The organism is Bizionia gelidisalsuginis, assembly GCF_008086185.1.
GTDB classification, from domain to species: domain Bacteria; phylum Bacteroidota; class Bacteroidia; order Flavobacteriales; family Flavobacteriaceae; genus Bizionia; species Bizionia saleffrena.
The window spans coordinates 1-57671 of record NZ_VSKN01000018.1 but is presented as its reverse complement, the minus strand read 5'-3'; the positions used below and the strand labels follow the sequence as shown (position 1 = coordinate 57671).

The 57671-nt window shown below is 35.5% G+C and carries 61 protein-coding genes (1 of these 61 running past the window's edge); 24 read left to right on the top strand and 37 right to left on the bottom strand.

The features are described from left to right. The 4 genes from ES677_RS12065 to trmB all read right to left on the bottom strand — a co-directional run. Positions 1-579, bottom strand: partial view of an Mrp/NBP35 family ATP-binding protein gene (locus ES677_RS12065; protein ID WP_148370726.1) — the 5' portion only. 555 nt of this gene lie to the left of the window's left edge; only the first 579 of its 1134 coding nucleotides appear in the window; it begins with the start codon at positions 577-579; the stop codon falls past the left edge of the window. Between the two features lie 408 nt (positions 580-987). After that, positions 988-1329, bottom strand: coding sequence for an MGMT family protein (locus ES677_RS12060; protein ID WP_148370727.1), 342 nt, complete (start codon positions 1327-1329; stop codon positions 988-990). Beyond that, the gene (locus tag ES677_RS12055; protein WP_148370728.1) at positions 1329-1958 is read right to left on the bottom strand and encodes a LysE family transporter; all 630 of its coding nucleotides are present in this window, start codon (positions 1956-1958) and stop codon (positions 1329-1331) included. Before ES677_RS12055 ends, ES677_RS12060 begins: the two co-directional genes overlap by 1 nt. Before the next feature lie 2 nt (positions 1959-1960). Next, positions 1961-2635 (bottom strand): tRNA (guanosine(46)-N7)-methyltransferase TrmB, encoded by a 675-nt coding sequence (gene trmB / locus ES677_RS12050; RefSeq protein ID WP_148381384.1) that lies wholly within the window; start codon positions 2633-2635, stop codon positions 1961-1963. A 204-nt stretch (positions 2636-2839) separates the two neighbouring features. On the opposite strand from trmB, the gene ES677_RS12045 reads away from it, so the two are divergent. Continuing rightward, on the top strand, positions 2840-3886 hold the full coding sequence (locus ES677_RS12045) for a glycosyltransferase (RefSeq protein WP_148381383.1): 1047 nt from the start codon (positions 2840-2842) through the stop codon (positions 3884-3886). Here ES677_RS12045 and ES677_RS12040 read toward each other — a convergent pair. Both ES677_RS12040 and ES677_RS12035 read right to left on the bottom strand, forming a co-directional pair. Continuing rightward, positions 3869-4912 carry a sensor histidine kinase gene (locus ES677_RS12040; RefSeq protein ID WP_148370731.1) on the bottom strand — a complete coding sequence of 348 codons (1044 nt, stop codon included), beginning with the start codon at positions 4910-4912 and terminating at the stop codon, positions 3869-3871. The two genes, ES677_RS12045 and ES677_RS12040, sit on opposite strands and share 18 nt — an antisense overlap. Before the next feature lie 5 nt (positions 4913-4917). Then, positions 4918-5598, bottom strand: coding sequence for a response regulator transcription factor (locus ES677_RS12035; RefSeq protein ID WP_148370732.1), 681 nt, complete (start codon positions 5596-5598; stop codon positions 4918-4920). A gap of 581 nt (positions 5599-6179) precedes the next feature. On the opposite strand from ES677_RS12035, the gene ES677_RS12030 reads away from it, so the two are divergent. Both ES677_RS12030 and ES677_RS12025 read left to right on the top strand, forming a co-directional pair. Further along, complete coding sequence (locus ES677_RS12030) at positions 6180-6941, top strand: T9SS type A sorting domain-containing protein (RefSeq protein WP_148370733.1); 762 nt, start codon at positions 6180-6182, stop codon at positions 6939-6941. A 117-nt stretch (positions 6942-7058) separates the two neighbouring features. Continuing rightward, positions 7059-8039: a LuxE/PaaK family acyltransferase gene (locus ES677_RS12025; RefSeq protein WP_148381382.1), complete on the top strand. Its 981-nt coding sequence runs from the start codon at positions 7059-7061 to the stop codon at positions 8037-8039. Positions 8040-8252: 213 nt separating this feature from the next. Here ES677_RS12025 and tyrS read toward each other — a convergent pair whose 3' ends face one another. After that, on the bottom strand, positions 8253-9563 hold the full coding sequence (gene tyrS, locus ES677_RS12020; RefSeq protein WP_148370735.1) for a tyrosine--tRNA ligase: 1311 nt from the start codon (positions 9561-9563) through the stop codon (positions 8253-8255). An 88-nt stretch (positions 9564-9651) separates the two neighbouring features. Here tyrS and ES677_RS12015 point away from each other — a divergent pair, with 88 nt between their 5' ends. Further along, positions 9652-10662 carry an NAD-dependent epimerase/dehydratase family protein gene (locus tag ES677_RS12015; RefSeq protein WP_148381381.1) on the top strand — a complete coding sequence of 337 codons (1011 nt, stop codon included), beginning with the start codon at positions 9652-9654 and terminating at the stop codon, positions 10660-10662. A gap of 8 nt (positions 10663-10670) precedes the next feature. Here ES677_RS12015 and ES677_RS12010 read toward each other — a convergent pair whose 3' ends face one another. Genes ES677_RS12010 through ES677_RS12000 form a run of 3 tightly spaced genes read right to left on the bottom strand, consistent with a single transcriptional unit; the run spans position 10671 to position 13226 of the window. Beyond that, positions 10671-11135: a DUF4296 domain-containing protein gene (locus tag ES677_RS12010; protein WP_148381380.1), complete on the bottom strand. Its 465-nt coding sequence runs from the start codon at positions 11133-11135 to the stop codon at positions 10671-10673. Positions 11136-11151: 16 nt separating this feature from the next. Next, the gene (locus ES677_RS12005) at positions 11152-12498 is read right to left on the bottom strand and encodes a dihydroorotase (protein WP_148370738.1); all 1347 of its coding nucleotides are present in this window, start codon (positions 12496-12498) and stop codon (positions 11152-11154) included. Between the two features lie 5 nt (positions 12499-12503). After that, positions 12504-13226: a polyprenol monophosphomannose synthase gene (locus ES677_RS12000; protein WP_148370739.1), complete on the bottom strand. Its 723-nt coding sequence runs from the start codon at positions 13224-13226 to the stop codon at positions 12504-12506. Between the two features lie 105 nt (positions 13227-13331). Between ES677_RS12000 and ES677_RS11995 the strand changes: the two genes are divergently transcribed. Both ES677_RS11995 and ES677_RS11990 read left to right on the top strand, forming a co-directional pair. After that, the gene (locus tag ES677_RS11995; protein ID WP_148370740.1) at positions 13332-13979 is read left to right on the top strand and encodes a DUF4271 domain-containing protein; all 648 of its coding nucleotides are present in this window, start codon (positions 13332-13334) and stop codon (positions 13977-13979) included. Between the two features lie 23 nt (positions 13980-14002). Further along, entirely contained in the window at positions 14003-14749 is a 747-nt protein-coding gene (locus ES677_RS11990) for a uroporphyrinogen-III synthase (protein ID WP_148370741.1), read from the top strand. Between the two features lie 72 nt (positions 14750-14821). On the opposite strand, the gene pckA is transcribed toward ES677_RS11990, so the two are convergent. Both pckA and ES677_RS11980 read right to left on the bottom strand, forming a co-directional pair. Further along, on the bottom strand, positions 14822-16432 hold the full coding sequence (gene pckA, locus ES677_RS11985) for a phosphoenolpyruvate carboxykinase (ATP) (RefSeq protein ID WP_148381379.1): 1611 nt from the start codon (positions 16430-16432) through the stop codon (positions 14822-14824). A 74-nt stretch (positions 16433-16506) separates the two neighbouring features. Then, a complete protein-coding gene (locus ES677_RS11980) occupies positions 16507-16890 on the bottom strand; it encodes a DUF423 domain-containing protein (RefSeq protein WP_148370743.1) in 384 nt (127 codons plus the stop codon). An 87-nt stretch (positions 16891-16977) separates the two neighbouring features. On the opposite strand from ES677_RS11980, the gene ES677_RS11975 reads away from it, so the two are divergent. Together ES677_RS11975 and ES677_RS11970 are read left to right on the top strand one after the other, a co-directional pair. Next, complete coding sequence (locus ES677_RS11975; RefSeq protein WP_148370744.1) at positions 16978-18342, top strand: saccharopine dehydrogenase family protein; 1365 nt, start codon at positions 16978-16980, stop codon at positions 18340-18342. A 24-nt stretch (positions 18343-18366) separates the two neighbouring features. Beyond that, entirely contained in the window at positions 18367-18837 is a 471-nt protein-coding gene (locus ES677_RS11970; protein ID WP_148381378.1) for an Lrp/AsnC ligand binding domain-containing protein, read from the top strand. Between the two features lie 62 nt (positions 18838-18899). On the opposite strand, the gene ES677_RS11965 is transcribed toward ES677_RS11970, so the two are convergent. The 3 genes from ES677_RS11965 to ES677_RS11955 all read right to left on the bottom strand — a co-directional run bounded on the left by ES677_RS11965 (position 18900) and on the right by ES677_RS11955 (position 23851). Continuing rightward, positions 18900-19616, bottom strand: a complete 717-nt coding sequence (locus tag ES677_RS11965; protein WP_148381377.1) for a Bax inhibitor-1/YccA family protein — start codon at positions 19614-19616, stop codon at positions 18900-18902. Between the two features lie 105 nt (positions 19617-19721). Continuing rightward, positions 19722-20417 carry a zinc metallopeptidase gene (locus ES677_RS11960; RefSeq protein ID WP_148370784.1) on the bottom strand — a complete coding sequence of 232 codons (696 nt, stop codon included), beginning with the start codon at positions 20415-20417 and terminating at the stop codon, positions 19722-19724. 398 nt (positions 20418-20815) lie between these two features. Further along, positions 20816-23851 (bottom strand): leucine--tRNA ligase, encoded by a 3036-nt coding sequence (locus ES677_RS11955; RefSeq protein ID WP_148381376.1) that lies wholly within the window; start codon positions 23849-23851, stop codon positions 20816-20818. A gap of 215 nt (positions 23852-24066) precedes the next feature. Between ES677_RS11955 and ES677_RS11950 the strand changes: the two genes are divergently transcribed. From ES677_RS11950 to ES677_RS11930, 5 genes are all read left to right on the top strand, one after another. Beyond that, positions 24067-24945, top strand: a complete 879-nt coding sequence (locus tag ES677_RS11950; RefSeq protein WP_148381375.1) for a cell division protein FtsX — start codon at positions 24067-24069, stop codon at positions 24943-24945. A 338-nt stretch (positions 24946-25283) separates the two neighbouring features. Further along, positions 25284-25541: a DUF3098 domain-containing protein gene (locus ES677_RS11945; RefSeq protein WP_148370749.1), complete on the top strand. Its 258-nt coding sequence runs from the start codon at positions 25284-25286 to the stop codon at positions 25539-25541. A gap of 32 nt (positions 25542-25573) precedes the next feature. Further along, complete coding sequence (locus ES677_RS11940) at positions 25574-26368, top strand: undecaprenyl-diphosphate phosphatase (RefSeq protein WP_148370750.1); 795 nt, start codon at positions 25574-25576, stop codon at positions 26366-26368. 1 nt (position 26369) lies between these two features. Then, a complete protein-coding gene (gene truB, locus ES677_RS11935) occupies positions 26370-27065 on the top strand; it encodes a tRNA pseudouridine(55) synthase TruB (protein ID WP_148381374.1) in 696 nt (231 codons plus the stop codon). Between the two features lie 78 nt (positions 27066-27143). Further along, the gene (locus tag ES677_RS11930) at positions 27144-27860 is read left to right on the top strand and encodes a TonB family protein (protein WP_148381373.1); all 717 of its coding nucleotides are present in this window, start codon (positions 27144-27146) and stop codon (positions 27858-27860) included. A gap of 5 nt (positions 27861-27865) precedes the next feature. Here ES677_RS11930 and ES677_RS11925 read toward each other — a convergent pair whose 3' ends face one another. Beyond that, complete coding sequence (locus ES677_RS11925) at positions 27866-28483, bottom strand: thioredoxin family protein (RefSeq protein WP_148381372.1); 618 nt, start codon at positions 28481-28483, stop codon at positions 27866-27868. 202 nt (positions 28484-28685) lie between these two features. Here ES677_RS11925 and ES677_RS11920 point away from each other — a divergent pair, with 202 nt between their 5' ends. Both ES677_RS11920 and ES677_RS15685 read left to right on the top strand, forming a co-directional pair. Further along, positions 28686-29249, top strand: coding sequence for a DNA-3-methyladenine glycosylase I (locus tag ES677_RS11920; protein WP_148381371.1), 564 nt, complete (start codon positions 28686-28688; stop codon positions 29247-29249). 377 nt (positions 29250-29626) lie between these two features. Then, the gene (locus ES677_RS15685) at positions 29627-29797 is read left to right on the top strand and encodes a type II toxin-antitoxin system PemK/MazF family toxin (protein ID WP_246124518.1); all 171 of its coding nucleotides are present in this window, start codon (positions 29627-29629) and stop codon (positions 29795-29797) included. An 11-nt stretch (positions 29798-29808) separates the two neighbouring features. On the opposite strand, the gene aat is transcribed toward ES677_RS15685, so the two are convergent. The 3 genes from aat to ES677_RS11900 form a co-directional block, all read right to left on the bottom strand. Further along, the gene (gene aat, locus ES677_RS11910) at positions 29809-30432 is read right to left on the bottom strand and encodes a leucyl/phenylalanyl-tRNA--protein transferase (RefSeq protein WP_148381370.1); all 624 of its coding nucleotides are present in this window, start codon (positions 30430-30432) and stop codon (positions 29809-29811) included. 75 nt (positions 30433-30507) lie between these two features. Further along, on the bottom strand, positions 30508-30882 hold the full coding sequence (locus ES677_RS11905; protein WP_148370756.1) for a DUF3127 domain-containing protein: 375 nt from the start codon (positions 30880-30882) through the stop codon (positions 30508-30510). A gap of 47 nt (positions 30883-30929) precedes the next feature. Further along, entirely contained in the window at positions 30930-31784 is an 855-nt protein-coding gene (locus ES677_RS11900) for a flavin reductase family protein (RefSeq protein ID WP_148381369.1), read from the bottom strand. 128 nt (positions 31785-31912) lie between these two features. Between ES677_RS11900 and ES677_RS11895 the strand changes: the two genes are divergently transcribed. Further along, positions 31913-33079 carry a sensor histidine kinase gene (locus tag ES677_RS11895; protein WP_148370758.1) on the top strand — a complete coding sequence of 389 codons (1167 nt, stop codon included), beginning with the start codon at positions 31913-31915 and terminating at the stop codon, positions 33077-33079. 10 nt (positions 33080-33089) lie between these two features. Further along, positions 33090-33440: a hypothetical protein gene (locus ES677_RS11890; protein WP_148370759.1), complete on the top strand. Its 351-nt coding sequence runs from the start codon at positions 33090-33092 to the stop codon at positions 33438-33440. 49 nt (positions 33441-33489) lie between these two features. Here the strand turns inward: ES677_RS11890 and ES677_RS11885 are convergent, their stop codons facing one another. Both ES677_RS11885 and greA read right to left on the bottom strand, forming a co-directional pair. Further along, positions 33490-33879, bottom strand: coding sequence for an HIT family protein (locus tag ES677_RS11885; protein ID WP_148381368.1), 390 nt, complete (start codon positions 33877-33879; stop codon positions 33490-33492). Between the two features lie 104 nt (positions 33880-33983). Then, the gene (greA, locus tag ES677_RS11880) at positions 33984-34457 is read right to left on the bottom strand and encodes a transcription elongation factor GreA (protein WP_148370761.1); all 474 of its coding nucleotides are present in this window, start codon (positions 34455-34457) and stop codon (positions 33984-33986) included. Positions 34458-34638: 181 nt separating this feature from the next. On the opposite strand from greA, the gene ES677_RS11875 reads away from it, so the two are divergent. Continuing rightward, on the top strand, positions 34639-35091 hold the full coding sequence (locus ES677_RS11875) for a hypothetical protein (RefSeq protein WP_148370762.1): 453 nt from the start codon (positions 34639-34641) through the stop codon (positions 35089-35091). A gap of 67 nt (positions 35092-35158) precedes the next feature. Here the strand turns inward: ES677_RS11875 and ES677_RS11870 are convergent, their stop codons facing one another. The 8 genes from ES677_RS11870 to ES677_RS11835 form a co-directional block, all read right to left on the bottom strand. Further along, on the bottom strand, positions 35159-37408 hold the full coding sequence (locus tag ES677_RS11870) for a TonB-dependent receptor (RefSeq protein WP_148381367.1): 2250 nt from the start codon (positions 37406-37408) through the stop codon (positions 35159-35161). 221 nt (positions 37409-37629) lie between these two features. After that, positions 37630-38037 carry an alternative ribosome rescue aminoacyl-tRNA hydrolase ArfB gene (gene arfB / locus ES677_RS11865; protein WP_148370764.1) on the bottom strand — a complete coding sequence of 136 codons (408 nt, stop codon included), beginning with the start codon at positions 38035-38037 and terminating at the stop codon, positions 37630-37632. Then, positions 38037-39593 (bottom strand): DUF4301 family protein, encoded by a 1557-nt coding sequence (locus ES677_RS11860; protein ID WP_317130614.1) that lies wholly within the window; start codon positions 39591-39593, stop codon positions 38037-38039. The genes arfB and ES677_RS11860 overlap by 1 nt, the downstream gene beginning before the upstream one ends. Then, on the bottom strand, positions 39590-40156 hold the full coding sequence (locus tag ES677_RS11855; RefSeq protein ID WP_148370765.1) for an AAA family ATPase: 567 nt from the start codon (positions 40154-40156) through the stop codon (positions 39590-39592). The genes ES677_RS11860 and ES677_RS11855 overlap by 4 nt, the downstream gene beginning before the upstream one ends. Continuing rightward, on the bottom strand, positions 40117-40749 hold the full coding sequence (gene pnuC / locus ES677_RS11850; RefSeq protein ID WP_148381366.1) for a nicotinamide riboside transporter PnuC: 633 nt from the start codon (positions 40747-40749) through the stop codon (positions 40117-40119). Before pnuC ends, ES677_RS11855 begins: the two co-directional genes overlap by 40 nt. Beyond that, positions 40733-40993 carry a thiamine-binding protein gene (locus ES677_RS11845; protein ID WP_148370767.1) on the bottom strand — a complete coding sequence of 87 codons (261 nt, stop codon included), beginning with the start codon at positions 40991-40993 and terminating at the stop codon, positions 40733-40735. The genes pnuC and ES677_RS11845 overlap by 17 nt, the downstream gene beginning before the upstream one ends. Positions 40994-41053: 60 nt before the next feature. Beyond that, a complete protein-coding gene (locus tag ES677_RS11840; protein ID WP_148381365.1) occupies positions 41054-41809 on the bottom strand; it encodes a geranylgeranylglyceryl/heptaprenylglyceryl phosphate synthase in 756 nt (251 codons plus the stop codon). Further along, positions 41810-42436, bottom strand: coding sequence for a 4'-phosphopantetheinyl transferase family protein (locus ES677_RS11835; protein ID WP_148370769.1), 627 nt, complete (start codon positions 42434-42436; stop codon positions 41810-41812). It lies immediately after the preceding gene. A gap of 149 nt (positions 42437-42585) precedes the next feature. Here ES677_RS11835 and ahcY point away from each other — a divergent pair, with 149 nt between their 5' ends. After that, the gene (gene ahcY, locus ES677_RS11830) at positions 42586-43902 is read left to right on the top strand and encodes an adenosylhomocysteinase (RefSeq protein WP_148370770.1); all 1317 of its coding nucleotides are present in this window, start codon (positions 42586-42588) and stop codon (positions 43900-43902) included. Between the two features lie 603 nt (positions 43903-44505). Here ahcY and rpmA read toward each other — a convergent pair. From rpmA to ES677_RS11815, 3 genes are all read right to left on the bottom strand, one after another. Further along, positions 44506-44766, bottom strand: coding sequence for a 50S ribosomal protein L27 (gene rpmA / locus ES677_RS11825; RefSeq protein ID WP_148370771.1), 261 nt, complete (start codon positions 44764-44766; stop codon positions 44506-44508). A gap of 27 nt (positions 44767-44793) precedes the next feature. Beyond that, positions 44794-45285 carry a 50S ribosomal protein L21 gene (gene rplU, locus ES677_RS11820; RefSeq protein ID WP_148370772.1) on the bottom strand — a complete coding sequence of 164 codons (492 nt, stop codon included), beginning with the start codon at positions 45283-45285 and terminating at the stop codon, positions 44794-44796. 75 nt (positions 45286-45360) lie between these two features. Continuing rightward, positions 45361-45813, bottom strand: coding sequence for a DUF4199 domain-containing protein (locus ES677_RS11815; RefSeq protein WP_148370773.1), 453 nt, complete (start codon positions 45811-45813; stop codon positions 45361-45363). A gap of 192 nt (positions 45814-46005) precedes the next feature. Between ES677_RS11815 and ES677_RS11810 the strand changes: the two genes are divergently transcribed. Both ES677_RS11810 and ES677_RS11805 read left to right on the top strand, forming a co-directional pair. Further along, entirely contained in the window at positions 46006-47325 is a 1320-nt protein-coding gene (locus ES677_RS11810; RefSeq protein WP_148370774.1) for a M16 family metallopeptidase, read from the top strand. Positions 47326-47410: 85 nt separating this feature from the next. Then, on the top strand, positions 47411-49489 hold the full coding sequence (locus tag ES677_RS11805) for a M16 family metallopeptidase (RefSeq protein ID WP_148370775.1): 2079 nt from the start codon (positions 47411-47413) through the stop codon (positions 49487-49489). 53 nt (positions 49490-49542) lie between these two features. Here ES677_RS11805 and ES677_RS11800 read toward each other — a convergent pair whose 3' ends face one another. Next, a complete protein-coding gene (locus ES677_RS11800; protein ID WP_148370776.1) occupies positions 49543-50415 on the bottom strand; it encodes a DMT family transporter in 873 nt (290 codons plus the stop codon). 102 nt (positions 50416-50517) lie between these two features. On the opposite strand from ES677_RS11800, the gene ES677_RS11795 reads away from it, so the two are divergent. Continuing rightward, positions 50518-51078 (top strand): heavy-metal-associated domain-containing protein, encoded by a 561-nt coding sequence (locus ES677_RS11795; RefSeq protein WP_148370777.1) that lies wholly within the window; start codon positions 50518-50520, stop codon positions 51076-51078. A gap of 92 nt (positions 51079-51170) precedes the next feature. Here the strand turns inward: ES677_RS11795 and gldD are convergent, their stop codons facing one another. The 4 genes from gldD to mutY all read right to left on the bottom strand — a co-directional run bounded on the left by gldD (position 51171) and on the right by mutY (position 54734). After that, positions 51171-51776, bottom strand: coding sequence for a gliding motility lipoprotein GldD (gene gldD, locus ES677_RS11790; protein WP_148370778.1), 606 nt, complete (start codon positions 51774-51776; stop codon positions 51171-51173). 16 nt (positions 51777-51792) lie between these two features. Beyond that, positions 51793-53112: a gliding motility-associated protein GldE gene (locus tag ES677_RS11785; RefSeq protein WP_148370779.1), complete on the bottom strand. Its 1320-nt coding sequence runs from the start codon at positions 53110-53112 to the stop codon at positions 51793-51795. A 17-nt stretch (positions 53113-53129) separates the two neighbouring features. After that, positions 53130-53603, bottom strand: coding sequence for a single-stranded DNA-binding protein (locus ES677_RS11780; RefSeq protein ID WP_148370780.1), 474 nt, complete (start codon positions 53601-53603; stop codon positions 53130-53132). Positions 53604-53693: 90 nt separating this feature from the next. Beyond that, positions 53694-54734: an A/G-specific adenine glycosylase gene (mutY, locus tag ES677_RS11775; protein WP_148381364.1), complete on the bottom strand. Its 1041-nt coding sequence runs from the start codon at positions 54732-54734 to the stop codon at positions 53694-53696. 136 nt (positions 54735-54870) lie between these two features. Here mutY and ES677_RS11770 point away from each other — a divergent pair, with 136 nt between their 5' ends. Beyond that, positions 54871-55161, top strand: coding sequence for an HU family DNA-binding protein (locus tag ES677_RS11770; RefSeq protein WP_148370782.1), 291 nt, complete (start codon positions 54871-54873; stop codon positions 55159-55161). 309 nt (positions 55162-55470) lie between these two features. Next, the gene (locus ES677_RS11765) at positions 55471-57015 is read left to right on the top strand and encodes an Rne/Rng family ribonuclease (protein WP_148370783.1); all 1545 of its coding nucleotides are present in this window, start codon (positions 55471-55473) and stop codon (positions 57013-57015) included. Positions 57016-57671: the final 656 nt, after the last annotated feature.

Genomic DNA, 57671 nt, shown 5'->3' with positions numbered 1-57671 from the left:
CCCACGCCAAACCACTGCTTGATCTGGTTTTGTAAAAAAGCCAATAGAGAGTATTTTTACACCGTGATTTTCTACGGGTTGCATTTTAGATTTCCCATCTACGGTTACCGATAGCGGTCGCTTAGTTTCTACATCGAACATTATTGGCATTGAAGGCCCATAAATATCGGCGTCTAAAATACCGACATTAAAGCCCATTTTAGATAAGGTTACTGCTATATTTGCCGTTACGGTAGATTTCCCTACGCCTCCTTTTCCTGAGGCGATGGCTACAATATTTTTGATGCCAGGAATCGATTTTCCTTTTATTTCGTTGGTTGCTTTTGCAGGAGCATTGACAGTGATATTCACTTTAATTTTCGCTTTGGCGTAAACTAAGTCGTGAATGGTTTTAAGAATTTCTACTTCTGTCTTTTTACGTGCTTGTAATGCAGGGTTAGTGATTGTAATATCTACCACAACCTCATCGGCAAAAGTAACCACGTTTGTTATTGCACCGCTCTCCACCATATTTTGGCCTTCGCCAGGTACAGTTATGGTTTCTAGTGCTTTTAGTATGTCTTGTTTCTTTAGATTCATAGTGCAATTTAGATTTGTTCTAAAGTGCAAATATAATTAATAAAGACCGAAGTAGGAAGCCCTAAGCGCCACAATTTTTTATGGCCTTATAAGCAGAAACTATTACTGAAATAAACGCAGTAATAGCCTATATATAACAGATGAACACGCGACTTACTCTGTGGCTTGTTTTTTGGTGACTAGCAAATGGTTTTTTAGTAGTGAATGGTAAATAGGGAATGGGTGTAATTATGGCAAACGAGAGGTATTGTTGTGTCTTATAACCACTATACTTGACTCAATTTAAATGAAAATGTTGAGCGCATAAACAACAACGCATTGAATACTAAAAATAAATTTAAGAATTAAAACGGTGCCACCCCGCGAACGAAGAACCATTTATTTAAGACCTCATCCCAATTGTTACTCCTAATCTCTAACTCCCAAGGCTTCTGAAGGATCCCAAAACACCGTACCAAAATCCTGAATTTGATTAGCAATAACCGTAATACCTTCATTTTCTAACAACTGCTGCATTAGGTTTGTGCCTTCAAAATGATGCTTGCCCGTAAGCAACCCCTTTCTATTCACCACGCGATGCGCTGGAACCTCTTTACTATGGGAATTTGTCATAGCATAACCAACCATTCGCGCGCTTCTAGCGAGCCCCAAATATCTGGCAATAGCACCATAACTAGTAACTCTACCATAGGGTATTTGCTGAGCAACAGCGTACACATCGTCGTAAAAATGTTGCGTTCTTTTTGCCATTAAAAATCTTTTATAATATTGATTAGCGTTACGATAGAAATAATACCCGTAATCGCACCGATAATGAGATTAATATTTTTTTGAGATTTAATTTTATGGCTATTAATTTTTGTGAAGAAAAAGACGTAGACGTATAACATAATAAAGGTTCCCATTGTAGCTCCTGCAACATACGACCAGATATTAATGGTATCTAGCTGTATTAAAGCTGCTGCTGCTAAGGTGGTCCCCATATACGCTTGATAAGGAATTGGAAATAAATTTAAACCTGATAATAGTATGCCTTGAAAAAAGCGACTCTTTTTACTTTTTACAACGCGTTCTTTATGGGGTTTCGCTTCCTTTTTTGCTAACAACAGAAAGTAAATTGTAATGAGTACAAATATAACAAAGGCCACACGCTGAAGAATATTAACGACATCGGGGTGCTTACTTAAATACTTGGCAAAGGTTAAGGCTACAAAGGTTTGGAAAACAACGACCACACAAACACCACTAGAAAAAACAAGTCCCCGGGTATGCCCCTCTTTTATGCTGATTTTTGCTGCCGTCATATTTAGCAATCCGGGCGGAATAACGCCAATTAAAGCAAATATTAAACCTAAGCAAAACGTAATTGTAATCTCCAAAATTACTTGATTTTAAATCTAATATACGTAATTGGTTTGTTTTGGGCTAAATACTGACCCTCGTAATAGGTTTGAATACTGGTTACTTCCTCCGGGCTTCCTTCTTGCTTGTACACGTCATGATTGGCATACAACACCTCGTGACCTGCACCGTGTAACAACCCTAACGTATAGCCGTGCATAAATTCGCTATCGGTTTTTAGGTTTACCAAACCTTCTAATTTTAATATTTTTTTGTAACGCTCTAAGAATTCGGCGTTAGTCATTCTGTGTTTGGTACGCTTGTATTTTATTTGAGGATCGGGAAAAGTAATCCAAATTTCGTCGACTTCGTTCTCTGCAAACGCATGATCGATTAATTCAATTTGAGTCCGTAAAAAAGCGACATTAGGAATATTTTCTTCAATACCTGTTTTTGCGCCCCTCCAAAAGCGCGCCCCTTTAATATCGACCCCAACAAAGTTTTTATTTGGATATTGTTTGGCCAATGCTACTGAGTACTCTCCTTTACCGCAGCCCAATTCTAAAACTAATGGATTTTCGTTTTTAAAGAAAGTATCACGCCATTTCCCCTTTAAAGCAAACTCTGCGGTAACTAACTCTTCACGCGAGGGCTGAAAAACATTATTAAAAGTTTCATTTTCATTAAAGCGCTTTAGTTTATTTTTACTTCCCACAATTGACGATTTCTAGTATTCTTAAAATTAATTTGGTAAAATTAAGGAAATATCTGCGACCTTTACTATGTTTAGTCTCGATATTAGCAAATTAGCACAAAGCAGTGCCACGCTATCCTTTTTTAATGGTCTCAAAAAAGAATTTTAGTAACACCCCTTTTTAAGCGCAATACGTTGCAATTAAAGGTGATGCCCAAAAGAAATATGAAAAAAAGAATTCTTGTTGCGCCATTAAACTGGGGCTTAGGTCACGCCACACGATGCATACCTATAATTAACGCCTTACTGCACTTGGGCTTTGCACCTATAATTGCCAGCGATGGTAGCGCGTTAGCGTTACTGAAAAAAGAATTCCCAGAATTACCCTTTGAAACCTTACCAGAATACGCTATTACCTACCCCAAAAACAGTGCTTTTTTTAAATGGAAACTCCTTTGTGATGCGCCTTTTATTCTGAAATCTATTAAAAAGGAGCAACGCACGACTGAAGCTTTAGTTTTAAAATACGGGCTTAGCGGTATTATTTCAGACAACCGATTGGGGGTCTATTCTTCTAGCGTACCCTCGGTATATATTACGCATCAATTGGAGGTTTTAAGCGGAAACACCACGTTTTTTAGTTCTAAAATTCATCAGCATTTTATAAACCGTTTTGCCGAATGTTGGATACCTGATTTTGAAACCGAACCCCATTTAAGTGGCGCTATGGGGCATCCTAGTGCTATAGACTTACCCTTAAAATACATTGGCCCCTTAAGTCGATTACAAAAACAAGCGCTCCCCAAACGCTATGCTGTTATGATAGTGTTATCGGGCCCAGAGCCCCAACGTCAGTATTTGGAGTCGGAGTTGGTTGCGGCATTTAAAACGTGTGAAAAACCCATTTTAATAGTAAAGGGTGTTATCGCACCACAACAAACCGTAACGCAAAAGGGTTTGTTTACGAGTTATAATTTTATGCAAACTGACGCGTTAGAAAACGCCATAAATAGTAGTGACATAATAGTCTCGCGCTCAGGATACACCACCATAATGGATCTCGCTAAACTAAATAAAAAGGCCTTTTTTATACCCACTCCCGGACAGTTCGAACAGGAATATCTTGCCGAGAGATTGGAGGCCTTAAAAATCGCGCCTTTTTGTAAACAAGGAGCGTTTAAAGCCGCATTATTAGACACCTTAAAGAACTACAGTGGCTTCCAAAATGAAATACCTCCTACCGATTTCGAGTCCCTATTTCGACTTTTCTAACGTAAAGGAGAACTCACTCCCGACACCAAACTCACTGTCGATAAAGATTTTCTCGTCGTGCGCTTCGATAATATGTTTTACAATAGCCAAACCTAAACCAGAACCGCCTTCTTTTCGTGAACCACTTTTATCGACACGATAAAAACGCTCGAATAATCGTGGGATATTAGCTTTTATTATGCCTTCACCATTATCGGTTACGCGAATGATTACCTTGTTTTTAATCAGGTTTTCGATACTGACTTCGGTGGTTCCTTTTTCGCGTCCGTACTTAATAGAATTTACAATTAAATTGGAGACGACTTGTTGTACCCGCTCTTTATCGGCTATTACCAGAATGGGTTCTTTGTACTCTCGGTCGAAGGTTATTGTAATTTTCTTTTTAGCACATTTCATTTCGAACATTTCAAAAACGTCTGCTAATAATGCCACAATATCAAACTCTTCAATATCTAAGCGTAAATCGCCAACTTCGAGTTTGGTAATCATATCTAAATCTTTAACGATGTAAATAAGACGCTCAACGCCTTTATTGGCACGATCTAAATATTTATCTCTTATTTTTTTGTCATTTACAGCGCCGTCTAGAAGTGTTAGAAGATAGCTTTGCACCGTAAATAATGGTGTTTTTAATTCATGAGAGACGTTGCCTAGAAACTCTTTTCGGTATTCTTCTCTTACTTTTAAAGTTTCAATTTCTATTTTTTTATCGCGCGCATACTTATCAATGCCCTCCGTTAAGGTGGCCATATCTGTGGTGACCAGCTTTCGCCGAAATGTGGCAGACTCTAAAAGCGTTAAATCGTCATAGATTTTTTTTACCCGACGGTAAATAAACTTTTGCACTCGGTATTGTATAATAGAGAAAGAGACGCTATACGTAAACACAGAAAACACCAATAATGGAAGAATTTTTAAGGTGTAAAAAATACCTAACAAAATCGCTAAAACACCCGTTAAAACACCCGTAATAAATAGAGCTGTTTTAAAAGCGAACCTGTATGTTTTTTTAAGTTGTGCCGACATACTTTTTAATCTACAAACTTGTAACCAACACCTTTAACGGTCTTAAAGCAATCGTCACCTATTTTCTCTCGCAGTTTACGAATATGAACATCGATAGTTCTACCGCCAACCACCACCTCGTTACCCCAAACACTATCTAATATATCTTCACGTTTAAAGACTTTTCCAGGTTTTGAAGCCAATAGCGACAATAATTCGAATTCTTTTCGTGGTAAAATGAGTTCTTCTCCATCTTTAACCACTTTATACTCCTCTCTATTTATAACTAAATCGCCAACGGTAACATTTCCAATGGCTTCTTCCGTTTTAAGGCGTCTTAATAGCGCCTTGACTTTACTAACCAAAAGTTTTGGTTTTATAGGCTTTGTAATGTAATCGTCTGCACCCGCATCGAACCCGGCGACTTGAGAATAATCTTCACCACGAGCCGTTAAAAAGGTTATGATTGTCTGTTTTAACTCTGGCACTTTTCGGATTGCCTCGCACGCTTCAATACCATCCATTTCTGGCATCATCACATCCAAAACTATAAGATGCGGCTTTTCCTTCTTCGCTTTTTTAATGCCCTCTACTCCGTTTTTAGCGGTAAACACTTGATACCCTTCGCTACTTAAATTATAACTGATAATTTCTAATATATCAGGCTCGTCGTCTACAAGTAGAATTTTAATGTCTTTTTTATTCATTATGAATAATGATTTTCTATTTAATTTAACGTAAAGATAAAATTAATACGGCACGCACCATTTATATAAAAATTATTAACCTTAACATAACACTAAGTCAACACGTTACTCATTGATAACGAATATATTGCATCTAAAACCTTCAAAACGCTCCATTTTTTAAAGCCTGATATTAACTTAAGGTTAAAAACCCCTTATTATTTCAGTGACAGACTTTTATACTATAAAATTATTGCTATATTTGATATATAAATAATATTAGTAAGATGAAAAAATGTCGGTTTTTGTTTTAATACTCTTAATCCCCTTAGAGCATTTGGGCCAAAGTTTGGCGGAAGTTAGTCGCTTTGATAATTAAGAAACAACCACGAGAGAGCAAGGATCTACGCTTTACGCACAAGGTATTGCGTTAGGCGTGACGCTGTAGATTTTACTAGTTCTTGAAGTCGTATCGGAGACAAAAACGCTATGAGATTAGCTAGTAATTCACAGTATTTCAAACTAATTATTAAAAATATCATTAAAATAAATACGCTATTTAATTTATTTATAAATTTCCAAATTAATTAAACCATTACATTATGAAAAAAATCTACGCTTTACTTTATTTCTTCTCTTTGTTTGCTAGTAGCCTGCTGGCACAGGGTACAGAAACATTTTCTAACCTCGGATTATCGGGGTCAAATTACGCTACAGGATCATACACCGGAGACAATGGTGTTACATGGAATTATATTGAATGCCGCGATGAAAACGGTGACGCGAATGGAGCTGGAATTGATGGAAGCGCTATAATGCTGCGTAGAAGCTCTGATAACAGCGCTATATCTGCACAATCTGGAGCAAACGGTGTTGGGGAAATTTCTATGAAACTCTACAAAGGGTTTACCGGAGATGGACCGAGAAGCGTAGAATTGTTTGTGAATGGTGTTTCTAGAGGAACCTCTACAGGTTTTGACGACACTAGCGAACACATTTTTACAGTAACCGCTATTAATGAACCTGGAGAGGTATTAATTGCGCTTAAAAACGCTACTGGTAAACAAATAATTGTCGATGATTTTGTTTGGACTGCTACAGGAGTAACACTGTCTAAAGAGCGTTTTAAGAAAGCAGATGCGTTTTCTATCTATCCAAACCCAACCAATACAGGGTTTGTAACTATTACAAATAAAAATAATAGCCCGGTAATTGTTTCGGTATTCGACGTTTTAGGAAAACAGGTTATTTCTACCACAGTAAATAACAAGCGATTAAATATCGCGAGCTTAAATGCTGGCGTATACGTTATGCAATTAAACCAAAGTGGCGTCCTTACTACCAAAAAGTTGGTGATTAAATAAGCACTTTTAAAAGTACAGTTCTTAAAAGAGCGTTATCTTATGGTAGCGCTCTTTTATATTTTATATACTTTTGTTTACTGAAAAACATGTCGTTTAAAAGTTTATATATTCTGTAAAATGCGTACACCTCATTCTATTTTTAACATCAAATCTTCCGAAGAATTTGAAGCTCTAGCACTTCAGGTTTTTAATTTTCAATTTAAGAACAATACCGTGTACCGCTCTTTTTGCGACTTAATAAACACGCATCCCAGCGATGTAAAGCACAGTACCGAAATCCCTTTTTTACCTATACAGTTTTTTAAATCTCATACAGTGGTTAGCACCACTAATGCAACAGAAAAGATTTTTACCAGTAGCGGCACCACAGGCGCAGTAACGAGCAAACATTATGTTAGTGATTTATCGATCTACGAAGAAAGCTTCAATAAAGGATTTGAGGTCTTTTACGGGCCTATCGAAGATTATGTCGTCCTTGCCTTGCTGCCCAGTTATTTGGAGCGCGATGGCTCGTCTTTAATTTATATGGCCGATGCGATGATTAAAACATCGAAGCATAAGGAAAGCGGGTTTTATCTACATAATTTATCGGAATTAAAAAACACCCTTATTGATTTAGAGCAACAAGGCAAGCCCATTATTTTACTCGGTGTCTCTTTCGCTTTATTAGATTTAATTGAAATGCATCAGTTTCACTTAAAAAACACGATTATTATGGAAACTGGTGGAATGAAGGGTCGCAGAAAGGAATTAATCCGTGAGGAGCTTCATTCTATCTTAAAAACGGGTTTTGGAGTTAATGAAATACATAGTGAATACGGTATGACCGAACTTTTAAGTCAGGCCTATTCTAAAGGACACGGTGTTTTTGGTTGTCCGCCATGGATGCGTATTTATACCCGAGAACCAGAAGACGCGCTACATATTCAGCATCAAGGAAAAACGGGAGGGATTAACGTTATTGATTTAGCGAATATTAATTCGTGCGCCTTTATTGCGACTCAAGATTTAGGTAGAACATACCCCGATAATACCTTCGAAATTATTGGTCGTTTTGATAGTAGCGATATTAGGGGCTGTAATTTAATGGTGTTGTAAAGCAGATTTACAGAAGAGTCTAGTATAAAATAGTTCAAACCTAAACAGATGATTTGTAAGGTTTAAAAGTATTCTACGACCACTGTATAAGTAGGATAAGATTAATTACTTGAACACAAATTAGTTTTTAGTTGGTTAACTAATTTAAGAAGCCTGATTGTTTAGTTACAATCAGGCTTCTTTATGGGTAAGCTATAAAATGGCTGTTAAAACTTAAACAAACTTTATAATGTAGGTGTTCTTTTTTCCTTTGTTTAAGACCACATATTTATCATTAATTAAATCTTCAGTCGTAATTTTATAATCTGCCGTCACCTTATTTTTATTCACGGCCACGGCATTTTCTTTTAACGCACGACGGGCTTCACTATTACTCGCTAGAAAATTAGTTTTATCGGCAAGTGCTGCTATCATATCGAGGCCTTCTTTTAATACTGACGTGCTAATTTCTGCTTGAGGTACGCCTTCAAAAACATCCAAAAACAAACTTTCATTTAACGTTCTAATATCGGCGTTAAAAGTTTTACTAAATAAAATACCCGATGCTTTTACAGCATTTTCAAAGTCGTCTTTAGAATGCACAAAAGTGGTTACCTCTTCAGCTAGACGCTTTTGTAGCAATCGTAAATGCGGCGCTTCTTTATGCTCTAAAATTAAAGCTTCAATTGTTTCTTTGCTTAAAAACGTAAATATTTTAATGTATTTCTCGGCATCTTCATCGGTGGTATTTAACCAGAACTGGTAAAACTTATAAACCGACGTTTTATCGGTATCTAACCAAACGTTACCGCCTTCACTTTTACCAAATTTAGACCCATCGGCCTTCGTAATTAACGGGCACGTCATCGCGTAGGCTTTAGCGTCCTCTTGGCCGACATTCATACGTCTTACCAATTCGGTACCTGTGGTGATATTTCCCCATTGGTCACTTCCTCCCATTTGCAATTTACAATTAAGCGCTTTGTGTAAATGGTAAAAATCGTACCCTTGAATTAATTGGTAGGTAAATTCTGTAAACGACATTCCGATGCTACCTTCTTCTCCTGTTAACCGCTTTTTTACAGAATCTTTAGACATCATATAATTAACAGTAATACGTTTCCCGACATCTCTAGCAAAATCTATAAAAGAAAAGTCTTTCATCCAGTCGTAATTATTAACCAGAAGTGGAGCATTTTTTTCGGTAGAATTAAAATCTAAAAAACGAGATAGCACACTTTTAATTCCTGCTACGTTATGTGCTAGCGTATCTTCGTCTAGCAAATTCCGCTCGTCACTTTTTCCCGACGGATCGCCAATCATTCCTGTAGCACCACCGATTAAAGCGACAGGTTTATGCCCCGCTTTTTCTAAATGCACCAATAAAACAATAGGCACTAAACTACCAATATGTAAAGAATCAGAAGTAGGATCGAAGCCAATATAGGCCGACGTCATCTCTTTATCCAGTTGCTCTTCGGTTCCCGGCATGATATCGTGTACCATTCCTCGCCATCGTAATTCTTCTACAAATGTATTAGCCATTTTTTTAAACTTTAGTATTAAGTGAAGCAAAGATAAAAATCAATGTATAAATAGGTAGCAATATTGAATAATTCTTTACATTAGTCCTATGATTTTAGTTACTGGAGGAACAGGTTTAGTTGGTGCACATTTACTTTTTACATTGGTGAATAGCAAAAAAAAAGTACGTGCTATTTATAGAAATGAAAAAAAGTTTGACCACGTAAAGCGGATTTTCTCTTACTACACCGCTACACCAGAAGACTTTTTTAATAGAATTGAATGGGTTGAAGCCGATTTGAATGACATCCCAAGTTTAACTCATGCGTTCGACGGTATTACACACGTTTACCATTGTGCCGCTTTGGTATCGTTCGAGCCTGATAAGTTCGACCTCTTGCAGAAAACGAATATTGAAGGCACGGCAAATATTGTCAATTTTTGTATTTCTAATGGTATTAAAAAACTGTGTTATGTTAGCTCAGTGGCTACGATTGGCGAACCTAAAAAAGGACAACCAGCTACCGAAAAAACCGAATGGAACCCCGAAAGTGACAATAGCGTTTACGCGCTTACCAAATATGGCGCCGAACTAGAAGTTTGGCGCGGTACACAAGAAGGCTTAGACGCGGTTATTATAAACCCCGGAGTGATTATTGGCCCAGGTATTTGGCACTACGGTAGCGGTTCGATTATAAAAACAGTCGCTAAAGGCCTCCCTTATTATACGTCAGGAAGTATGGGATATGTTGGCATAAACGATGTGGTTACAAGTATGATTACGGCAATGGAAAGCACTATTATCAACGCGCGTTTTATTTGTGTAGCAGAAAGCTGGAGCTATAAAAAATTCTTAACTACAACAGCGCTATTATTAGGGGTTAAGCCCCCAAATAAAGAAGCTAAACCTTGGCTTTTACAATTAGGATGGCGACTGGATTGGTTGCGGCATGCTCTTACCGGAAAGCGCAGAAAATTAACTGGCCACTTAGTAGCCTCGTTACAATCGCAATCACTTTACGACAACACCAAAATAAAAGAGACTCTATCTATTACGTTTACTTCCCTACAAACCCAATTAGAAACCACTTGTTCTCAGTATATAAAAGACAACACGTAACTAAATAATTAATTCGGGGAAATAAAACCTTTGGTAACAGCCAGCGAATCCTTAACAGGTGAACGGTCTTTTTTAAGTTTACTCCGTTTTAGAGAATCTAAGTTGCTCTTCTCTTCTTTTTCGCGTTCTTGTATGGCTTGAAAAAACTCCTTTTTTTTGTTTAAAGTATCTTTTACACGTGTGTAAATACGATTATAAGTCTCAATATCGAACGCGTAATACACATTACTTGCGGCAAAACTTAAACTGTCGATATTGTTTCTTTTATAAATGTATTGGTCTGGAACGATGCCATTCTCTTCAATTCTTTTTTTGTTCACTCCTTTTGCAGACGACAAAATAGCCATATCAGAAATAACTGCTACCATTTGATCTTCAGACAACAAATTAGTTGGCTTTTCAGGACGCTCTACATCATAGCAGCCACTTAAGACAAAGAGCGCGAGTACACATAAAAAAAAATGAGTTTTCATAAGTTTTGCTGCTTTTCTATCTGTTAAAAGTGAGTTGTTTAGCAAATTTAGTATCGTAAAATTTAAAGTTTTTATAAGCTAATCCGCCATTTACGAACGTATGTGTTATTCTAGATTTAAAAGTCGTACCCTCAAAAGGAGACCAGCCACACTTGTAAAGGATATTGTCTTTTTTAACGGTCCACGGACTGTTTAAATCTACAATTACTAAGTCGGCATAATACCCCTCTTTAATATATCCGCGTTTTTCAACTTGGAATAAAATCGCAGGATTATGACTCGTTTTTTCAACTATTTTTTCGATTGAAATTTTATCTCGGTGGTATAACTCCAACAATGCAGGCATAGCGTGCTGCACTAATGGACCGCCAGAAGGCGCTTTAGTATACACGTTTTGTTTTTCTTCTAAAGTGTGTGGCGCGTGATCGGTTGCAATAATATCGATTCTATCGTCTAGTAATGCTTTTAGCAATTGATCTCTATCTTTTTCAGATTTCACCGCAGGGTTCCATTTTATAAAGGACCCCTTATTATCGTAATCTTTATCGCTAAACCATAAGTGATGAATGCACACTTCGGCAGTGATTTTCTTGTCTTTTAATGGTAATTTGTTAGAAAACAACTTGGTCTCTTTTCCTGTAGACACGTGAAAAACGTGTAAACGGGCACCTGTTTTTTTAGCTAACTCGATAGCTTTAGATGACGAAATATAACACGCTTCTTCACTTCTAATAATAGGGTGAAAATGCATCGGGATATCATCACCGTATCGCTCTGTATAAACTTCTAGATTCTTTTTAATCGTGGCTTCATCTTCGCAGTGTACAGAAATTAATAAATCGGTACTTGAAAAAATAGCCTCTAAAACCTCAGGATTATCGACCAACATATTGCCTGTAGACGACCCTAAAAATAATTTCAAACCCGCTACCTGCTTCGGGTCTACCTTTTTAATTTCTTCAAGATTGTCGTTGGTGCCTCCAAACATAAAAGAATAGTTTGCCGACGATGTTTTTTTTGCAATTGCAAATTTATCGTTTAACTTGTCGATAGTTGTTGTTTGCGGTACGGTATTTGGCATCTCGATAAAAGAAGTAATTCCACCAGCAATAGCTGCTCGAGATTCAGTTTCTATATTTCCTTTGTGCGTTAACCCAGGCTCTCTAAAATGAACTTGGTCGTCTATCATTCCTGGCAAAACGTGTCGCCCTTCGGCATCAAAAATAAGAACATCACCATTTTTGGGACTTATAGATTCCGCTATTTTTGTAATAAACTCACCTTCAATTAAGATATCTCTCGTCTCGATTGTGCCTTCATTTACAACTTTTGCATTTTTAATAAGTGTAACTCTTTCGTTCATTTTTTTTATTTTTTAAAAAAACTTTTCAATTTCATTGTCAAAACTCCAAAGATAGCTTCAGAAATAATATTAGTACTCAATTTAGACTCTCCTCTAGCACGATCTGTAAAAATAACCGGCACTTCCACGATATTAAAACCTTTTAAATAGGCCTTAAACTTCATTTCAATCTGAAAAGCATAGCCTACAAATTTGATATCGTTTAGATCTAATGTTTCCAAAACAGCGCGTTTATAACATATAAACCCTGCTGTAGTATCTTTAATAGTCATTCCGGTAATTAACCGCACGTACACCGAAGCACCGTACGACATCAAGATACGACCTAGAGGCCAATTTACAACATTTACGCCTTTAACGTAACGCGAACCAATACTTAAATCTGCTTGACCGCGGTGGCAAGCGGTATACAATTTGATTAGATCTTTAGGATCGTGAGAAAAATCGGCATCCATTTCAAAAACATAGGCATATTCTCGCTCTAAACACCACTTAAAGCCGTGAATGTAAGCCGTGCCTAAACCAGATTTTTCTTTTCGGGTTTCTAAGAATAACCGATCGCCGTACTTTTTTTGAAGCTCTTGAACCTTAAGACCTGTTAAATCTGGAGAATTATCGTCTACTATTAAAATGTCGAATGCCTTATCTTCTGAAAATATTGCCGTTATTATGGCTTCAATATTTTCAATCTCATTATAAGTGGGAATAATGACAATAGCATCTTTCATTAATAGTCTTCGTTTTGGCAAATGTAGTATTTTGAAATTTATTTATTTTTAAATATTTATTAATATTAGCGATTACCCTATAAATAATTATAATAATTTTACGGCATGTTAAGAGAACTTGTTTCAAACGAAATTTTTACGATTCTATTGGTCATTAGTTTACTACTAATTGCAAGCGCTAGAATCGCTTACCCTAAACGATTTAACGATTTTGCATTTATACTTGTAAACTATAAATACTCGAATGCCTATATTAAAAATCAAAAATTTATTAGTGGTTTCGAATCTATTTTATTCGCGAACCTTGTCGTGCAACTTACCGTGCTTTTTGTCATTTTTTACAATGTAAAGGAAAGTATTAATTTAACGACTTTAGAGATTTACTACACTATAGGTTTCGGTATCACTTTATTTTTACTCATTAAAACACTTGTACAACGCTTAATTAGTAGTGTTTTAAATATTGATTTTATTGTTAGCGATTATTTATTCTTAAAAATAAACTTTAAAAATTTCGTGGGCTTACTACTTATTCCTATTAATTTCATTCTCATTTTTAGTTTAGATCCGCATTTAAATCACTTATATATCATTGGTTCTATCTTGTTTTTCGTGCATATTATAGGGTTATCTTATTTTTTTAAAACGCATCTATTCGCGATTAAAAATAACTTGTTTTATTTTATTTTGTACCTTTGCACTCTTGAAATTTCACCATATGTCGTTTTGTATAAATTAATTACAACTACATAGAAACTAAAAAAAGCTATTATATTATGAAAGTGAAAACGATTTTAATATCACAACCAGAACCGAAAATGGAAAACTCGCCTTACTTTGAGCTCTCTGAAAAGCAAAAAGTTAAGATTGATTTTAGATCTTTCATCCACGTGGAAGGAGTTCCTTCAAAAGAAATAAGGCAACAAAAAATAGATTTAACTAAGTTTACTGCTATTATCTTAACGAGTAGAAATGCCATTGATCACTTTTTTAGAATAGCGGAAGAAATGCGTTTTAAGGTACCAGATACGATGAAATATTTTTGCCAGTCGGAAGCTGTTGCTTTTTACTTACAAAAATATGTCGTGTATAGAAAACGTAAAATCTATGTTGGTAAACGTACTTTTTCTGAATTATCGCCATTGCTTAAAAAAAACAAAGATGAAATATTCTTGCTACCAACCACTGATAAATTAAAACCTGAAGTTCCTGAAACGTTAAACGAACTAGGGGTTAATTGGAAAGAGGCTGTTTTTTATAAAACGGTAATTAGCGATTTATCTGATTTAGCAAATGTATCTTACGATATATTAGTCTTCTTTAGCCCTTCTGGAATAGACTCATTATTTCAAAACTTTCCTGACTTTAAACAAAACGATACGCGAATTGCCGTGTTTGGAAACACAACGATTAAAGCTGTTGAAGAGCGCGGTTTAAGAGTTGATATTTCGGCACCAACACCAGAAACACCATCGATGACTATGGCTTTAAAAAAGTACATAGACAACGCTAACAAAAAGTAAAAGGATTTAATTTTTTACCATAAAAAAAAGCGACCATACGGTCGCTTTTTTTATATTCTAAACTCTTTTTAGTTACACCACTTTTGGTGCTCCTGCAAGAATTTCTGCATTTGCATTTTCTTCAAACTTCTTAAAGTTTTCATTAAATGACATCGCTAATTTATTAGCTGTTTTGTAATAACCTTCATCGTTATTCCAAGTTTGTTTTGGGCTTAACACTTCTGAAGGAACGTTGGGACACGTTTTAGGTTGTTGTACACCAAAAACAGAATGGGTATGGTAATCTCCTTTATTTGCTTCTTCTAAAGAACCATTCATTGCCGCTGTTATCATGGCACGTGTGTATTTTAATTTCATACGCGTACCCACACCGTAAGGACCACCGGTCCATCCGGTATTAATTAACCACACAGTCACTCCCGTTTCTTTCATCTTAGCACTAAGCATTTCTGCGTACTTCGTTGGGTGTAACGGCATAAATGGCGCTCCAAAACACGCTGAAAAGCTAGGTAATGGTTCATTAATTCCAGTTTCTGTTCCTGCTACTTTTGCCGTATAACCAGAAATAAAATGGTAGGCTGCTTGACCAGGTGTTAATTTTGAAATTGGAGGCAATACACCAAAAGCATCAGCCGTTAGAAAAAAGATGTTTTTAGGATTTCCTCCTATAGAAGGCACCTTGATATTTTCGATATGATCAATAGGGTAACTCACTCTTGTATTTTGAGTAATAGAGGTATCGGCAAAATCAACCTCGCCTTTATCATTCATAATCACATTTTCCAGAATAGCACCTTTTTTAATCGCTCCGAAAATTTCTGGCTCTTGCTCTTGAGATAAGTTAATTACTTTTGCGTAACAACCACCTTCAAAGTTAAAGACAGTGTTTTCGCTTGTCCAACCGTGCTCGTCATCACCAATTAAACTGCGGTCTGGATCTGTAGATAACGTTGTTTTTCCTGTTCCTGATAAACCAAAGAAAATAGCCGTATCCCCGTCTTTACCCACGTTTGCACTACAGTGCATAGGTAGCGTGTTTTTATAGACTGGTAAAATAAAGTTTAACGCCGAGAAAATACCTTTTTTGATTTCACCCGTATAACCGGTTCCACCAATTAAAGCTATTTTTTTCGTAAAGTTTAAAATTACGAAGTTATGCTGACGTGTTCCGTCTTTATCTGGAACAGCCATAAAACCTGGCGCGTTAACGATTGTCCATTCTGGCGAAAAGTCTTCTAACTCTTCGGCGCTAGGACGTATAAACATGTTGTTCGCAAACATATTACTCCAAGCATGCTCGGTAATAACACGAATGTTTAAACGGTATGCATCGTCTGCACAGGCAATACTATCTCTTACAAAAACCTCTTTTCCCGATAGATAATCTGCAACTTTATCGTATAATTTGTCGAACTTATCGGCATCGAATGGTTGGTTAATATTACCCCACCAAACGCGGTCTTTAGTCACATCATCTTTAACAATAAATCTGTCTTGAGGCGATCGCCCAGTAAATTCGCCTGTATTAACAGCCAACGCACCCGAAGCGGACTCCACACCTTGACCCTTTTCGAGGGTAATAGCGTGTAAATCGTCTGATGAGAGTTGGTATTTTACTTTAGCGTTCTTAATTCCGTATGTTTCCAACGAAATCGTATTTGTAGATTGTGTATGGTTTACCATAATTTGTGTATGTTGTTTTAAGGTACAAAATTAATCAATATTCTAAATATAGTAGTGGAAATAAAAAAATAATTCTATTTAATTCTTATAAAGCTAATAAGCATCACTATCCACGCCGAAATTAGCAATAATCCGCCAATAGGCGTTATTAAAGCAATAGATTTAAAATTAAATGCTGTTAGCGTATCGGTCGCTAAGCCATAAATAGACCCAGAGAACAAGAACACCCCTAAAAGCACTAAATAAAACACCGCTTTTTTTGTGCCCTTCGGAAGTGTTCTAGACCCCCCAACGAAAAGCAAAAGAAAAGCGTGATACATTTGATAACGAACGCCGGTCTCAAAAGATTGTATGGCTTCGAAAGAAATTAAAGGTTTTAATCCGTGAGCCGCGAAAGCACCTACAATAACGGCGATTAAACCTAATACTGAAGCACCTATAAAAAGTTTTCTATTCATAAAAATATATTGTTTGAGTTTTTATAACACCAACATTTCGTTACATTCGTCTTTTAAATTAACACAAAACTACTCAAAAAATCCACTATGCGAAATATATTAGTTATTGGTTCTGGTAAATCTTCTTCCTATTTAATAAAATACCTTTTAGACGCCTCTGAAAACGAAAAATTACATATTACCATAGGTGATTTAGACATAAATAATGCAAAAAAATTAATTGCAGATCATAAAAATGCCACCGCTATCACTTTAGATGTTTTTAATACAGCGTCTCGAATAGAGGCCATTCAAAAAGCAGATATTGTAATCTCAATGTTGCCAGCACGTTTCCATATTGAAGTCGCTAAAGACTGTATCACTTATGATAAAAATATGGTAACAGCCTCTTATGTTAGCGAAGAAATGCAGGCCTTAAATACCCAAGCCGTAAAAAAAGGATTGGTGTTTATGAACGAGATTGGTGTAGATCCTGGTTTAGACCATATGAGTGCGATGCAAATTATAGATCGTATTAGAGATAAAGGCGGTAAAATGTTGCTTTTCGAATCGTTTACTGGCGGTTTAGTAGCTCCAGAAAGTGATACCAATTTATGGAATTACAAATTTACTTGGAACCCAAGAAACGTTGTCCTTGCCGGCCAAGGTGGCGCTGCGAAATTCCTACAAGAAAGCACTTATAAATACATTCCATACAATCGCTTATTTAGAAGAACAGAGTTTTTAGATGTAGAAGGTTACGGACGTTTTGAAGGGTATGCTAATCGCGATTCTTTAAAATACCAAGAAATTTACGGGTTACAAGACGTAAAAACGCTCTACCGAGGAACCATTAGACGGGTAGGCTTTAGCCGCGCTTGGAACGCCTTCGTTAATCTAGGACTGACAGACGATAGTTACACGATCGATGATAGCGAAAATATGAGCTACCGCGATTTCGTTAATTCATTTTTACCTTATAGTCCTACAGATTCTGTAGAACTAAAATTTAGACACGCTTTAAAATTGGATCAAGATGATACTATTTGGTCTAAGTATTTAGAGTTAGATATCTTTGATGGCACTAAAATGGTAGGACTTAAAAAAGCCTCTCCTGCGCAAATTCTTCAAAAGATATTAATGGAACATTGGACTTTAGACGCAATGGATAAAGATATGATTGTAATGTACCATAAGTTTGGTTATGAATTAGACGGCAAGAAATACCAAATAGATTCTACAATGGTTACGCTAGGAGAGGATCAAACCTACACAGCAATGTCAAAAACTGTTGGTTTACCAGTCGCCATTGCTACGTTGGCCATTTTAAACGGTAAAATTAAAACACCGGGCGTTCAAATTCCTATTACAAGAGAGGTATACACGCCTATTTTAAAAGAATTAGAACAATACGGTATTGGTTTTAATGAAACCGAAGCGCCTTATTTAGGATATAATCCGTTAACTTTATAAAACATTATTTATAAAATTTAATCTTTGAAAACAACCTCAGGTACCGTATCGATAGATGGTATAGACAAAACAATCCTCCGTGCTTTAATGGAAGATGCGCGCACGCCTATTTTAGAAATTGCACGTCAAGTTGGTATTTCTGGAGCGGCAATTCATCAGCGGTTGCGAAAACTTGAAAAATCAGGATTAATTGCAGGCTCTAAGTTTGTTATTAATCCTAAGGTTTTAGGCTATACGACGATGGCTTTTGTAGGCATTTACCTAGATAAAGCTATGAGCAATCCAGAAGCCGTAAAGCAATTAAAAAAGATTCCCGAGGTTATAGAATGTCACTATACCACAGGGAACTGGAGTATTCTAATTAAAATACTCTGTAAGGACAACGCGCATTTAATGTACTTATTAAATAAAGATATACAGACTATAAAAGGTGTATCGCGAACGGAAACTTTTATTTCTTTAGACCAACAAATACAACGACAAATTAACATATAAAAAAAGGGCTTAAGTTTAAAATTAGGCCCTTTTTTTTATTTCAGTATTCTTATTTTTTATGACTAATCTCTAGACATAAATAGTTGTAACACATACCAAAATAATAACATTAGCGATGCAAATAAACCTAGCGATGCAGGAATATACTCATCGGTAGAATATTTATTAATAAGGTTTGACGTTTGGTATAAAATAGCCCCTCCTGCTAATAGACACATTCCTACAGAAAACCATAAGCCTAGGTTAAAACCAAACAAGGTACCGGCTACAATTAAACCGATAGCTATAAAAAAGCCAATGGTTAATCCGGTTTTTAAGAAAGAAAAATCTTTTTTAGTCACAAAAACTACAGCTGTTAATCCGCTAAACAAACCTAGCGTAACAATGGCAGCTTGTTGTAATATTTCTGGCCCCGAATCTAATTGAAACGCTGCGATATAAATTAAAGGTATAAAAATAAAAGCTTCCGCTAAAATGTAGACTCCAAAAGCCAAGTATTGTTTAGATTTATCTGCCGATCGCAGCGCAATCCCTTCAGCATAATTGGTGATAAACATAAATCCGCCCAGCATAATAAGCCATTTAAATCCTTCGGTTAAAGACATCGCAAACGCCACAATAGTCTCACTTTGAAGTAATAAGTATTCAAACAATACAAAAACAGCAACACCACCGGCAACGTGCGCATAGGTTTTTTTATAAAAAGCGACGCGCTCATCTTGAGCCAATGCGCCCACCATTATTTTAGACGGCATCTCATTTTTAAATTGGTTTTCCATAAAAATTATTTTTTTTCTGATTAAGGTTTCAATATAAGAAAAAAGAGATTGTACACTATGTTGCCATACTATCAATCTCTTCTCTTTTAAGTCTAATTTATAAAATTAATCACGCCCTCCAAAAACGCGTAATGCCCAAAATAACAACGACGCTAAAGCACCGATAGCAGCCACTAAATAAGTTCTTGCGGCCCATTTAAGAGCATCTTCAGATCCTTTATATTCGTCTGGCGTTACTATGTTTTTCGCTTTTAACCACGCCAATGCTCTATGACTTGCGTCGTATTCTACAGGTAGAGTTATAAATGCGAATACCGTCGCAAAGCCCATCATTACCAATCCAGCAACCGAGATGTAGAAACCAAATCCTAAACCATCGGCAGCACCCAACATTAAACCTCCAATAATTACCCATTGTGAGATATTGGAGGTTACACTAACTATGGGCACTAATTTAGAGCGCATTGTTAACCATTGATAAGCGGTGGCGTGTTGCACGGCGTGACCACATTCGTGTGCGGCAACAGCTGCAGCAGCGGCATTACGCTCGTTATACACAGATTCACTTAAGTTTACTGTTTTATTTACGGGGTTGTAATGGTCTGTTAAACGGCCGGGTGTAGAAATCACCTCAACGTTTCTAATACCGTGATCGGCTAACATTTTTATCGCGATTTCGGCACCACTCATTCCATTACGTAATTGTATTTTTGAGTATTTTTTAAATTTCTTTTTTAGTCGGCTACTTACCAACCAACTGATTAAGGCTATGACTCCAAGTAGCACATAGTATCCCATAATTCCTTGCATAGTATCGTGTTTTTATTTTCTAGGTAAATATAGCAAAAAGTAAGCCAATTTATAGTGAAGAAATAATGTCAGTCCGCAACATCCTGAGCGGTTATAAACTACTATTAATCCCTTAGCTTTTATAGTGGTTTCAATGACTCTGACGCTTTAGATTTTAAAAATCATATTTACAATAACTAATATTAAAAAAACGAAACGTTCCGCGATACCATTTTTCGCTCCTCAAAATCGCCCTAAATATCGGTGCTTCGGTTAAGTAAAAAGAGTGATCATTTCAATTTTTATTTTGCTAGTTATACGAGATTTGTTATAAGCAAGAAACCATCCTTAAAAGGATGGTTTCTGTTTTTATGTAATGCTACTTTATCTTCTTTATTTTTTATAGATACTTACCCCACAATATTCACAATTTTACCCGGTACGATAATTACCTTTTTAGGTGTACGTCCTTCCAATTGTGCCATTGTTTTTTCGTGTGCTAGTACCGTTTTCTCGATTTCGTCTTTACTCATATCCATTGGCAACTCTAATGTAAAACGCATTTTCCCATTAAAAGAAATCGGATAGTTTTTACTACTTTCTACTAAATGTTTAGCATCAAATGTTGGAAACGCTACAGTGGCGATCGATCCTTCGTTACCTAACCTACTGTATAACTCTTCAGCTATGTGTGGCGCGTAAGGTGATAATACAACCAATAACGGTTCTAAAACATCTTTACTAGTACATTTTTGTTGCGACAATTCGTTTACAGCAATCATAAAGGTAGAAACCGACGTGTTAAAAGAAAAATTCTCGATGTCTTCTTCTACTTTCTTTATGGTTTTATGTAGGGTTTTTAAGCTATCTTTTGTCGGCTCGCTACCGTTTACTAGCAAACCATTGTCGCCGACGTACAATTTCCATAATTTTTTAAGAAAGTTATGCACTCCTGTAATTCCAGCCGTATTCCAAGGCTTCGATTGCTCTAAAGGCCCTAAAAACATTTCGTATAGACGCAAACTATCCGCGCCGTATTGCTCACTAATCTGATCGGGATTAACAACATTATATTTAGACTTCGACATTTTTTCGACTTCGCGAGAAACTTTAAGAAATGCTACATCTTTTTCTTCAATGATTACGTTGTTTTGAAACAACGAAGCACCATTCAATCCATTATATCTCTGATCTAATTTAATTTCCTCTAAACTTATCTCATTTTTTAAATTCACATATTGAACATCTACTGCTGTTTTAAAACAAATAAACTTTTTTTGCAAACCTAAAACTTCAGAATTAAGCTCACTAAACAATTCCATTCTCTTATTTAAATAGTCGAAAATTGGCTCAGGTAAATCTTCAATATTACCACCTTCTTTAATTTCTTTATACAACTCCTCACTTATAACGACTTGTGAATAAGCATTTATATTCCGATCTCCATTTTCATCTGAAAAAGTAGCTTGTATAATATTTAAAAATGCACTTTCCCCCAAAATCATTCCTTGGTTAATAAGCTTTTTAAAAGGCTCTTCAACGGTAACAAATCCGCGATCCTTTAAAAACTTCACCCAAAAACGCGAATATAATAAGTGCCCTGTGGCGTGCTCGCTTCCACCTATATATAAATCGACATTCTCCCAATAATTAAGCGCCTCTTCACTGGCAAAAACAGAATCTCTCATGGTGTCTTCCATATAACGGAAAAAGTACCAAGAACTCCCTGCCCAACCCGGCATTGTGTTTAATTCTAGAGGAAAAACGGTAGTATTATTAATTTTATCGTTACTAACAACGCTGTTACTTTCTGTACACCACGCCCAAACATCGGCGCGACCTAATGGCGGCTCACCAGTTTCGGTAGGTAAATATTTTTCTACTTCTGGCAAACGAATTGGCAAATGCTCTTTTGCAATCATTTGCGGCATTCCGTTTTTGTAATATACCGGAAACGGTTCTCCCCAATACCGCTGTCTGCTAAATACGGCATCGCGCAATCTGTAATTGGTTTTACCCTGGCCTTGTCCTAATTTCTCTAGTTCGAAAATAGCACGTTTTGTTCCTTTTTTGTACCCCATTCCGTTTAGGAATTCGCTATTGGCAAGCACGGTGCTTTCTTTATCGGCATTTGCTTCTTTAGAAATATCCACACCTTCAAAGATGTTTGGAATGTCTATATTAAAGTGTTTTGCAAAATCGTAATCGCGTTGGTCACCACAAGGCACGGCCATTACCGCTCCCGTACCGTAACCTGCCAATACGTAATCGCCAATCCATATTGGTATAAGCGCTTTACTAAAGGGGTGCACGGCATACGCGCCCGTAAACACACCAGAAATAGTTTTTACATCGGCCATACGTTCGCGTTCGCTACGTTTTGCAGTGGCTTCAATATAAGCGTTTACCGCATCTTTTTGTGCTGGCGTTGTAATAGTATGCACCAACTCGTGTTCTGGAGCCAAGGTCATAAAACTCACCCCAAAAATAGTATCTGGTCTCGTGGTAAAAACAGGAATCGTTTCGTTGTGGTTATTCACCTTGAACGTTACCGAAGCGCCAACCGATTTACCTATCCAATTTCGCTGACTTTCCTTTAGCGACTCCGTCCAGTCTATCGTATCCAAACCTTGAAGTAAACGCTCTGCATACGCAGAAATACGCATACTCCATTGTGTCATTTTTTTACGTGTTACGGTATGACCGCCACGTTCTGATACGCCATTTACAATCTCGTCATTGGCTAAAACGGTTCCTAATGCTGCGCACCAGTTCACTTCTGTTTCTGCCAAATAGGTTAAACGGTATTGTAGTAGTATTTCTTGTTGTTTTTCAGTTGAAAATGCGTTCCAATCTTCTGCTGAAAACTGTTCTATATTATCGTCACATTCCACAGCAACTGAAGCATTCCCTTCGGTTGAAAAAATCGCGATTAATTCCGTTATGGGTTTTGCTTTATTGTCTTTTTTACAATAAAACGATTCAAAAAGCTGAATAAAAATCCATTGTGTCCATTTGTAATACTCTGGATTAGAGGTGCGTACTTCTCGGCTCCAATCGAAAGAAAACCCGATCTTATCGAGTTGTTTTCTGTAGCCTTCAATGTCATTTCCTGCTTTATCGACACCACCTTCAATATTCACTCGCGTGGTATCGGCAGGATGCTGCCCCGTTTGTATGGCATACTGTTCGGCAGGCAAACCAAAACTATCGTATCCCTGCGGGTGCAATACATTAAACCCTTTATGGCGTTTATACCGCGCATAAATATCGCTAGCAATATACCCTAACGGATGCCCAACATGTAAACCGGCTCCACTTGGATAAGGAAACATATCGAGTACGTAATATTTAGGTTTATCGCTGTTGTTGGAGGCCTTAAATGTTTGGTTCTCGTCCCAATATTTTTGCCATTTGGCTTCTATGTCGTTAAAATGGTATTGCATCTTATTTATTTATACTTAATGAAGCGTCAAATTTAACAATTACCCACCAAATAGCCTATTAAAAGTGTGTTCAAGTCATAAATCTAAAATGATATGAAATTGTGGTAAATCAATTAAAATCTGTCGGTTCTATAACATTATTAAAAGTTTAAACGTTGTTCGCTATAATAGTGTAAATTCTTTATTATTTTTACGCTGTAAATTACATCCTTTTTATGAGCTCATCGTTTGACAAATATCAAAAACGCCGTTTAATATCGTCTTATTTTTCTGTGGCATTAAGTATTGCTTTAGTCCTGTTTTTAGTGGGGCTTTTAGGACTTTTGGTCTTAAATGCTAAAAAAGTTGCTGACCATTTTAAGGAGCAAGTAACGGTTACTATTTACTTAAAAGACACCGCGAAAGATGTCGAAATTAAGCAGCTCGAAAAGAGTTTAGCAATGGCCGATTACGTGAAATCTACAAATTTTGTATCGAAAGAGCAAGCTGCCGAGTCTATGAAAGCGGAAAGTGGCGAAGATTTTATGGAGTTTTTAGGTATTAACCCCTTAAAAAACTCGATTGATGTGCATTTAAAAGCCGATTTCGTTACCTCTGAAAAATTAGAGATTATTTCTGAAGAAGCACTCTCTAAAAGCTTTGTTGATGAAGTGAATTACGACAATGATTTAGTGAAATTAATGAACGATAACGTTAAAAAAATAAGTTTCTGGATTTTATTAATCAGTGGTATATTTACTTTAATAGCCGTATTATTAATAAACAGCTCGATTCGTTTGGCAGTATATTCTAAACGATTCACTATTAAAACAATGCAAATGGTAGGTGCTACAAAACGTTTTATTCGTCTTCCGTTTATTTGGAGAAGTGTAAAACTAGGAATTATTGGCGCTCTCATTGCCTTGACAGGAATGGGGATTGTGTTGTATTATATCGATAAAATGTTCCCAGAATTAGCCTTATTAAGCAATCCTATTCTACTTATTGCGTTATTTGGTTTTGTGTTTGGATTAGGTATAGTAATCACTTGGATTTCTACGTTTTTCGCGACGCAACGTTTCTTAAACCTTAACACCGATAAGCTGTATTATTAGTTTCAACAGCATTTTACGAGTGCCCCGAAATTAATTAAGAGGATGCGTTATTATATTTACGAGACACTAATAGAAATCATTTTAATTATAACGTTACGCCCTCTTATTATTAATCTAAAAACGAAGACTTTTATAACGTGTAACATTTGTTCTTATAGGCGTAATTACCACAGCATTTGCCTATATCTAAAAAAAGGAACAACAAGGAAAACATAAATTATACTGTAAAAAAACTATTCACTTTGCAGTAACCAAAAGTATTAGTTAATTTAGCAACTCTAATTACAGTACGGTATTCTATTTATAGAAGATTGTAGTGTACAGCATTTTTGAATATTATGGCAGAAAAATCAGTTAAAAACAACACGAAAGACTCTAAATTTATATTTGGAAAACGCAATTATAAATTTATGTTTATTGGTTTAATCGCCATTGCCGTAGGATTTATTTTGATGTCTGGCGGAGGAAGCGACGACCCTAATGTATTTAATCCAGAGATCTTTAGTTTTCGACGTATTAGTTTAGCACCAACTTTAGTGCTAATTGGTTTTGGCATTCAGATTTATGCGATACTTTTAAATCCAAATAAAAAGTAAAAGCTCAACTTCACAATAAATACATATATTAAATGGATATTTTCGACTCTATAATTTTAGGAATTATACAGGGGTTAACCGAGTTTTTACCTGTTTCTTCTAGCGGTCATTTAGAGCTTGGAAAAGCTATTCTTGGCGATCAATCTGTGCCAGAAGAAAGTTTACTTTTTACAGTAGTATTACATTTTGCCACGGCCTTAAGTACCATCGTTATTTTTAGAAAAGATATTTTAAGTATTTTAAAAGGCGTTATAAAAATGGAGTGGAATGAAGATATGCAGTTCATTTCTAAAATCGCACTTTCCATGTTACCAGCTGTGTTTGTTGGCTTATTTTTTGAAAAAGAATTAGAATCCCTATTTGGCAGTAACATTTTATTAGTAGGTTCTATGCTAATAGTAACCGCTATATTATTATTTTTAGCAGACAAAGCAAAAGACACCGATAAAAAAGTAACCTTTAAGAATGCTTTTATAATTGGTATATCTCAAGCCATAGCGATGCTCCCTGGAATTTCACGTTCTGGAGCAACGATTTCAACCTCTGTATTATTAGGAAACGATAAAACTAAAGCTGCGCGTTTTTCTTTTTTAATGGTAACCCCATTAATATTTGGAAAAATAGCAAAAGATATTTTAAGCGGAGATCTCACGTATGAAGCTCAAAACTTCACATCATTATCTCTTGGTTTTGTAGCTGCCTTTGTTTCAGGCTTATTTGCTTGTACATGGATGATTTCTTTAGTTAAGAAAAGCAAACTGTCGTATTTTGCTTATTACTGTGTTATTGTTGGTGTTATAGCCATTATTTATTCTTTATTAAATTAATATGTTAACAGAAGAAGATTACAAGTCCGGACAAGTTTTATTAATAGCCAAGCCTTTACAATGGACCTCTTTTCAAGTGGTGAACAAGCTGCGTTGGGAAATCCGTCAAGCCTTTAACATTAAAAAGATAAAGGTTGGTCACGCCGGTACTTTAGATCCTCTAGCGAGTGGATTGTTAGTGATTTGCACCGGAAAAATGACCAAACAGATCGATACGTTTCAAGGACAGACTAAAGAGTACACCGGTACCATTACGTTGGGCGGCTCGACACCGTCTTTTGATTTGGAAACCGAAATTAATGAAACCTTTCCTACCCATCATATTACACCAGAATTAATACACGAAACTACAGCACCGTTTATTGGTGAAATCGATCAATTTCCTCCTATTTTTTCGGCTATTAAAAAAGAAGGTAAACGCTTATACGAATACGCTAGAGCCGGAGAAACTGTCGAAGTAAAATCGCGTAAAGTGACTATTGAAGCCTTCGAAATTACGGCTATAAACGGTAATGCCATAGACTTTAGAGTGGTCTGCAGCAAAGGTACTTATATTCGCTCTTTAGCAAACGATTTCGGTAAAGCGTTACAGTCTGGAGGACACCTTTCTGCTTTACGACGGACAAAAATTGGTGATTTCAAAGTGGATAATGCATTGTCTATAGACGATTTTATAGCGCAACTTCCTAAAGAATAACAAACTCCTCACATCTTTTATCGCACATTTCACGTATATTATGTACTTACATACTAATTCGGAGAACGACGTTTTAAATTGAAATTCAACAATTCCCATAAGGCTTTAGCCATCACACTACTTATTGCTGGAAGCTTAGTGCTTTCGGTTATAAATTTGAATATTATAAAATATCAGAAAACGGTTATCGAAACTCTAATCGATATTTCTATGGTCGAACCTATAGAAGAGATTATACCAGATATTGAAACTCAGAAAAAAGAAACAAATAAAGGATTTAATGACGCTGAAAAACCAAAACATTTTAGTCAAGCATATCAGCCTATTGCGCCTCCAAAAGATTACAAACGAAAACCCATAGAACGTAAAGAAGACACTCCTAAAAAACCCGAAACAGAACCAGAACAAAAAGGAACCTCTCACATTCAGCGTGACGAGTTAACGGCTTTTGAAAGTGTAAATGCCATTCTAAAAAAGCAAACCACAAAAAGCAGCTCGGAAAGCGGAACAAAAACCACAAATACCAATAGTACGGTTCGCTATTCCTTAGTAAATAGATCCGATGTGTATTTGCCGATTCCTATTTATTTATGTGAAGAAAAGGGGACTATTATCGTAAATATTACCGTTACAAAAAACGGACGAGTTAAGGAAACCTCCATTAACTCGTCGTCTAATTCTAATAATAAATGTCTTGAAAATAGTGCTTTACAATACGCCAAAAAAGCACAATTTAACAGGGGTGAAAGGACTGAACAAATTGGCACAATCACTTTTACTTTTGAAGGTAAATAAGCATGTTATTGCATTAAGGCCGCAAGCTCTGCAATTGTAGACTGCCCTTTATCTTTATTATACCACCCTTGCAAATCTTCTTTAAGTTCTGCGGTTATTTCGCCGTGTTTTTCTTTATAATCGGTCACTAACTGTATCGCGCCTATAGGTCTTGGTCCGAAGGTGTTTTTTACGCGTAGTGTTTCTGTATCTACCATAACTAATTTCGGAATAGATTTTCCACCATGTGTTAAAAAGTGATTCATTAATTCTTCGTTTTCATCACGTAGCACAACTTTAAACTCTATAGTATCGTTAAGCTCGGCCACTTTATTCATTACCGGTAATAAATGCGCAGCGTCTCCACACCAACTTTCGGTAAGTACAATCCACGTTTGTTTTGAGGTCACATTTTTAATTTGAGTTGATATAGCCTCACTAATCTTTAACGTTTTATCCCAACGTTTCATACGCTTGTCGTTTAACATTGTATAATTCGCCATTTCTTCATCTTGTAATTCTCCTGTAGAAGCCGTATCACTCACCAATTGCGTTACTACCTCTCGGTACTTAGTATACGACATCGCGCGCTTTAAACTCTCATTAATTATAGTCGAAATAGCGGCATCTTTTAAAATTTCCATACTGTTGTTTTTTATACCCACAAAAATACCGAATTACCAACTTCCAAAAGGTGATAAATGTTACCATTGTAAAATAGTTTCAGAATGTTATTTTCGCCGTTTTAAAAAAAATAGCGCTCTGAAATTATAGCTGAAGAATAGTTCCTATATTTACCTAAACCACTTATAAAATAGTAATTGTAATCACTCTTAATTTTCTATTATGACAAAACACAGATGCGATTGGTGCACTGGCGACGCCCTTTACGAAGCGTACCACGATACAGAATGGGGAAAACCAGTGTACGACGATGCTACTTTGTTCGAGTTTTTAATTCTAGAAACTTTTCAAGCGGGATTAAGTTGGATTACTATTTTGCGCAAACGTGAAAATTTTAGAGCCGCTTTTGATCTCTTTGATTATAAAAAAATAGCGGAATACAATCCACAAAAAATAGAGGCTTTACTAGAAAATAAAGGTATTGTGAGAAATAAACTAAAAGTTAAAGCGACCGTTACTAATGCCCAGGCTTTTATGCAAATTCAAAAAGAGTTTGGAAGTTTTAGCGACTATATTTGGGGGTTTGTAAATAATAAACCCTTAAAAAATACCGTTAACAATTACAAAGAAGCTCCTGCAAACACACCTATTAGTGATGCACTAAGTAAAGATTTAAAAAAACGAGGGTTTAAGTTTGTCGGGAGCACCGTTATTTACGCCCATATGCAAGCCACAGGAATGGTAAATGACCACGAAGTGAACTGTTTTAGATATAATGAAGTCTAACACACTTACCAAACCAATTAATATAATTCGAAAAAACGGGTGATTCCTGAGTTTAATTTTTACTTAAGAAAAAGTAGCCTAATATATAGCAGTGCATCTCAACGACCTTTCATCGAAAGGCGAAACAATGTAATTCTAATATACGATGATTTGCATACAGCATCTGTACATTTAAAAGAATGGAATTAAAACGCTATTTCATTGTACTCATAAATCTTGACCCAACAATTGAATTGAATTCAGAAAAACGCGCTCTTCCGTAATAGTATCGCCGAATGAAATTAATAAGTTCTTGAAAACAATTGTGATGACTATTAACTAAAAAAAACACCCTCTAAAATTGAAGTCAGCCACAATAAAAAAAAGGTATGATTACAATGGACAAAATTAGGACAATTGATAAATCGCGAATAATAAAAGCGTTTGATCCCTTATCGAAATCTGAAATACAAAAATGTAACGATATTATTCTAGAAACTTTAGTTGATTACAATTGTAATGGACACAAAATGGCGACAAGCATTGGAGCTAAAACCTCTCTTAATTAGCTCTAAAAAACCTACAAATAAGTTAAAAAAAGATCTCTAGGAATCTCTCTTGCCCCTAACCGCTCCAGGTGATTAGTAAAGACTTGACAATCGATTAATTTATAATTGGTATTTTGAATAAAGCTAATAAAGGCCGCTTTACTAGCATTACTTTGTTTAGCGAACATACTTTCACCACAAAACACCCCGTTCCCTAAATCTACACCATACAAGCCGCCAACTAATGTTTCGCCGTTATACACTTCTACCGATTTAGCATAGCCCATTTTATGAAGCTCTACGTACGCTTCAATCATACCGTTAGTAATCCACGTGCCCTCTTGCCCCGCTCTTTTAGCCAAAGCACATTCTGTAATTACCGTTCTAAAATCTTTATTTACGGTAACCTCAAGGTCGCAATTACGCAGAAACTGCTTCATACTTTTAGACACTTTTAATTCCGATGGATACAATACAAACCTAGGATCTGGCGACCACCACAAGACCGGCTGATCGTCTTCAAACCAAGGAAAAATACCTTTTTGGTAAGCGTCTAGCAAGCGATTGGTTGTTAATTCCAGACTAAAAGCCAATAAGCCATCTTCATTGGCAAGAGAGACGTCGGGAAAACTGTCTTTAGGTTCTAAAAAATACATAGTTGTTTAGTTTAAACAAAAAAAACCTCAGCGATAGACATCATTGAGGTTTTAATATTCTTTTCTAAATAAAATTTAGAATGGTAAATCGTCGTGATCTTCTTCGTTTAAGTTTTTCGCTGGTTCGAAAGCTTGTGCTGGTGGCACTTCTGGTGCTCCTGCTGGTGCAGCACCTTGAGAAGCTTCAATTCTCCAACCTTGTACTGAGTTAAAGTATTTTGTTTCTCCTTGTGGATTAACCCACTCTCTACCACGTAAATTAATATTCACTTTTACATCTTGACCTACTTGGTAGTTGTTTAATAAATCACATTTATCTTGAACAAACTCAACTAAAATATGTTGTGGATATTGCTCCTCAGTTGTTACAACTAACTCTCTCTTTCTAAACCCATTACTTCCAAAAGTTTGCGTTTCTCCTACTAATTTTACTTTTCCTTGTACTTCCATTACTCTATATAATTATTTAAATATTCGTCTCATTTATCTTTGCTTTTTTACGCTAATAGCACGCAAAAAGCATGTTCCACATTACCTTCATTTAAAAACACTTGTGCTTTTTTGTGTTTTTCCTCTAAAGTTAATGTGCTTATATTATGCGCTTTAACAAAGGCTTCAATTATGTGTTGCGGTGGCAATGCTTCCACATTTCCTAGCATTCCTAAATCGTTTCCTGTTAATATACGACTTCCTTTAACACTTTCTGGCAAACCATCAACACCAATTCCTAAGGAAGATAATGGTTTCGGAATTTCGAAAAATCCTGTTTTCGATCGGCTGTAATAACTACCTCCTGCTCTAGATACTAAATCTAATTTATTTTGGTCTATGCCTCCTTCTTCATTTAACACAGCATCATCAATATGTATTTTAACCACTTCACAAATCACTAAATTTCCTGCTCCGCCTTCTGTTCCTAATTTAATAATCTCTTTTACCTTGCACTCCATTTGTACTGGAGATTCGGCCACACGAAAGGGCTTTACCAGATCACTTTTTAACATTGTTAATCCCGCTTTTTCAAACTCGTTAACCCCTTCAGCATATTCTGTACTACTTAACGAAGCTTGGTGTACCAAATTATAATTTACCACATTAATAACCACTTCTTTAGTTAATTCTACATTCTCCAAAGTGTGTTTTGTAGTGTTTCCTCTTACGCGTCGTGCGGGAGAAAAAATTAAAATTGGCGGATTGGCGCTAAACACATTAAAAAAACTAAATGGCGATAAATTTGGATTCCCGTTGTCGTCTATCGTACTTGCAAAGGCAATTGGGCGAGGCGCAACGGCACTTAACAAATAACTATGTAACTTAGGGGTTTCCAATTCTTTAGGTTCGAAAGAAATCATTTTTAAGTATTATTTTTGACAAATGTAACCATTATTGAAACCAACTAAAAATGATTTAAGAACTAGCTGCACAATATTATTAACACATTAACTTTATATACTTTTAAGTATCTTAACACGAAAAACGAATGTTTTACACAAAGCACAGACAGTTAATTCGTTGGGGAATTATATTAATGTCCTTTATTATCATAACACTTATTCTTTGGAATACCTATGTGTTTTTTCAAGAGTTTAAAGAAGAAGAAGCGCAAAAAATGAATGTTTGGGCCACCGCACAAATTGAATTTCAGAAAAGCGCATTGGACGAGGACATTAACCCTGTCATTGACTTAGTTATTACTTCGGAAAACACAAACCCTATGTTTGTAGTGACAAGTGATGGCAAACTGAGTGTAAATAATTTAAAAAAAAGAACGATTAATTCTGAAGAAGATCTCGACACTTTAATCAATGAATTTAAAAATCAGAACCCGCCAATAGATTTAGAATACACAGATCCTAAGACCAAAGAAAAAATAGATTTAGGAAAATTATACTATGGCGATTCTGAAATATTAAGTAAACTAAAATACTATCCGCTCGCGTTATTACTCATTATTGTTCTTTTTGGTACCGTCGTCTATTTGTTTTATAGCAGTACCAAAAATGCCGCTCAAAACAAATTATGGACAGGAATGGCAAAAGAAACGGCGCATCAAATAGGGACCCCTTTATCGTCTTTAATTGGGTGGACTGAAATTTTAAAAATTGAAAATGTAAATCCGGAATACATTATAGAAATTGAAAAAGACATTAGCCGATTGCAAACCATTACCGAGCGTTTTAGTAAAATAGGATCGCTACCAGCACTAAAACAATGTGATATTATTAAGGAAACGCAAGCTACTTACGACTATCTTAAAACGCGCTCTTCTAAACTTATTAACTTCTCGCTTCACGTTCCAGAAACACCCGTTTTTGTACTATTAAACGCACAATTATATAGTTGGACGCTAGAAAACTTGGTTAAAAATGCTATCGATGCTATGCGTGGAAAAGGCGATTTAACCGTTATTGTAGAAGCTAACGAAACGACAGTAAAAATTAAAGTTATAGATATTGGAAAAGGGCTAGCTAAAAGCGAATTTAATACTATTTTTGACCCCGGTTACACTAGTAAAAAAAGAGGTTGGGGATTAGGACTCTCTTTAGCAAAACGTATTATTGAAGATTTCCATAACGGAAAAATAAAAGTAAAACACTCTGAAATAGGTAAAGGAACCACAATGCAAATAACATTAAAGTCGTTATAATATTATCATTATGCCAGAACAATTAGTCACTGTAAAAGAAGTGTTTATTAACAACAATTGCCCTGAATGCTTTAGCAAAGAAGGCTTGCATTTAACGTTTAAACAAAAATTTATAGATACGCGATTTTATAAATCTATAGGCAAGGATATATTTACAGAAATGCATTGCACTATTTGCGAAACACCTATCTACCCACAACGTTGGACGGAAGATATTGAGCGCGTATACCGCTACCAAAACAAAGCACTTACACCCGAAAAACCATCGACTCAATTAAAGAAATTATCTTGGATTCTAGTTGGATTGGTTATCGGTATTATAATAACTTCCATTGTTTTAACTCTCTATCTAAGGGTTTAAGAACTTCTAAAGCACTATTTAAACACCTTATTACTACGTTTTATTACAACTATAAATTAGATTGAATAGCCAGCGCTAACTCTTCAAATTCTTTTGGAGTTAATTGTGTTTTACTAATAAAGCGCGCATCTTCCATAGTGGTTAACGGAATTAAATGCACGTGTACGTGTGGCACTTCCAATCCAATTACAGACATCCCTATTCGTTTACAATCTATAGTTTTCTTTAAGGCTTGGGCTATTAAACGCGAAAACCGCATTAATCCTGCGTATTCCACTTCATCCAAATCGAAAATTTTATCAATTTCTTTTTTAGGGATACATAGCGTGTGCCCTTTTGCATTAGGATTGACGTCTAAGAAGGCTAAAAAATCCTCGGTTTCTGCGATTTTATAACACGGTAATTCGCCGTTTACAATTTTGGTAAAAATAGATGCCATTTATATTAATTTATGATTTGAATTAAAGGTAAAAAAATAATCCTGCATTATTGCGGTATTTTACAATATATACAGGAGTATAGTTTAGGTCTTGTACTGAAGAATTATCTAGATATTTCGATTATATCAAATTTCATTACGCCATTCGGCACTTGAATTTCGGCTACATCGCCTACTGTCTTTCCTAATAACCCTTTTCCTATTGGAGAGTTTACAGAAATTTTACCAGAAGCTAAATCCGCTTCACCATCGGCAACTAAGGTGTAATTCATTTCCATCCCATTGGTTTGGTTTTTAATTTTCACTTTAGAAAGCACTAATATTTTTGAACTATCCATTTGAGACTCGTCTATAACGCGCGCGCCCGCCATTTGATCTTCTAATTTAGAAATACGCATTTCTAGCATACCTTGAGCTTCTTTTGCTGCATCATACTCTGCATTCTCACTTAAATCACCTTTATCTCTAGCCTCAGCAATGTCTTTTGAAGCCTTAACGCGCTCAACATCTTTTAAACGCCTTAGCTCATCCCTTAATTTTTTTAATCCTTCTGCTGTATAATAAGATACTTTACTCATGATCTTTACGTTTTAAAAATAACTTGACTTTGCTCTACTAAAAAATACCTCAAAAGCAAGTTTTGAGGTATCGCAAAAAAAATCCCGCATATTACGAGATTGTAAAGCAAATATACAAAATATTTAATTCAGTTTACTCATTTGTTGTAAATTGCAAAACTTATAAAAGCGAGATTAACTTATGAAAAAAATACTTTCAATTATATCCATATTAGCCATTACCCTTTCCTCTTGTAATAAAAATGACGACGATGGTATTACGGGCAACCCTAATATCCCAAATGCGGTTTTTGATACTCAGGGGTTAATTAACACGAACTTACCACAATTTAATCAAATGCAATTTCCAGGAAACTATGTGGTGCTTAGTAGTAATTATGGTATTAACGGTGTAGTGGTCTTTTTTTCTGGTGGGGAGCAATATGACGCGTTCGAGCTTAGCGACCCCAACCACCAATTAAACTCGTGTTCGTTATTAACGGTCGATGGTATTTTCGCGACGTGTAGTTGCGACGATGGTAACGCTTATAATATTATTACAGGATCACCAAAACAAGGCACTTCTGGGCAATATGGTTTAACGCGTTATTTTGTAGAAGCGAATGGCAACACAATTCGGGTGTATAATAACTAAAAAAGCCCCCTTTTTTTGAAGGCGGCCTTTTTATAATTTACAAACTGTAATCAACACTGTTTTTAGACTAAAACTTTAGAGTCATTCCCAATAAAAAGTTTGTTATCGCTTGTGGATAGTAGAAATTTTCTGTGATGGCTTCATCTCCAGAATTTTCTGGCCTGTAGAAATAACTATAGGTATACCCATTAGACACATACTCTGAATTGAAAATATTATTCACCAAAAGATTAAAAGACACTTCCTTAATCCAATTTGGGTATATTTTATAAGACGCATTAATATTACTCACAAAATAAGCATCGATACTTTTTGATGCGCTAGAGGTATTATCTAAATACTGTTTACCGACATACTTAGATATAAAACTCAAATTGAGGTCTTCTAAAAGACTATAAGTGACTGTTCCGCCGGCAATAATTTCTGGAGAGAACGAAATATCGGTATCTTTATACTCGGTAACTACAGGAGAATAAGACACGGTATTGAAAGTATTAGGATCGTATTGTGTATCGTAAACGGTATAATGAAATGTGTCTATTTTATTTTTACTAAAAGTTGCATTGGCGTCAATTCTAAGCTTATCTGAAGCCTTATACCCCAATTGCACCTCTATTCCGGCGCGGTAACTATCGGCAACATTTTCGCGAATAGCATCTCCAGCATTATCTAAATCGCCAGTTAATACCAATTGGTCTTTATACGACATATAATACAAGTTGGCAGTAGCAGAAAACGCAGATGTACGGTGTTTAAATCCAAACTCAAAATCGTTTAAACGCTCTGCTTTTGGAGTGACTGGGTTTTTAGTTAAATCGTCTCTGTTTGGCTCTCTATTAGCCACAGCAAACGAACCGTAAACACTATTGTAATTATCTATTTTATAAGACAATCCCAGTTTTGGATTGAAAAAACTATAGTCCTTTTCGACATCAATTGGTTCTAAATCTGAACTTAAACCTGTCGAGTTATAGTGCACCGCCCGATACTGCACATCGGCAAACGCAAATAATTTAGAAGTTAAATCGTACTCGGCCTTTAAATACGTACTGTAATCTTTCTTTTCACCAACACTGGTGTAGTACTTGTTTCTAATAGGCACTTCAGACGCAAAAGAATCCCAAATAATTTCCCCGTAATGATCCCCTTTATAGGTATTATAACCACCGCCCAAATATAAGTTTAACTGATCTCTTTTATAATTTAAGGAATAGACGATCGCAGTAAAATCGTTATCTAACCAACGCCGTCTTATGACATCTCCTTCCTCTGATGCATTGGAATTTCCTGGAAAATAATCGCCCAATTCTTCATTGTCTTTAAACTGTTCGAAATACCCTGCTCCCTTGGTAAAATTCCCCGATAAGTTTGCTGAAAAGCGCGAAGAAAATTGATGCGTTCCGTGCAATTGATAATGTGTTTGCTTATAATTATCGGTCTGATTATCGTAAGTATAAGAATTATAAGTACGTCCCGCATTTAACAAATTATCCGCCTCAGCGTCTGAAGAATAATTTCTATCAATAAATGCTTGAATCCCCTCCAAATCGCCATTTACGACCGCTTCCGGAGCTCCGTTCCAAGATTGATATGTTTGCTGATCGCCACCAAAAACCAATGCTTTAATTTGTGTTTTATCGGTGATATAACCTGCTTCCGTATAAAATGATTTTAAATCGGATGCTGCACGATCGATATAGCCATCACTTTGAATTTTAGAAAGTCTCGCCTCGGCATAAAAGTTGTTTTTTATTCCTGAACCCACACTTAGATTGTGTTTTCTTGTCCCGTAAGATCCCACAGTATTGGTTGTATTAGCGTAACCTTCAGTTGATGGATTTAGTGTTTTTAAATTTAAACTGGCTCCAAAAGCTCCCGATCCGTTTGACGATGTTCCAACACCACGTTGTAATTGGATATCTTCAACAGAAGACACAAAATCGGGCATATTAACCCAAAAGGTACCTTGACTTTCAGAATCGTTATAAGGAATTCCATTAATAGTCACATTTACACGTGTGGCATCGGTTCCACGCACACGAATTCCTGTATAACCTACACCAGAACCCGCATCGCTAGTGGTTACTACCGAGGGTAATTGATCTAATAAAATGGGTAAATCCTGACCCAGGTTAGACGATTCTAACTCCTCTTTTGTAATATTTGTAAAGGCTACCGGAGTTTTGTCTTTCGCTCGTGTAGACGAGAGTAAGACTTCATCTAAAGTTTCAATTTTAGTAGAATCTTGTGGTTTTTCTTGTGCCGTTGCACAAAGTGATAAAACAAGAAATGAGACAAAAAGACATTGTTTTTTCATTACGATTAAAACTTAATCGAATAAAAAGAGGTTATTATTCTATATTAATTACTATTAGTTTTTATAAATAAACCACCCATTTATCTATATTAAAAATCCCTAAACAGCATTACCTGTTCTAGGTTCGTTGGGTATGATCTCAGCCGATATAGGCACCCCTTTTTTGAGAACGCTGCAAATATACTATCGATTTTTTGATTTCGAATGCCTATTCTTAAAATTTAATCTAAATCAGGTTTTTTACGATTACTTTTTACCGTCGAGCGCCGACTTTTATTTTTCAAGCGTTTTTTTATAACAGATTTTGGCGTTTTTGTCCGTATGCGTTTTTTTCTAATAACTAAAGCATCTTGTAAAAGCTGAAGTGCGCGTTTTATGACCAACGCTTTATTTTTATGCTGACTTCTAGTCTCTTCACATTGTAAAATTAAAGCGTTGTCTTTGGTTAATCGTTTCGATAACCGCAGCAGCAAACGCTCTTTTTGTCGTTCGCGAAACACAGAAGACGCGTTTAAATAAAAGGTAAGTTCCACTTTCGACGCCGTTTTATTAACGTGCTGTCCTCCACTTCCAGAGCTTCTTATTGCTTTGAATTGGCATTCTTTAATAAAGGCATCAGCATTAAACATTACACCACTTGATGTTTAATTTTTAATAAATCATTTACCGTCTTAACCGGATTAAAAGTATCGGTAGGTACTTCTACAAAAATAGTGTTCCAATTCGACATCCCCCCATTCCAAAGCCCTGGTAATTCCAAAGCTTTCAGTGCTTTTCCTAGATGTGTTTTTGGCGTTATAAAAGCGGCTTTATGATCTACAAATTTAGATAAATCGAACGTTTCTCCTTTGTAATCTTTTATTCCGCACACAATATCTACCGGGTTAAAATGTGTTGCATTTTTTAAAATTAAGAGTTGCTGCTTATTCTCCTTGTCAATTTGAGAAGACTCGACAATTTGCAATGACAGATGACCGCCTTCATCTTTCACCCAAAACGGACCACCACCAGGTTCTCCCTCATTTTTAACCATTCCACAAACACGAATTGGTCGGTTTAGTTTAGTTTCTAAATATTCAATTTGATATTTCAAGGAATACTTTTCAAACTCTGAAGAAATAATAACATTCAATTTACGCTGCAAAAACCTAGCAATTTCTATAACACGTTGTTCTGAAAGGGTTTCATTTTTTAACTCTTTTAAATAACTAAAGGCTTGTTTTTGCGTCTCAAGTAAAACACCGGCAAGTACTTTTTTGTTCTCGGCGACTTCATCCACAAACCGACAAACAACGACATTATCTATATTTTTTATAAACATTAAATCCCCTTCAAAATCATTTAAATTAGACAATAAGGCACCGTGACCAGAGGGCCTAAAACACAACGATCCGTCAACGTCTAAAAACGGTTTGTTATCTGGCGTCACCGCGATCGTATCGGTGGTTTCATTTTGATAAGAAAAGGAAATAGTAAAAGTTGTTTTGGTCTTGTTTTCTACATAGTTTTGAATACGTTTAAATTCTTTTTCAAAAATAGATTTATGCGCTTTTGAAATTGTAAAATGAAGTTTCGCCACGTTATTTGATGCTGCATACGCCGCCGCTTCGTATAGATGCTCCTCGAAAGCCGTTGCTATACTAGTCTTATACTTATGAAATGGCAACAATCCCTTAGGATAAAAACTATAGTTAAGCTTGTCTGCATCCAACAACGTTTTAATTAGGAGCACCCTTTTTTCGTCGCTCGACAAGTCACTAAAATTGCAATGCAACGCTTTTGTTTCGTCTAATAATAATTTATAAAATGAAAATTTTTCTAAACCAACAAAAAACAATGGTAACTCGGTTGCATTATTCTTATTTAAAAAAGAATTTACACTTTCCTTTTTAGGGTTATAGGACTCTAAAAATTCGAATAAAAACTTAAACATTCGTGTTGCTGCTCCCGAAGCTGGTACAAATTTTACAATATCTAAATCGTCTTTATGTGACATATAATAGTCTGAAAAGAACGTTTTTTCTTTACTAGACAAACTTAAAATACCATTACCTATTGAAGCTGCCGATTTTAAGAACATAAATGGAAGTCCTGCTTTAAATAGCTCTAACTGTTTATTAACTGCTTGTACTGAAAGCCCTTTATTTTCAATCTCTTTCGTGTGTTTTATAGAAAAACTCATCATCTCTTTGCTATTAATGTATCGATATGCTCAATGGCGGTTTCTAGACGAATCGCCCAATCCCCTTTAAGCAAAACGTACTGTTTATTATATTTTTTCAAAGCATTTTCAAACGCTTCAAACATCGCGACTCTTTCCTTAGGTTTGTCGCGTAAATCATCTTTTTCCCAAGGCGTATCAATATAAGTTAAAAAATAAAGATCGTAAGTATTTTGCAAGGCATATTTTTCTAAAATAGGATCGCATGTTCCAGAATAATACGCTTCAGAATACACTTTTGTTTCCAATAAATCGGTATCGCAGATAAGCACATTATTTGCTTTTTTAGCATATGTATTCTCCAGTTTCATTTGCCCTTTTGCTATGGGCAATAAATCTTTTGGTTCACAGATTTTTCGTTCGATATCCCACTTTTTCTGAAGATAATCTCTCGCAAATTCTTCCACCCAAACGGTGTTATAATGTGCTGCTAATTGCTTAGAAAGCGTTGTTTTCCCAGTCGATTCTGGCCCAAAGAGCACAACCTTTATGCAACTTGAAGGTTCTTGTTTATAATCTTTTTCCATGCTAAAAATCCGTATACAGCTAAGACTGTAAAGCCTATATATTGCATACTAGTAAAAGTTAATCCTTTATAAAAATAGAGCGGTATCGAAATTAAATCTCCTACAATCCAAAAGATCCAATTCTCAACTTTTCGTTTGGCCATAAGCCACATTCCGACAAAAAATATTGCTGTTGTAAAGGTATCGACATACGCCGTCCAGCTCGTCCACTTATCGAATATTTCATAGACATAATAAACGAAACCCAACGTCATACAAAAAATAATTACACTTATCCATTTCTCTTTGGTGGTGGTGTACGTAATGGGCGTAAAGTGGTCGGTATCGACTTTTCGAGTCCATACATACCAGCCATAAATACTCACAACAAAATAGTAGGCGTTAATCATCATATCGCCTAAAAGCGTCCATTTGTATAATAAATACACAAAAATCGCCGTACTTATTAATCCTGTTGGGAACACCCCTATTTTATTTTCCTTAGAAAACCAAACAGAGAGCACACCAAACACAACAGCTACGATTTCCAGAATAATGTCTAGGGTATCGTAACCAGAATATTGCTCGAATAAGAGATTAAAAATGTGGTTCATAATCGCGTCTGTCTGACTTTACAATTTTTATAAATATCACGCCATTATCGAGCATCTCGAAAACATTTTTAATTTCGGCCGTTAGCAACGCCATCACCTCATAATAGTCACCATACACCTGGGTACTCAATGGGTTTTCTAGAACTCTTAATCCTGAAGCACGTAACGTTTTAATAAAGCTAATAATTGCGGGTTCGTAATTATCGTGTAATGGTGTTAATGTTAATTCTACTGATATTTCCATAGGTATGCAAGCTCTAAAAATTGAACTGTTTTTATGTTAAAATACTATTATTATTTTTATTTATCTGGCTTTTAAAAACCGCCCAGAAATGCTGTAACTCTCTAACTCTTCAAAGAAGGAATTATTGTTTTCAAAAGCGGTACCAATAACGACTAAATCTGCTCCTGCAGCATAAGCGTCATCTAGTTGTTGTTTAGAACGAATGCCACCACCAACAATTAGAGGGATATTAAGATCGTTTTTCACACCTTTAATCACGTGACCTGAAACCGGATTTACCGCTCCACTACCCGCTTCTAAATATATTAATTGCAGACCTAGCAATTCGCCTGCCTTGGCAGTATCGATAATGGTGTGTTTACAGTTTTTTAGAGGCTGCGTTTTCGTTACGCGCTGTACGGCTGTTTCTGCCCCACTTTCTAGAAGTAAATATCCCGTAGGAATAATTTCTAGGTTACTATTGCGCAGCAATCGCGCTGCTTTTACGTGTTTACCAATCAAAAAATCGGGGTTGTCGCCAGAAATTAACGACAAAAATAAAACGGCATCTGCCGCTTCGGTAATTTGTGTAACATCGCCGGGAAATAAGACTAAAGGTAAATCTGTGAGTCTTTTAAGCGCTAAAACTAGCGTTTCTGTGCGCTGGGCTTCAACGGTGCTTCCGCCAATAAAAATATATGTAATTACCGATGCCTTTATCAATGTAATAAAATCCGGTAAAGCTTCAATATTCTGCTTATCGGGATCTATTAAAATAGCAAGAAGTTTTTTATTTATAACTACCGATGCTTTTATATGTTCGAGAACGTGTTTCATCTATCCTAAGGCATAAGCGCACGTAAATCCTTCAAACTCTAAAAACTTAGTAGTATATCTTTTTTTAAGTCCGTTATAATCTATCCAAGCTACGGTTTCTAGATCGGTCATACAAAACGGAATGACAAAAAAGTGCTTTTTAAATAGCATTCCTGGAGTCGCAAAAAGCTTATATAACGACTCTTTCGCTCCCCAAATAACGGTTAGCCTATTAATATAATCGGTATCGTCGTCTTTGAGGTATTCAAATTCATATTCTACAAATTTAGAGGCTATTTTTATAATCTTTTCACGCTGTTTTTCGATGTCTATTCCCACTTCATTTTCACTAATAATGACGGCCGAAAACGTAAAAGAATGTGTAATAGAAATGTATTTCCCATCCTTTAAATGTGGCTTACCATTGGCGTCATAAAATAAGTCGGCATCGGTATATCCAAACGCTGCCAATAAGTGTCTTACGCTTAAAAATCCACGTTGATGCAATTCACTTTTCATTCCAGATAAGCGCAATGCACTCTCTGATCTTAAGGTAATTGGCGCCAATAACTCACTGTAAGACTCTTCAATTTTCCAGATTTTAACAGTAGTTTGTGAATTTTCAGTAATGGTTTTATAAAGAGGCATTTAATATTCTGAATGTTATTGATTATCTTTGCAGTCTGAAATTTTATTGTAAATATGGCCTAAAGGCTACTTTCCAGTTTTGGTTGACGAATTTAAGCTATTTTAAGTTTAACCCAAAGTTGCGAAGCTAATAAAACTTAAAACACATTATGAGTACAAAAACAATTGCTTATGTTCCTAACAAAGTTAAAGATATGTCTTTAGCCGATTGGGGAAGAAAAGAAATAGAATTAGCCGAAGCAGAAATGCCAGGTTTAATGAGCTTACGCGAAGAATACAAAAACTCACAACCCTTAAAAGGAGCACGTATTGCAGGTTGTTTACACATGACCATTCAAACGGCTGTTTTAATTGAAACATTACAATCTTTAGGCGCTCAAGTTACGTGGAGTTCTTGTAATATTTTCTCTACTCAAGATCAAGCGGCTGCCGCTATTGCACAAACAGGAACTGCTGTTTATGCTTGGAAAGATATGACAGAAGAAGAATTTGAATGGTGTATCGAGCAAACCTTGTTTTTTGGAGAGGACAGACAGCCCCTAAACATGATTCTTGATGATGGTGGAGATTTAACAAATATGGTTTTAGATAAATATCCTGAATTAGCAGCAGGAATTAACGGTTTATCTGAAGAAACTACTACCGGAGTACACCGTTTATACGAACGTGTAAAAGCAGGGACATTACCAATGCCAGCTATTAACGTTAACGATAGTGTAACAAAATCTAAATTCGATAATAAATACGGATGTCGCGAAAGTGCCGTAGATGCAGTACGTCGTGCCACCGATATTATGTTAGCTGGTAAACGTGTTATCGTTTGTGGTTACGGTGATGTTGGTAAAGGTACAGCCGCTTCTTTTAAAGGCGCCGGAAGTATTGTTACCGTTACAGAAATAGACCCTATCTGTGCGCTACAAGCAGCAATGGACGGTTTTGAGGTTAAAAAACTAGAAACAGTTATAAAAACGGCCGATATCATTATTACAACGACTGGAAATAAAGACATTGTACGTGGTGAGCACTTTAAGGCTATGAAAGATAAAACCATCGTTTGTAACATTGGGCATTTCGATAACGAAATTCAAGTATCTTGGTTAAACGATAACTATGGTGATACTAAAAACACGATTAAACCACAAGTTGATAAATATACAATAGACGGAAAAGATATTATTTTATTAGCCGAAGGTCGTTTAGTAAACCTAGGCTGTGCAACAGGTCACCCAAGTTTTGTAATGAGTAACTCATTCACAAACCAAACCTTAGCGCAGATTGAATTATGGACTAACAGAGACGCTTACGAAAACCAAGTGTATATGTTACCTAAGTATTTAGACGAAAAAGTAGCCAAATTACACTTAGCAAAAATAGGTGTTGAGCTTACCGAATTAGAGCAATACCAAGCAGAATATATTGGTGTAAAAGTTGAAGGTCCTTTCAAACCTGAATACTACAGATACTAAAAAAGACCGCCAGCACTTCTATACTATAGGTCGCTGCGTTTATAAAATTATATTAAATCCCATACAGTTATGTTTGGGATTTTTTTTGTACGTTACCACAAGGGTCGGGCTTTCCACAGTCGCTTTGTTGCGTTGCATAGGCGCAACAACACAAAAAGAGCTCCGACAAATGCTACAATCCCTAACGCAGGTTAGCGAGTAACAGCACTTCCGAACAGTAAAAAGGCATATAACTCCCTATTCAGGGCTCATCCCTAAAGATTGTGTTTTGGGAAGTCTATGTACTGGGCAAGTACAGCAACCTAAAGCTTAGAGTTGTATAAAAAAATAGATTTATAAAGTAATAAAGTTGTCTTCTCAAGCACAGTCGAGAGGTACTTACGAACTGATAAATAAAAAAAATTGCAATCCTAAAATCCCACAACTTTTGGAATTGATCCAGTTTTATCGGTCGCAAGAATTAGATAGGCTTATCTATTCTATCGATCTCAAAATTAAAACGACTACACACATCGCTTTTGCGAATGATCCCCGATTATTACGCACAAAAAAAACGCCTTTTCAATTAAGAAAAGGCGTTTAATACATTTAAAAGAAAAATTTCTAAGCTTCGAAAGGCTCAATAGAAATGTAAGATTTATCATCTTTTTTCTTTGTAAATTTTACTAGACCATCTACTCTAGCGTGTAAAGTATGATCTTTTCCTTGGTATACATTTTCACCTGGGTGATGCGTGTTACCACGTTGTCTTATGATAATGTTTCCAGCAATAGCAGCTTGTCCACCAAAAATCTTAACACCTAAACGTTTCGATTCTGATTCTCTACCATTTTTAGAACTACCAACTCCTTTTTTGTGAGCCATTGTCTTAAGGTTTTATAAAGTTAATAATTAGCTTAATGCAGCAATTAATTCAGCTTTCTTCATAGAAGAGTATCCTGAAATTTCTTTCGCCTTAGCCATATCTCTTAATTCAGCAACGGTTAAGTTACTTAAATCATCGTTTGCATCTGCTTTTGCTTCAACTTTAGATTCAGCTTTGGTTTCTTTTTTTGGAGCAGCTTTTGCTCCCGAAGTTAAAATATCTCCAATAATAATTTCAGAAATGGCTTGTCTGTGACCGTTTTTCTTTCGGTAACCTTTTCTTCTTTTCTTTTTGAAAACAATAACTTTATCACCCTGAAGGTGACTTAAGACTTTTGCACTTACTTGTGCTCCGCCTATAGCTGGGGCGCCTAGAGTTATATTGTCACCATCTGCAATTAAAAGAACTTTATCGAAAGATATCTCTTTCCCTTCTTCTACTGCTAAACGATTAACGTAAACTTTTTGGTCTTTTACAACTTTAAATTGATGCCCTGCTATCTCTACAATTGCGTACATAGCGTAACGTTTTTATTTAATTAAATTGATAAAATGAGTGCAAATATAACTCTAATTAATTAATCTACAAGCATTTTATACATTTTGCGCAACATTATTACTGTTTTTAAATAATTGCATACACGTTAATGTTAAAACAACAGTTGTTGCAAAACCCATTATTGCGACAACAAAAGCCACTAAACCAACGCCTACTCTGTAATCGCCTTTAAACACATTTAGCAATTTTTCTAAAAACAAAGGGTCGATTTCGGTGGCGTAAAACAAGAAAAAAACTGTAAACAATAGTGTTGCAATAAACCCAGAAACTAGTCCAACAGTAAAACCTCCTGTATATGTAAAGTTTTTACCCTGCTCTAACTTGTAATATCGTATGGTTTCATAAATACCAAAACCGGTAATCACACCATTTAGTAAACTAAACATTGGTTTTGTGTGCAAGCCAAACAAAGACAAAATTAAAAAGAACGCAACTAATAAGGCACTAATTATTATTCCAAATCTAACTGGTAAAGCTATTTTTCTCATTATGTGTATATATATTTTTTTGTATTTCCATAAAGTTCGGGAAATAAATTGATTTATTGGGCATAACTCATTATTTTTTAACGAATAAACCATTTAAAACCCTTTACAATTGTTATTTTTGGTTAAGGCTTGTAACAAAAAGCACGCTTTATAGACCTATAATTAAATTGATTAACTAAAACAATCTCAAAAATGAAAAAAAATTTATTCTCGTTAGCGGCTTTGCTTTTAGCTGGTATATCTATGCACGCTCAAGAAGTTAAGTTTGAAGAGTATGATTTAGATAATGGCATGCACGTTATTTTACATCAAGACAATTCCGCTCCAGTTGTAACCACCTCTGTTATGTACCATGTTGGTGCAAAAGACGAAAACCCAGAACGAACTGGAATGGCCCACTTTTTTGAACACCTATTATTCGAGGGCACCAAAAACATCCCGCGTGGCGAATGGTTTACTATTGTGTCGTCCAACGGCGGAAGCAATAATGCAAATACTACAGACGACAGAACGTACTACTACGAAGTATTCCCTTCTAACAGCCTAGAATTAGGTTTATGGATGGAATCTGAGCGTTTACTACACCCTATTATTAACCAAATTGGTGTAGATACACAAAATGAAGTCGTAAAGGAAGAAAAACGTTTACGTGTAGACAACCAGCCCTACGGAAATCTCTTGGCTGAAGTAAAACAATACATCTTTAAAAAGCACCCGTATAAAGGAACAACTATTGGTAAAATGGAACATCTTGACGCCGCTTCTTTAGAAGAATTTAAAGCGTTCAACAAAAAGTTCTATGTGCCAAACAACGCTGTATTAGTTGTGGCTGGAGATATTGATGTTGCCGAAACAAAAAAAATGGTTCAAAATTATTTTGGCCCTATTCCTAGAGGTGAAGCTATTGTAAGAAATTTTCCAAAAGAAGATCCTATTACAGAAACGATAACAGCGAAAGCTTACGATAGTAATATTCAAATTCCAGCGGTAATTGCTGCATATAGAACACCGTCTTTTAAAGAGCGCGATGCTTATGTTTTAGATATGATTTCTAGTTATCTAAGCGATGGAAAGTCTTCTGTTTTATACAAAAAACTAGTGGATGATAAAAAAATGGCGTTACAAGTGGCAGCGGTTAACTTAAGTCAAGAAGATTATGGTACATATGCTCTTTTTGCCTTACCACTAGGCGATGTTACTTTAGACCAATTGGTAAGTGAAATGGATGAGGAGGTTGTTAAAATTCAACAAGAGTTAATCTCTGAAAAAGACCATCAAAAACTTCTTAATAAATTCGAGAATAATTTTGTTAACGCAAACTCTAGCGTGGCTGGAATTGCAAATTCTTTAGCACGATACTACATGCTATATGGCGATGTTAATTTAATTAATAACGAACTCGAAATTTACAAATCTATTACCAGAAAAGAAATGCAAGCTGTTGCTAACAAATATCTAAACCCAAACCAGCGTTTAATTTTAGATTATTTACCACAAAAAGACGACAACTAAAATATACGATTAAACAGACGCTTTTAATTCAAATTTAATTTGAAAGAGCACCCTTTAAAAACGATATTAAAACAAAACAATACAGATGAAAACAAAAATAACGACTCTTATAGCATTGTTTTTATTATCTCTTTCTGCAACAGCACAAATAGATAGATCAATGCAACCAAAACCAGGACCAGCTCCAAAAATTACGTTGGAAGTGCCCGGTGAATTTCAACTTAAAAACGGACTTAAAGTGTTGGTGGTAGAAAACCACAAATTACCGCGGGTATCTTACACTTTAAAAATTGACAACAAACCACACGCTGAAGGAAAAAACGCTGGTACCTCTAGTCTATTAGGCGCAATGCTTGGAAACGGAACGGCTACTATTTCTAAAGATGTCTTTAACGAAGAAATCGATTTCTTAGGAGCGCGACTCAATTTTAATGCTGAAGGCGCTTCAGCAAGTGCACTTTCAAAATATTCTGAGCGTATTATGGAGCTAATGGCAGACGCTGCTATTAATCCACTTTTAACAGATGAAGAATTTCAGAAAGAAAAAGCAAAAGCAATCGAAGGAATTAAGTCGAACGCTAAAAGTGTAGATGCAGTAGCCTCTCGCGTTGGCGGCGCCTTGTCTTACGGTAAAAATCACCCTTATGGAGAATTTGTTACCGAAGAAACCCTAAACAACATCACCATAGATAATATCCGTGCCTATTATCAGACATATTTTAACCCAAACAATGCGTATTTAGTAATTGTAGGTGACGTCGATTTTTATACCATAAAAAAACAAGTTGAAAAATACTTCAAAAAATGGGAAGAAGAAGCAGATATTTCAACGACTGTACCAAAGCCAATAGATAATGTGCAATACACACAAATCAACTTTATTGATATGCCGAATGCGGTGCAATCCAATATCTCAATAACGAACAACGTCGTCTTAAAAATGAATGACCCCGATTACCACGCGGTATTAATTGCTAATAAAATCTTAGGTGGCGGTTTTAATTCTTACTTAAATATGAATCTACGTGAAGCTAACGGTTATACTTATGGCGCACGGTCTAATGTCGGTACAGATCGCTACGGCGCTTCTCGTTTTACAGCAGGAACAGCAGTAAGAAACGCGGTTACAGACAGTGCTGTCGTAGAAAGCTTAAAAGAATTAAAGCGTATTAAAACGACAAATGTTACTTATGAAGCTTTAAATAATGCTAAAGCAAAATATGTTGGAGACTTTGTTTTAGCTCTAGAAAGCCCAAGAACTGTAGCAAACTATGCTTTAAATATAAAAACAGATAACTTGCCTAAAGATTTCTATAAAACGTATTTAGAAAAAATTAATGCCGTAACTGTTGCCGATGTGAAACGTGTTGCAAATAAATATTTCTCTACCGATAATGCTAGAATTGTTGTTGTAGGAAAAGGAAGTGAGGTTATAAATAACTTAGAGAAAACTGGACTCACAATTAAATATTTTGATGCTTACGCAAACCCAGTTGATAAACCAACATTTTCGAAACCCATACCTGAAGGTGTCACAGCACAAACAGTAATTAATGATTACATTACTGCTATTGGAGGTAAAGAGAACTTAAACAAAGTAAACTCTCTTTTAGTAGAAGCAAACGTCACCATTCAAGGCGCACCATACGCACCAAAAGCAACGGTTAAATCTATGGCGCCAAATAAGTTTTCTATGGAATTAAACATAGAAGGAATGGGTACTGTTATGAAACAAAAATTTAACGGTGTTTCTGGGTACCAAGAACAGGCAGGCCAAAGAGCCCCTATGGAAGCATCAGTTCTAGCTGAAAAGAAAGCTCAAAAAGGAATATTCGAAGAACTATATTTAACGCCAGCCGATATGTCTCTAGAATCTATTATTGTAATAGAGGGCCAAGATACCTATAAAATTAAAGTAACTCAAGGAGATAAAGTATCTCATAAATATTATGGTGTAGACAGTAATTATTTAGTGCGTACTGAAGGCACTACAGAAGCGCAAGGCCAAACAATCAATTCAGTTGAAGACACTTCAAATTACAAGAAAGTAAACGATGTAATGATTCCCTATACACAACATATCGTTAACGGGCCGCAAACTATAATTTTTGAAACGACCTCTGTAAAAATAAATGAAGGTGTTTCAGTTGAAGATTTTAATTAATTAGTAAACATTTTTACCCTATCAAACCGGTACTTTTTAAGTATCGGTTTTTTTTATGCTTTTGTCCTATTGGCCAAATACACGCCAATTAAAATAAATAAACTTCCAAATCCTTGAGACCAACTAAACCCTTCACCATCTAGCAAACCCCAGCCCAAGGCAACTATAGGCATTACGTAAGTGACTGACGAAGCAAAAACAGGCGTCGAAAGCTGCACCAATTTAAAAAACAACACTTTTGCCATTGCCGTGCCAAATAGAGCAAGAACAAAGACATGAAATAAGGCACTTTTAAGCTCCGGACTATTGAAAGTATCCACCGTAAAAAAACCTGAAAACAGCAAGACAATTAACGCAGGCACAATTATAGTGGAATAGCTCCCCACAGCAATCGTTAAAGGTTTAACATGTTGTAAATACCGTTTAATAATATTTACATTCGCCGCATACATAAGCGTAGATAAAATAATATATCCAGCAAAGAAGTAATTTTGATTCGGATTTAACTCTGCTCCTTTTAAAATTAAAATAGAAGTCCCAATAAAACCAATAATCACTCCTGCTATTTGTCGTTTTGTAGATGCGATTTTAAATATAGCAAATCCCATTAAAATGGTGTTTAACGGTACTAATGAATTTAAAATGGAAGCAACCGCACTATCAATTTCGGTTTGGGCGATAGCAAACAAAAATGCAGGAAAAAAAGAGCCTAGAAAACCCGATAATGCCATCCATTTCCAAGTGCCTTTTTCAATTTTTTTAATGTGATTAAAGCCAACTGCTAATAATAACAACCCTGTAATTAGATTTCTTAAAGCCCCCAATTGAAAGGACGTTAAACCAATTAAAGATTTTTTAATTAATATAAAGGACGTACCCCAAATTACAGATAATATAATCAGGTATGTCCATTTAGAATTTTTCATTAGTGTTAATTATTTTAATAATATGCAAAAATGTATTATTTAAGTCAATAAATAATACATTTTTGCTAATTTTGTAAGAGACAAATTAATCTTATACACACTATGAAAAATTTAAAAAACAGTATAGTTATCGCTGTATTAGCATTACTTGCTTTTAACTGTAAGAATGAAGCGCAACCGGAAGTTAAGACAGTAGACACAGAAACGACAGTTACCGCTGACGCCGAAAAAGCAGAATTAGATCCCAATGCCACCTACGCCAAAGCAGAATTTAAAATAGAAGGAATGACTTGCGCCATAGGCTGCGCCAAAACCATAGAGAAAAAAATCTCTAAAATGGAAGGCGTAAAATCGGTGGCTGTCGATTTTGATAGAGAATTAGCAATGGTAGAATACGACGAAGCTAAAGTCACTCCTGCGTCCTTAGAAACAACCGTAACTGGTGTGTCTGACACTTATACAGTAAAAGATATTAAATCTGTTACAGCGTTTTCGAAAGCAAAATCTTGCGATAAAGACTGTTGTAAAGATAAAACAGCGGAAGAGAAAGCAAATTGCAAAATGGATTGCTGTACAAAAGCTGCTGAAGGTTTAGAAAAAACTATGGCTTGTGCTAAAGATTGTAAAAAAGCGTGCTGCTCTAAAGAGGCAAAGAAAGCATAATTTACAGATACAATTTACTAGAAAAGGTTTCGCTATGCGAAGCCTTTTCTATTCATTACCTTTTAGTGTCTGCATAAAATTGACGTATTCTTTTATTTCCAAGTAATACTTTCCATTAATCGCTTAATGTCTTTTTGAAGATATTTCGCGGCCGGATAAATAGAGTCGTAATTAGGTTTTGCGTAGAAATATAAAGACCCAATTAAAAAATGATTAGTACTGTCGGTTACATAAAATTGCGCTTGCGAAGCAGCATCTCCATTTACTTCGTAGTACATACCGTAAACATTACTCCTTTTGTTTTCATAGACCTCTCCAGCAATACCATCTGCTTTTTTAGTGTGTTCTTGCGTAAAGTTCTGAGCATCTATTAAATAATTTCTGAGGTACGCTTCGTTACCTTCAATATTTTTATAGGTTAAGTAAATAGTACCTTTTAATTTCTTGTAAGTTACATTCACACCATAACTTAATGTCGCCGCTGGCAACTGTTTTACGCTTACTTTTTCTGCCAATTCATTTTTATCAAAACTAAACGGAACCTCCAAATTCTCCCTATTATAAATAGCTTCAGGATATTCTAATCTTAAAAAGGCCTTGGGCTTAGGTGTTACCGCTTCATTACAGCCTAACAGCGTAAAAAAGAAGACAACTATCACACTGCTTTTTAGGTCAATACAACTCTTTATAGTATTCATTTTAACAATCTAATTTTTAAACATCCTCAGTACTAGGTAAGGTTACTTTTAAACGTTTTATTCTTTTATTATCTAAAACCTCAATACTAAACATATAGTCTTCAAACGTAATCTCGTCGGCTTGTGAAGGGAATCCTCCAGAAATCTCTAGTATAAAGCCAGCTAGGGTTTCAGCTTCTCCTTTTTTATCTTCAAAAACGCTCGAATTGTCGAGCTTTATAATTTTATAAAAATCTTTTAAAGCCGTTTTCCCTTCGAACACGTAGTTTTTATCGTCTAATTTAGAAAAAATCACATCCTCATCATCAAACTCATCACTAATATCTCCTACAATTTCTTCTATGATATCTTCTAAAGACACAATACCAGATGTGCCACCATATTCGTCTACCACTACAGCCAGATGGACTTTCTTCTCCTGAAATTCAGCCATTAAATTATCCAGTTTTTTATTTTCTGGCACAAAAAACGGTTCACGAATTAACGCGACCCAGTCTAATGTTTTATCGTTTATGTGCGGTAGTAAATCTTTAACGTACAGTATTCCTTTTATATTATCGACATTATCGGTGTATACCGGGATTCTAGAATAGCCGTTCTCGGTGATTTCCTTAATAATTTCACTGTATTCCTGCTCTACATTTAACGCAAAAATATCCAAACGCGGTCGCATTACTTGCTTGGTGTCGGTGTTACCAAACGACACAATTCCTTTAAGTATTTTCTGCTCTTCTTTTGTCGTATCGTCTCCACTTGTAAGCTCTAAAGCTTGCGATAATTGGTCTACACTTAAATTAGATTTTTGTTTTCCTAATTTGTTATGAATGCCTAGCGTTATAGCACGCATTGGCAAACTTATAGGAGAAAAAAGAAAATCTAAAACTCGTAGTGGAAAGGCCATTAAAATAGCAAATTTCAAACTGTTTCGGCTAGCATAAACTTTGGGTAAAATCTCACCAAACAGCAAAATTAAGAAGGTAATTACAACAACCTCGACCACAAATTTAAGGGCAGGATTGACTATGCTTTCAAACATAAAATTCCCTAAAAAGGCGAAAAGTATAACAATACCAATATTAATGAAGTTGTTAGCAACTAGAATTGTTGCCAGTAGCTTTTTAGGACGCTCTAGAAGGCCGGTAATTATTTCGATAGCTTTAGACGATTTATAGTCTTCCTGCTCGATGTCTGTTCTAGTTAACGAAAAAAGAGCGACTTCTGCTCCAGATATTAAAGCGGAACAAATTAGTAATATTATTAACAATAAAAAACCTAAAACAACCGAAAAATCGATTGAAGAAATAAATGAAAATAAGCTCGTGGGTTCGGGATCCAATGCGTTAAAATTTAGTATTAAAATGGTAAATCGTTATCACCATCGTTGTTAGAATCTTTGGCAGCAGAGGGCGAAGTTAAGCCGTTCTTTGGCGCTTCGTTTTGAGACTCTTGTTTAGATTCTTGAGAGGCAGCTGCATTTTGTTCACTTTCTTTCTTTGTACTTAAAAATGTAAAATCTGTAGCTTGAATTTCTGTTGCATAGCGATCGTTACCAGAATCATCTTGCCATTTTCTTGTTTTAAGACGGCCTTCAATATAGACTTTATCGCCTTTACTTAAATATTTTTCGCAAATTTCTGCCGCTTTGTTACGCAACACAATATTGTGCCATTCGGTATTTGTAACGCGTTCGTTATTTTGTTTACTTACATAGGTTTCGTTAGTCGCTAAAGGAAAACGCCCAACACACCCGCCACCTTCAAAATAGTGCATTTTGATTTCGTCTCCTAAATGCCCAATTAGCATAACTTTATTTAACGTACCTGACATAAATAGTCTTTAGTTTAATCCGCAAAATTACGGCTTTACAATTCATAAATTTAAATTTAATAAAAAAATATGGTTCGCCGTGTTAAAGCTTTAAAAATTAAAATTTTCAATAAAATTACCTATTAAAATAGGAACAGGAAATGTGGGCACCTTATTAAAAGGCACGCCCTCTGGTAACGTACCATTTACAGTAACTATCCAGAATTTAGTGTACAAATGTTGGTGCGATAATTTATGTACAATATCGGTTGTGTTATATAAGGACAATTCTAGAGTTTCAGATTCCACATAGTTTAACGCTTTAACAGCTTTTAGTACCGTCTCATAATTGGCCGCTGTATCGGTTTCAATTAATGGAAATTGATACAAATTTTGCCAAATCCCTTTACCTTGCCGTTGTTCGACAATTGTTGTATTATCTTCGGAAAGTATAACGATATAATTAAAGAATTTTTTCTTCACCTTTAAAGCCTTCAATTTAACGGGCAAACATTTAATCTCTTCCTTTTGAAAGGCCACACAATCGCTACTAAAAGGGCAAACCGTGCAGTCGGGCGTTTTAGGTTTGCATTGGCGTGCTCCAAACTCCATAATCGCTTGGTTAAATGTTGCAGGATCTACAGTCTCAATAAGATTCTGAGCTATAGCTTTAAACTCCTTAAAACCCTTACCGCCAGTAATAGGGGTATAAATACCATAAAAACGTGATAAAAAACGATACACGTTTCCATCTATCACCGCTGTTTTCTCATTATAACAAAAGGATGCTATTGCACTTGCGGTATAGTCACCCACTCCCTTTAGTTTAATAATCTCGGAAAACGTTTTTGGAAACACCCCCTTTAATTCGGTTGCGATATATTGTGCAGAAGTATGTAAATTTCGAGCTCGAGAATAGTAACCGAGTCCTTGCCATAATTTTAGAACATCGCTTTCATCGGCATCGGCAAGATCAAATATTGTGGGGTAATTAGAGACAAATGACGTGTAATATGGTAACCCTTGAGCAACTTGTGTCTGTTGTAGAATAATTTCTGACAGCCAAATAGAATAGGGATCGGTTGTGTTTCGCCACGGTAAATCGCGCTTATTTACTATATACCAGTCTATTAGAGTTTTCTGTATGTTCATTTTTTAATTAAATACTATGCACAAATGTAAACGTTTATAGCATTAAATTTTAATGGATTAGGTTTGAAATATTGAATATTAAATTCTTATATTTGCCTTCCCTTATAATTAATAGTAACGCAAACAAGAAAAGAAAATGACTAAAGCTGATTTAGTATCAAAAATTTCTGAAAAATTAGGAATTGAAAAAGGAGATGTACAAGCTACTATCGAGACTTTTATGGATGAAGTAAAAACATCTTTAGAAAGTGGTGACAATGTATATTTAAGAGGTTTTGGTAGTTTTATTATTAAAACTAGAGCTGAAAAAACGGGTAGAAATATATCAAAGAATACTACCATTAAAATCCCTGCACACAATATACCTGCTTTTAAACCGGCAAAAGTATTTGTAGAGGGTGTAAAAACGAATGTAGACGTAAAGTAACATATAAACGAATTATTAATTTAAAACCAAGATCTTATGCCAAGTGGTAAAAAAAGAAAAAGACACAAGGTTGCAACGCATAAGCGTAAAAAAAGAAGACGCGCTAATCGACACAAAAAGAAGAAATAGTTCAAAAAAGTAGTTGTAAAACTACTTTTTTGTTTTATTAAAACAATGTTCTTTGACAACGAGTTTAATGTTAAAAATATGTAAGACCTTGCGTATTTGTTAAACTCACTGGATTTTAAAATCCTGTGAAAAATAATGTATAATCCATCTATACTTAATTGTATGGATAAAAATTAACTTATGGATAAAGAATTGATTATTCGATCTAATTCAGAAGCTGTTGATTTTGCCTTATTAAAAGATGGAAAACTTATTGAATTGCATAAAGAGGAGGATGGTATCAAGTTTGCCGTTGGTGATGTGTTTATTGCCAAAATACGGAAAGCGGTACCTGGACTTAATGCTGCATTTGTAAATGTAGGTTATGAAAAAGATGCGTTTTTGCATTATCATGATTTAGGCCCAAAAATTTCTTCTCTTTTGAAATTCACAAAACGTGTAAGCACAGGTAAATTAAATGACTTTTCTTTAAAAGACTACCCATTTGAAAAAGAGATTGATAAAGACGGTAAAGTTGCCGATGTTTTAAAATCAAATCAATCTCTATTAGTACAAATAGTAAAGGAACCAATTTCTACCAAAGGCCCTAGAATAAGCTCAGAGCTTTCTATAGCCGGTAGATATATTGTTTTAGTCCCGTTTTCTGATCGTATTTCTATTTCTCAAAAAATAGAAGATAAAGCAGAAAAGGAACGATTAAAATTATTAGTTAGGAGTATAACTCCTAAAGGTTTCGGAGTTATTGTGCGCACAGTAGCCGAAGGTAAAAAAGTGGCAGAATTAGATAAAGATTTACAAAATTTGTTAGGTCGCTGGACCGCAATGTGTAAAAAACTAAACAAAGCCAATCATCCCTCAAAAGTATTAGGAGAATTAAATAAAGCCTCTTCAATGTTAAGAGATATATTTAACGACTCTTTTACTAGTATTCAAGTAGACGATGAAGCGCTTTACATTCAAATTAAAGAGTATGTGCAAGAAATTGCACCAAAAAAAGAATCAATCGTAAAATTACATCAATCTAACATTCCTATTTTTGAAAAATATGGAGTAGAAAGACAGATAAAAACCGCTTTTGGTAAAACGGTTTCTATGGCTAAAGGGGCTTACCTTGTCATAGAACATACCGAAGCACTACATGTTATTGATGTAAATAGCGGAAATAGATCTAACAAATCTAACTCTCAAGAAGAGACTGCAATGGAAGTTAATATGATTTCTGCAGCTGAAATTGCTAGACAACTTCGTCTTCGTGATATGGGAGGAATTATTGTTGTTGACTTTATAGATTTAAATAAAGCTGATAACAGAAAGAAACTCTACAACTTTCTTCGCGATGAAATGAAAGATGATAGAGCAAAACACAAAATATTACCGCCAAGTAAATTTGGATTAATTCAAATTACTAGACAGAGAGTAAGACCAGAAATGAACATTAAAACCAGCGAGGAAAATCCTAATGGAAATAATGGCGAAGAAGTTGAAGCTCCAATTATTTTAGTACAAAAATTAACGCATGAACTTGAGCAATTATTTAAAAAAGACTATAAAAAGATAACTTTAAACACACATCCTTTTATAGCGGCCTTTCTTACGAGAGGTTTTCCATCTATACGTTCAAAATGGTTTTTTGAACACAAAAAATGGGTCAAAATTTTACCTAGAGATGCTTACACATATTTAGAATACCATTTTATTGATAAAAATGGTGAAGAAATTAAATAAAAAAAACCACATCTTAATCGATGTGGTTTTTTTTTGCTTTAAACGGAAATATGCAGACTATAGTGTATACTCATTATTGTCCCTTAATATCGCTTTGTTATGCCTTAGACATCTTAAATAGGGATTATTCTCGACAATGGTGAGAAATGTCGCCGTTCAAAACTTAGAACACTTGGGATAGAGAATTCAATCTAATTATTAATGACCGGTAAAGCCTTCAGACTACGCTCAGAATAAACTAAAACCGAAGCTCGGTGGAGATTATCAATCATTTTTTATTTATGACTTTATAAGCCACCTCTCGACTGCGCTCGAGGGACAAGTTTAATACTTTTTAAATATATTTTTAATAGACAGTTTTACGCCTTAGGTTAATGCCGTGTCCGGCAAATAAGGTTGCCTAAACACAACATTTAGAATTGTTCTTATATCCTACTAATTATCATAGCCCAAATAATTAATTACTAGCTATAAAAAAAGCCAGAACATAAGTTCTGGCTTTTTAATTTTAGAAACTAACTCTTGGAGGTTAATTACTGTTAGGTCCACCACTTTTAATAGTGAATTGAGAACGTCTGTTTTGTTGATGTTGCGCTTCAGTACAGTTTGTACCGCACTGCACTGCAGGCTCACTTTCTCCTTTGCCTTCTCCTGTT

What these genes read in the sequence shown, in the direction of transcription:
- ES677_RS12060 (WP_148370727.1), bottom strand. Translation starts at nt 1,329, where the DNA reads ATGGCAAAAAGAACGCAACATTTTTACGACGATGTGTACGCTGTTGCT.
- ES677_RS12045 (WP_148381383.1), top strand. Translation starts at nt 2,840, where the DNA reads ATGAAAAAAAGAATTCTTGTTGCGCCATTAAACTGGGGCTTAGGTCAC.
- ES677_RS12040 (WP_148370731.1), bottom strand. Translation starts at nt 4,912, where the DNA reads ATGTCGGCACAACTTAAAAAAACATACAGGTTCGCTTTTAAAACAGCT.
- ES677_RS12035 (WP_148370732.1), bottom strand. Translation starts at nt 5,598, where the DNA reads ATGAATAAAAAAGACATTAAAATTCTACTTGTAGACGACGAGCCTGAT.
- ES677_RS12030 (WP_148370733.1), top strand. Translation starts at nt 6,180, where the DNA reads ATGAAAAAAATCTACGCTTTACTTTATTTCTTCTCTTTGTTTGCTAGT.
- ES677_RS12025 (WP_148381382.1), top strand. Translation starts at nt 7,059, where the DNA reads ATGCGTACACCTCATTCTATTTTTAACATCAAATCTTCCGAAGAATTT.
- tyrS (WP_148370735.1), bottom strand. Translation starts at nt 9,563, where the DNA reads ATGGCTAATACATTTGTAGAAGAATTACGATGGCGAGGAATGGTACAC.
- ES677_RS12015 (WP_148381381.1), top strand. Translation starts at nt 9,652, where the DNA reads ATGATTTTAGTTACTGGAGGAACAGGTTTAGTTGGTGCACATTTACTT.
- ES677_RS12010 (WP_148381380.1), bottom strand. Translation starts at nt 11,135, where the DNA reads ATGAAAACTCATTTTTTTTTATGTGTACTCGCGCTCTTTGTCTTAAGT.
- ES677_RS12005 (WP_148370738.1), bottom strand. Translation starts at nt 12,498, where the DNA reads ATGAACGAAAGAGTTACACTTATTAAAAATGCAAAAGTTGTAAATGAA.
- ES677_RS12000 (WP_148370739.1), bottom strand. Translation starts at nt 13,226, where the DNA reads ATGAAAGATGCTATTGTCATTATTCCCACTTATAATGAGATTGAAAAT.
- ES677_RS11995 (WP_148370740.1), top strand. Translation starts at nt 13,332, where the DNA reads ATGTTAAGAGAACTTGTTTCAAACGAAATTTTTACGATTCTATTGGTC.
- ES677_RS11990 (WP_148370741.1), top strand. Translation starts at nt 14,003, where the DNA reads ATGAAAGTGAAAACGATTTTAATATCACAACCAGAACCGAAAATGGAA.
- pckA (WP_148381379.1), bottom strand. Translation starts at nt 16,432, where the DNA reads ATGGTAAACCATACACAATCTACAAATACGATTTCGTTGGAAACATAC.
- ES677_RS11980 (WP_148370743.1), bottom strand. Translation starts at nt 16,890, where the DNA reads ATGAATAGAAAACTTTTTATAGGTGCTTCAGTATTAGGTTTAATCGCC.
- ES677_RS11975 (WP_148370744.1), top strand. Translation starts at nt 16,978, where the DNA reads ATGCGAAATATATTAGTTATTGGTTCTGGTAAATCTTCTTCCTATTTA.
- ES677_RS11965 (WP_148381377.1), bottom strand. Translation starts at nt 19,616, where the DNA reads ATGGAAAACCAATTTAAAAATGAGATGCCGTCTAAAATAATGGTGGGC.
- ES677_RS11955 (WP_148381376.1), bottom strand. Translation starts at nt 23,851, where the DNA reads ATGCAATACCATTTTAACGACATAGAAGCCAAATGGCAAAAATATTGG.
- ES677_RS11950 (WP_148381375.1), top strand. Translation starts at nt 24,067, where the DNA reads ATGAGCTCATCGTTTGACAAATATCAAAAACGCCGTTTAATATCGTCT.
- ES677_RS11945 (WP_148370749.1), top strand. Translation starts at nt 25,284, where the DNA reads ATGGCAGAAAAATCAGTTAAAAACAACACGAAAGACTCTAAATTTATA.
- ES677_RS11940 (WP_148370750.1), top strand. Translation starts at nt 25,574, where the DNA reads ATGGATATTTTCGACTCTATAATTTTAGGAATTATACAGGGGTTAACC.
- truB (WP_148381374.1), top strand. Translation starts at nt 26,370, where the DNA reads ATGTTAACAGAAGAAGATTACAAGTCCGGACAAGTTTTATTAATAGCC.
- ES677_RS11925 (WP_148381372.1), bottom strand. Translation starts at nt 28,483, where the DNA reads ATGGAAATTTTAAAAGATGCCGCTATTTCGACTATAATTAATGAGAGT.
- ES677_RS11920 (WP_148381371.1), top strand. Translation starts at nt 28,686, where the DNA reads ATGACAAAACACAGATGCGATTGGTGCACTGGCGACGCCCTTTACGAA.
- ES677_RS15685 (WP_246124518.1), top strand. Translation starts at nt 29,627, where the DNA reads ATGGACAAAATTAGGACAATTGATAAATCGCGAATAATAAAAGCGTTT.
- aat (WP_148381370.1), bottom strand. Translation starts at nt 30,432, where the DNA reads ATGTATTTTTTAGAACCTAAAGACAGTTTTCCCGACGTCTCTCTTGCC.
- ES677_RS11905 (WP_148370756.1), bottom strand. Translation starts at nt 30,882, where the DNA reads ATGGAAGTACAAGGAAAAGTAAAATTAGTAGGAGAAACGCAAACTTTT.
- ES677_RS11900 (WP_148381369.1), bottom strand. Translation starts at nt 31,784, where the DNA reads ATGATTTCTTTCGAACCTAAAGAATTGGAAACCCCTAAGTTACATAGT.
- ES677_RS11895 (WP_148370758.1), top strand. Translation starts at nt 31,913, where the DNA reads ATGTTTTACACAAAGCACAGACAGTTAATTCGTTGGGGAATTATATTA.
- ES677_RS11890 (WP_148370759.1), top strand. Translation starts at nt 33,090, where the DNA reads ATGCCAGAACAATTAGTCACTGTAAAAGAAGTGTTTATTAACAACAAT.
- ES677_RS11885 (WP_148381368.1), bottom strand. Translation starts at nt 33,879, where the DNA reads ATGGCATCTATTTTTACCAAAATTGTAAACGGCGAATTACCGTGTTAT.
- greA (WP_148370761.1), bottom strand. Translation starts at nt 34,457, where the DNA reads ATGAGTAAAGTATCTTATTATACAGCAGAAGGATTAAAAAAATTAAGG.
- ES677_RS11875 (WP_148370762.1), top strand. Translation starts at nt 34,639, where the DNA reads ATGAAAAAAATACTTTCAATTATATCCATATTAGCCATTACCCTTTCC.
- ES677_RS11870 (WP_148381367.1), bottom strand. Translation starts at nt 37,408, where the DNA reads ATGAAAAAACAATGTCTTTTTGTCTCATTTCTTGTTTTATCACTTTGT.
- arfB (WP_148370764.1), bottom strand. Translation starts at nt 38,037, where the DNA reads ATGTTTAATGCTGATGCCTTTATTAAAGAATGCCAATTCAAAGCAATA.
- ES677_RS11860 (WP_317130614.1), bottom strand. Translation starts at nt 39,593, where the DNA reads ATGATGAGTTTTTCTATAAAACACACGAAAGAGATTGAAAATAAAGGG.
- ES677_RS11855 (WP_148370765.1), bottom strand. Translation starts at nt 40,156, where the DNA reads ATGGAAAAAGATTATAAACAAGAACCTTCAAGTTGCATAAAGGTTGTG.
- pnuC (WP_148381366.1), bottom strand. Translation starts at nt 40,749, where the DNA reads ATGAACCACATTTTTAATCTCTTATTCGAGCAATATTCTGGTTACGAT.
- ES677_RS11845 (WP_148370767.1), bottom strand. Translation starts at nt 40,993, where the DNA reads ATGGAAATATCAGTAGAATTAACATTAACACCATTACACGATAATTAC.
- ES677_RS11840 (WP_148381365.1), bottom strand. Translation starts at nt 41,809, where the DNA reads ATGAAACACGTTCTCGAACATATAAAAGCATCGGTAGTTATAAATAAA.
- ES677_RS11835 (WP_148370769.1), bottom strand. Translation starts at nt 42,436, where the DNA reads ATGCCTCTTTATAAAACCATTACTGAAAATTCACAAACTACTGTTAAA.
- ahcY (WP_148370770.1), top strand. Translation starts at nt 42,586, where the DNA reads ATGAGTACAAAAACAATTGCTTATGTTCCTAACAAAGTTAAAGATATG.
- rpmA (WP_148370771.1), bottom strand. Translation starts at nt 44,766, where the DNA reads ATGGCTCACAAAAAAGGAGTTGGTAGTTCTAAAAATGGTAGAGAATCA.
- rplU (WP_148370772.1), bottom strand. Translation starts at nt 45,285, where the DNA reads ATGTACGCAATTGTAGAGATAGCAGGGCATCAATTTAAAGTTGTAAAA.
- ES677_RS11815 (WP_148370773.1), bottom strand. Translation starts at nt 45,813, where the DNA reads ATGAGAAAAATAGCTTTACCAGTTAGATTTGGAATAATAATTAGTGCC.
- ES677_RS11810 (WP_148370774.1), top strand. Translation starts at nt 46,006, where the DNA reads ATGAAAAAAAATTTATTCTCGTTAGCGGCTTTGCTTTTAGCTGGTATA.
- ES677_RS11805 (WP_148370775.1), top strand. Translation starts at nt 47,411, where the DNA reads ATGAAAACAAAAATAACGACTCTTATAGCATTGTTTTTATTATCTCTT.
- ES677_RS11800 (WP_148370776.1), bottom strand. Translation starts at nt 50,415, where the DNA reads ATGAAAAATTCTAAATGGACATACCTGATTATATTATCTGTAATTTGG.
- ES677_RS11795 (WP_148370777.1), top strand. Translation starts at nt 50,518, where the DNA reads ATGAAAAATTTAAAAAACAGTATAGTTATCGCTGTATTAGCATTACTT.
- gldD (WP_148370778.1), bottom strand. Translation starts at nt 51,776, where the DNA reads ATGAATACTATAAAGAGTTGTATTGACCTAAAAAGCAGTGTGATAGTT.
- ES677_RS11780 (WP_148370780.1), bottom strand. Translation starts at nt 53,603, where the DNA reads ATGTCAGGTACGTTAAATAAAGTTATGCTAATTGGGCATTTAGGAGAC.
- mutY (WP_148381364.1), bottom strand. Translation starts at nt 54,734, where the DNA reads ATGAACATACAGAAAACTCTAATAGACTGGTATATAGTAAATAAGCGC.
- ES677_RS11770 (WP_148370782.1), top strand. Translation starts at nt 54,871, where the DNA reads ATGACTAAAGCTGATTTAGTATCAAAAATTTCTGAAAAATTAGGAATT.
- ES677_RS11765 (WP_148370783.1), top strand. Translation starts at nt 55,471, where the DNA reads ATGGATAAAGAATTGATTATTCGATCTAATTCAGAAGCTGTTGATTTT.